Origin of the sequence: Pontibacter saemangeumensis, assembly GCF_039541895.1 — a bacterium.
GTDB lineage: Bacteria > Bacteroidota > Bacteroidia > Cytophagales > Hymenobacteraceae > Pontibacter > Pontibacter saemangeumensis.
The window spans coordinates 749,729-806,885 of record NZ_BAABHC010000029.1 but is presented as its reverse complement, the minus strand read 5'-3'; the positions used below and the strand labels follow the sequence as shown (position 1 = coordinate 806,885).

At 54.9% G+C, this 57,157-nt stretch carries 54 protein-coding genes (2 of these 54 cut by a window edge); 20 read left to right on the top strand and 34 right to left on the bottom strand.

Annotated elements, in window-relative coordinates; all coding sequences use genetic code 11:
• The 8 genes from ABD920_RS21675 to ABD920_RS21640 form a co-directional block, all read left to right on the top strand.
• On the top strand, positions 1-2,049 hold the 3' portion of the coding sequence (locus tag ABD920_RS21675; RefSeq protein WP_345162229.1) for a SusC/RagA family TonB-linked outer membrane protein. The gene continues 1,374 nt to the left of window position 1, outside the view; the window shows 2,049 of its 3,423 coding nt (coding positions 1,375-3,423); its start codon lies off the left edge, out of view; it ends in the stop codon at positions 2,047-2,049.
• A gap of 37 nt (positions 2,050-2,086) precedes the next feature.
• Entirely contained in the window at positions 2,087-3,772 is a 1,686-nt protein-coding gene (locus ABD920_RS21670) for a SusD/RagB family nutrient-binding outer membrane lipoprotein (RefSeq protein WP_345162227.1), read from the top strand.
• Positions 3,773-4,086: 314 nt separating this feature from the next.
• The gene (locus ABD920_RS21665; RefSeq protein ID WP_345162225.1) at positions 4,087-5,064 is read left to right on the top strand and encodes an isoaspartyl peptidase/L-asparaginase family protein; all 978 of its coding nucleotides are present in this window, start codon (positions 4,087-4,089) and stop codon (positions 5,062-5,064) included.
• Complete coding sequence (locus ABD920_RS21660; protein WP_345162223.1) at positions 5,045-5,797, top strand: copper homeostasis protein CutC; 753 nt, start codon at positions 5,045-5,047, stop codon at positions 5,795-5,797. The genes ABD920_RS21665 and ABD920_RS21660 overlap by 20 nt, the downstream gene beginning before the upstream one ends.
• A 345-nt stretch (positions 5,798-6,142) precedes the next feature.
• The gene (gene thrA / locus ABD920_RS21655; protein ID WP_345162221.1) at positions 6,143-8,545 is read left to right on the top strand and encodes a bifunctional aspartate kinase/homoserine dehydrogenase I; all 2,403 of its coding nucleotides are present in this window, start codon (positions 6,143-6,145) and stop codon (positions 8,543-8,545) included.
• 258 nt (positions 8,546-8,803) lie between these two features.
• Complete coding sequence (locus ABD920_RS21650) at positions 8,804-9,256, top strand: hypothetical protein (RefSeq protein ID WP_345162219.1); 453 nt, start codon at positions 8,804-8,806, stop codon at positions 9,254-9,256.
• 194 nt (positions 9,257-9,450) lie between these two features.
• On the top strand, positions 9,451-9,990 hold the full coding sequence (locus tag ABD920_RS21645) for a VanZ family protein (RefSeq protein WP_345162217.1): 540 nt from the start codon (positions 9,451-9,453) through the stop codon (positions 9,988-9,990).
• A 176-nt stretch (positions 9,991-10,166) separates the two neighbouring features.
• A complete protein-coding gene (locus ABD920_RS21640) occupies positions 10,167-10,415 on the top strand; it encodes a hypothetical protein (RefSeq protein ID WP_345162215.1) in 249 nt (82 codons plus the stop codon).
• A 433-nt stretch (positions 10,416-10,848) separates the two neighbouring features.
• Here ABD920_RS21640 and ABD920_RS21635 read toward each other — a convergent pair whose 3' ends face one another.
• Entirely contained in the window at positions 10,849-11,889 is a 1,041-nt protein-coding gene (locus ABD920_RS21635; RefSeq protein WP_345162213.1) for an LLM class flavin-dependent oxidoreductase, read from the bottom strand.
• A 294-nt stretch (positions 11,890-12,183) separates the two neighbouring features.
• Here ABD920_RS21635 and ABD920_RS21630 point away from each other — a divergent pair, with 294 nt between their 5' ends.
• Together ABD920_RS21630 and pckA are read left to right on the top strand one after the other, a co-directional pair.
• A complete protein-coding gene (locus tag ABD920_RS21630) occupies positions 12,184-13,098 on the top strand; it encodes a pirin family protein (protein WP_345162211.1) in 915 nt (304 codons plus the stop codon).
• Between the two features lie 173 nt (positions 13,099-13,271).
• Positions 13,272-14,885, top strand: a complete 1,614-nt coding sequence (gene pckA, locus ABD920_RS21625; RefSeq protein ID WP_345162209.1) for a phosphoenolpyruvate carboxykinase (ATP) — start codon at positions 13,272-13,274, stop codon at positions 14,883-14,885.
• Positions 14,886-15,011: 126 nt separating this feature from the next.
• On the opposite strand, the gene ABD920_RS21620 is transcribed toward pckA, so the two are convergent.
• From ABD920_RS21620 to ABD920_RS21520, 21 genes are all read right to left on the bottom strand, one after another.
• Entirely contained in the window at positions 15,012-16,679 is a 1,668-nt protein-coding gene (locus tag ABD920_RS21620) for a bifunctional metallophosphatase/5'-nucleotidase (protein WP_345162207.1), read from the bottom strand.
• A gap of 304 nt (positions 16,680-16,983) precedes the next feature.
• Positions 16,984-17,907: a sterol desaturase family protein gene (locus ABD920_RS21615; RefSeq protein ID WP_345162204.1), complete on the bottom strand. Its 924-nt coding sequence runs from the start codon at positions 17,905-17,907 to the stop codon at positions 16,984-16,986.
• A gap of 29 nt (positions 17,908-17,936) precedes the next feature.
• Entirely contained in the window at positions 17,937-18,389 is a 453-nt protein-coding gene (locus ABD920_RS21610) for a DsrE family protein (RefSeq protein WP_345162202.1), read from the bottom strand.
• Positions 18,390-18,414: 25 nt separating this feature from the next.
• A complete protein-coding gene (locus ABD920_RS21605) occupies positions 18,415-18,855 on the bottom strand; it encodes a rhodanese-like domain-containing protein (RefSeq protein WP_345162200.1) in 441 nt (146 codons plus the stop codon).
• Between the two features lie 77 nt (positions 18,856-18,932).
• Complete coding sequence (locus ABD920_RS21600) at positions 18,933-19,565, bottom strand: TlpA family protein disulfide reductase (RefSeq protein WP_345162198.1); 633 nt, start codon at positions 19,563-19,565, stop codon at positions 18,933-18,935.
• Between the two features lie 60 nt (positions 19,566-19,625).
• On the bottom strand, positions 19,626-20,522 hold the full coding sequence (locus ABD920_RS21595; protein ID WP_345162196.1) for a DoxX family membrane protein: 897 nt from the start codon (positions 20,520-20,522) through the stop codon (positions 19,626-19,628).
• Between the two features lie 154 nt (positions 20,523-20,676).
• Entirely contained in the window at positions 20,677-21,045 is a 369-nt protein-coding gene (locus tag ABD920_RS21590; protein WP_345162194.1) for a hypothetical protein, read from the bottom strand.
• Positions 21,046-21,158: 113 nt separating this feature from the next.
• Positions 21,159-22,424 (bottom strand): MFS transporter, encoded by a 1,266-nt coding sequence (locus tag ABD920_RS21585; RefSeq protein WP_345162192.1) that lies wholly within the window; start codon positions 22,422-22,424, stop codon positions 21,159-21,161.
• A 100-nt stretch (positions 22,425-22,524) separates the two neighbouring features.
• On the bottom strand, positions 22,525-22,938 hold the full coding sequence (locus ABD920_RS21580; RefSeq protein ID WP_345162190.1) for a DUF6691 family protein: 414 nt from the start codon (positions 22,936-22,938) through the stop codon (positions 22,525-22,527).
• A gap of 51 nt (positions 22,939-22,989) precedes the next feature.
• Complete coding sequence (locus ABD920_RS21575; protein ID WP_345162188.1) at positions 22,990-23,547, bottom strand: YeeE/YedE family protein; 558 nt, start codon at positions 23,545-23,547, stop codon at positions 22,990-22,992.
• A 104-nt stretch (positions 23,548-23,651) separates the two neighbouring features.
• A complete protein-coding gene (locus tag ABD920_RS21570; RefSeq protein ID WP_345162186.1) occupies positions 23,652-23,978 on the bottom strand; it encodes a rhodanese-like domain-containing protein in 327 nt (108 codons plus the stop codon).
• A gap of 187 nt (positions 23,979-24,165) precedes the next feature.
• The gene (locus tag ABD920_RS21565; RefSeq protein WP_345162184.1) at positions 24,166-25,578 is read right to left on the bottom strand and encodes an MBL fold metallo-hydrolase; all 1,413 of its coding nucleotides are present in this window, start codon (positions 25,576-25,578) and stop codon (positions 24,166-24,168) included.
• A gap of 106 nt (positions 25,579-25,684) precedes the next feature.
• Positions 25,685-26,530, bottom strand: a complete 846-nt coding sequence (locus ABD920_RS21560) for a sulfite exporter TauE/SafE family protein (protein WP_345162182.1) — start codon at positions 26,528-26,530, stop codon at positions 25,685-25,687.
• A 262-nt stretch (positions 26,531-26,792) separates the two neighbouring features.
• Positions 26,793-27,440, bottom strand: a complete 648-nt coding sequence (locus tag ABD920_RS21555; RefSeq protein ID WP_345162180.1) for a Crp/Fnr family transcriptional regulator — start codon at positions 27,438-27,440, stop codon at positions 26,793-26,795.
• A 105-nt stretch (positions 27,441-27,545) separates the two neighbouring features.
• Positions 27,546-28,004 (bottom strand): hypothetical protein, encoded by a 459-nt coding sequence (locus ABD920_RS21550; RefSeq protein ID WP_345162178.1) that lies wholly within the window; start codon positions 28,002-28,004, stop codon positions 27,546-27,548.
• 255 nt (positions 28,005-28,259) lie between these two features.
• Positions 28,260-29,600: an MBL fold metallo-hydrolase gene (locus ABD920_RS21545; protein ID WP_345162175.1), complete on the bottom strand. Its 1,341-nt coding sequence runs from the start codon at positions 29,598-29,600 to the stop codon at positions 28,260-28,262.
• Between the two features lie 117 nt (positions 29,601-29,717).
• On the bottom strand, positions 29,718-30,980 hold the full coding sequence (locus ABD920_RS21540; RefSeq protein WP_345162173.1) for an NAD(P)/FAD-dependent oxidoreductase: 1,263 nt from the start codon (positions 30,978-30,980) through the stop codon (positions 29,718-29,720).
• Between the two features lie 518 nt (positions 30,981-31,498).
• Entirely contained in the window at positions 31,499-32,908 is a 1,410-nt protein-coding gene (locus ABD920_RS21535) for a porin (RefSeq protein WP_345162170.1), read from the bottom strand.
• A gap of 59 nt (positions 32,909-32,967) precedes the next feature.
• Positions 32,968-33,810: a universal stress protein gene (locus tag ABD920_RS21530; protein WP_345162168.1), complete on the bottom strand. Its 843-nt coding sequence runs from the start codon at positions 33,808-33,810 to the stop codon at positions 32,968-32,970.
• 77 nt (positions 33,811-33,887) lie between these two features.
• Complete coding sequence (locus ABD920_RS21525; protein WP_345162165.1) at positions 33,888-34,484, bottom strand: class I SAM-dependent methyltransferase; 597 nt, start codon at positions 34,482-34,484, stop codon at positions 33,888-33,890.
• A gap of 394 nt (positions 34,485-34,878) precedes the next feature.
• Positions 34,879-36,384: a Do family serine endopeptidase gene (locus ABD920_RS21520; RefSeq protein WP_345162163.1), complete on the bottom strand. Its 1,506-nt coding sequence runs from the start codon at positions 36,382-36,384 to the stop codon at positions 34,879-34,881.
• A gap of 302 nt (positions 36,385-36,686) precedes the next feature.
• Here ABD920_RS21520 and ABD920_RS21515 point away from each other — a divergent pair, with 302 nt between their 5' ends.
• A complete protein-coding gene (locus tag ABD920_RS21515) occupies positions 36,687-37,073 on the top strand; it encodes a DUF302 domain-containing protein (protein WP_345162160.1) in 387 nt (128 codons plus the stop codon).
• Positions 37,074-37,229: 156 nt separating this feature from the next.
• On the opposite strand, the gene ABD920_RS21510 is transcribed toward ABD920_RS21515, so the two are convergent.
• From ABD920_RS21510 to ABD920_RS21500, 3 genes are all read right to left on the bottom strand, one after another.
• On the bottom strand, positions 37,230-39,530 hold the full coding sequence (locus ABD920_RS21510; RefSeq protein WP_345162158.1) for a nitric-oxide reductase large subunit: 2,301 nt from the start codon (positions 39,528-39,530) through the stop codon (positions 37,230-37,232).
• 72 nt (positions 39,531-39,602) lie between these two features.
• Entirely contained in the window at positions 39,603-40,502 is a 900-nt protein-coding gene (locus ABD920_RS21505) for a hypothetical protein (protein ID WP_345162156.1), read from the bottom strand.
• A gap of 62 nt (positions 40,503-40,564) precedes the next feature.
• On the bottom strand, positions 40,565-40,945 hold the full coding sequence (locus tag ABD920_RS21500; RefSeq protein WP_345162154.1) for a hypothetical protein: 381 nt from the start codon (positions 40,943-40,945) through the stop codon (positions 40,565-40,567).
• Positions 40,946-41,116: 171 nt separating this feature from the next.
• On the opposite strand from ABD920_RS21500, the gene ABD920_RS21495 reads away from it, so the two are divergent.
• The 7 genes from ABD920_RS21495 to ABD920_RS21465 all read left to right on the top strand — a co-directional run bounded on the left by ABD920_RS21495 (position 41,117) and on the right by ABD920_RS21465 (position 47,597).
• A complete protein-coding gene (locus ABD920_RS21495; protein WP_345162152.1) occupies positions 41,117-41,659 on the top strand; it encodes a c-type cytochrome in 543 nt (180 codons plus the stop codon).
• 29 nt (positions 41,660-41,688) lie between these two features.
• Positions 41,689-43,725 carry a Sec-dependent nitrous-oxide reductase gene (nosZ, locus tag ABD920_RS21490; protein WP_345162150.1) on the top strand — a complete coding sequence of 679 codons (2,037 nt, stop codon included), beginning with the start codon at positions 41,689-41,691 and terminating at the stop codon, positions 43,723-43,725.
• 82 nt (positions 43,726-43,807) lie between these two features.
• Positions 43,808-44,416: a hypothetical protein gene (locus ABD920_RS21485; RefSeq protein WP_345162148.1), complete on the top strand. Its 609-nt coding sequence runs from the start codon at positions 43,808-43,810 to the stop codon at positions 44,414-44,416.
• Positions 44,413-44,877: a nitrous oxide reductase accessory protein NosL gene (locus tag ABD920_RS21480; RefSeq protein ID WP_345162146.1), complete on the top strand. Its 465-nt coding sequence runs from the start codon at positions 44,413-44,415 to the stop codon at positions 44,875-44,877. The genes ABD920_RS21485 and ABD920_RS21480 overlap by 4 nt, the downstream gene beginning before the upstream one ends.
• Positions 44,861-46,171 (top strand): nitrous oxide reductase family maturation protein NosD, encoded by a 1,311-nt coding sequence (locus ABD920_RS21475; RefSeq protein ID WP_345162144.1) that lies wholly within the window; start codon positions 44,861-44,863, stop codon positions 46,169-46,171. Before ABD920_RS21480 ends, ABD920_RS21475 begins: the two co-directional genes overlap by 17 nt.
• Positions 46,119-46,826 carry an ABC transporter ATP-binding protein gene (locus ABD920_RS21470; protein WP_345162142.1) on the top strand — a complete coding sequence of 236 codons (708 nt, stop codon included), beginning with the start codon at positions 46,119-46,121 and terminating at the stop codon, positions 46,824-46,826. The genes ABD920_RS21475 and ABD920_RS21470 overlap by 53 nt, the downstream gene beginning before the upstream one ends.
• Positions 46,827-46,829: 3 nt before the next feature.
• Positions 46,830-47,597 (top strand): ABC transporter permease, encoded by a 768-nt coding sequence (locus ABD920_RS21465; RefSeq protein WP_345162140.1) that lies wholly within the window; start codon positions 46,830-46,832, stop codon positions 47,595-47,597.
• Positions 47,598-47,711: 114 nt separating this feature from the next.
• Here ABD920_RS21465 and ABD920_RS21460 read toward each other — a convergent pair whose 3' ends face one another.
• The 4 genes from ABD920_RS21460 to ABD920_RS21445 form a co-directional block, all read right to left on the bottom strand.
• Positions 47,712-47,936: a hypothetical protein gene (locus ABD920_RS21460; protein WP_345162138.1), complete on the bottom strand. Its 225-nt coding sequence runs from the start codon at positions 47,934-47,936 to the stop codon at positions 47,712-47,714.
• 355 nt (positions 47,937-48,291) lie between these two features.
• Positions 48,292-48,741 carry a 6-pyruvoyl trahydropterin synthase family protein gene (locus ABD920_RS21455; RefSeq protein WP_345162136.1) on the bottom strand — a complete coding sequence of 150 codons (450 nt, stop codon included), beginning with the start codon at positions 48,739-48,741 and terminating at the stop codon, positions 48,292-48,294.
• Between the two features lie 6 nt (positions 48,742-48,747).
• A complete protein-coding gene (locus ABD920_RS21450) occupies positions 48,748-50,562 on the bottom strand; it encodes a nitronate monooxygenase family protein (protein WP_345162134.1) in 1,815 nt (604 codons plus the stop codon).
• A gap of 46 nt (positions 50,563-50,608) precedes the next feature.
• Positions 50,609-51,808: a proline dehydrogenase family protein gene (locus ABD920_RS21445; protein ID WP_345162132.1), complete on the bottom strand. Its 1,200-nt coding sequence runs from the start codon at positions 51,806-51,808 to the stop codon at positions 50,609-50,611.
• Between the two features lie 329 nt (positions 51,809-52,137).
• Here ABD920_RS21445 and ABD920_RS21440 point away from each other — a divergent pair, with 329 nt between their 5' ends.
• A complete protein-coding gene (locus ABD920_RS21440) occupies positions 52,138-52,782 on the top strand; it encodes a thioredoxin family protein (RefSeq protein ID WP_345162130.1) in 645 nt (214 codons plus the stop codon).
• Positions 52,783-52,813: 31 nt separating this feature from the next.
• Positions 52,814-54,103 (top strand): hypothetical protein, encoded by a 1,290-nt coding sequence (locus ABD920_RS21435; protein WP_345162128.1) that lies wholly within the window; start codon positions 52,814-52,816, stop codon positions 54,101-54,103.
• A gap of 47 nt (positions 54,104-54,150) precedes the next feature.
• Here the strand turns inward: ABD920_RS21435 and ABD920_RS21430 are convergent, their stop codons facing one another.
• The 5 genes from ABD920_RS21430 to ABD920_RS21410 all read right to left on the bottom strand — a co-directional run.
• Positions 54,151-54,465, bottom strand: coding sequence for a type II toxin-antitoxin system RelE/ParE family toxin (locus ABD920_RS21430; protein ID WP_345162126.1), 315 nt, complete (start codon positions 54,463-54,465; stop codon positions 54,151-54,153).
• Entirely contained in the window at positions 54,453-54,635 is a 183-nt protein-coding gene (locus tag ABD920_RS21425) for a cyclin family protein (RefSeq protein WP_345162124.1), read from the bottom strand. Before ABD920_RS21425 ends, ABD920_RS21430 begins: the two co-directional genes overlap by 13 nt.
• A 65-nt stretch (positions 54,636-54,700) precedes the next feature.
• Complete coding sequence (locus ABD920_RS21420) at positions 54,701-55,123, bottom strand: hypothetical protein (RefSeq protein ID WP_345162122.1); 423 nt, start codon at positions 55,121-55,123, stop codon at positions 54,701-54,703.
• Positions 55,124-55,138: 15 nt separating this feature from the next.
• Positions 55,139-55,531 carry a group III truncated hemoglobin gene (locus ABD920_RS21415; RefSeq protein WP_345162120.1) on the bottom strand — a complete coding sequence of 131 codons (393 nt, stop codon included), beginning with the start codon at positions 55,529-55,531 and terminating at the stop codon, positions 55,139-55,141.
• Positions 55,532-55,663: 132 nt separating this feature from the next.
• Positions 55,664-57,157, bottom strand: partial view of a vitamin B12-dependent ribonucleotide reductase gene (locus tag ABD920_RS21410; protein WP_345162118.1) — the final stretch only. Its footprint extends 1,806 nt past the window's final position; 1,494 of the gene's 3,300 nt are visible here — the last part of the coding sequence; its start codon lies beyond the right edge, outside the window — the gene reads right to left on this strand; it ends in the stop codon at positions 55,664-55,666.

The window sequence follows — 57,157 nt, the reverse complement described above, 5'->3', positions numbered from 1 at the left end:
CGCCAGCGCGAACGGTATATAGGCGCCTTCGGCGGCGTGCCGCGGCCTTTGGACCCGAACGAGCCGAACAAGGTGCCGGGCGCTGACTTCTGGTTTGGCCTCTACGAGAACGATTATGTGCAGAAGGAGCAGATGATGCGCGGCCGCATCGCCCTGACGGCCGATGTGACGAACTGGATGAAGGTGGTGCTGGAAGGCAACGTCAACAACATCTATAAAAACAACGAGGCACGGGAGCTGGGCCAGGGATATAACTTCACGGGGCAGAGCAACCGCGATGGCGGCTATTACTCGCTGGCGCAAACAGCCAAGAACACCAGCTTCCTGAAGTGGATGACGATGTTTACCAAAGACCTCGGCAGCGACTTCGACTTTAACGGCTATATAGGCGGCGAAACGCAGCGCACGCAGATAGATTACAACAGCATCGCCACCTCCGGCGGATTGAACATTCCGGCGGGTTACTTTGTGACGAATTCGCGGCTGCCCAACGAGGTGTCGGGCGGCATTACCTACAACAAGCACCTGAACTCGCTGTATGCAAGCGCCGACTTCTCCTTCAGGGACCAGGTTTATCTGCAGACCACCTGGCGCGGCGACTGGTCGTCGGCGCTCACCTACTCAAACGGCACGGGCAACAACTTTTACAATTACCCATCAGCCAGCTTGTCGTGGGTGTTCTCCGAGACGTTCGGCCTGCCCACTGCCGTATCCTTTGCGAAGCTGCGGGCAAACGTAGCGGCCCTCGGGAAAGACACGGACCCTTTCACCCTCAACCCGGGCTTCATCTTCAACGGCTTTGCGACGATCAACGGGCAGAACATCCCGCTTTCCACGTTCAACAACTCCAACGGCATACAGCCAAACCTGAAGCCTGAGAGGAAACTGGCCAAAGAGGTGGGGCTCGAGATGCGCTTCCTGAACGACCGCCTCGGCTTCGACCTGTCGCTGTACCAGGACAACACCCGCAACCAGATCCTGCCGATCCAGGTGCCGCAGGAGTCGGGCGTCCGTTCCGTCATCATCAACGCGGGGAACATCCAGAACAGGGGAATTGAGTTTGCCCTGAACGCCACGCCGGTGCTCACCGATAATTTCCAGTGGAACGTGAGCGGTAACATCTCCCACAACAAAAACAAGATCATCAGCCTGAGCGAAGGCGTGAAGGAGTATAAGCTTGGCGGTGATATTTTTGAAGTGGGCACCTACGCCATCGCCGGCGAGTCCTATGGCATCATCCGGTCGCGCATCCACTCCAAAAAGTACCAGGCCGAGGATGAGAACGGCAACCCGGTGGATGACCCGAACAACGGCAAGCGCGTGTTGTCGTGGCGCTCAGATGCAAGGGCTGCCTTCCCGGCCAGGAGCAACGAGCTGCAGAACATCGGGGATATAAACGCGAAGTACCGTTGGGGCCTGCAGAACAATTTCACGCTGGGCCGCCTGAACCTCGGCGTGCTGATCGATGCGAAAGTGGGCGGCGACATCATCCTGTCGTCTTACAGGCTGGGCACGCACACCGGCGTATTGCCGAACACGCTTTTCGGAAGAGACGCGGAGCATGGCGGCATTACCTGGACCAGCGCCTACGACGGGCAGACCTACGACGACGGTATCATCGTGGATGGCGTGTTTGCGCCCGGCCAGATGGTGACGCTTCCGGACGGCAGCAGCGTGAACGTGGGCGGGATGTCATTCGAGGAGGCATATGAGCAAGGCTACGTGGAGCCGACGCACGCGCCGCAGTATTACTACCGTTACGGGTCTTCTTCTACCGGCGTGTCGGACCTGATGATCTGGGAGAATTCCTGGGTGGCCCTGCGGGAAGTGTCGCTGTCTTACAACTTCCAGGAGGGGATATATAAAAAGCTTAAGCTGACCTCCCTGAGCCTGAGCCTGGTGGGCAGAGACCTCGGCTACCTGTACAACAGCCTTCCGTTCGACATCAACCCGGCCTCCAACCTGTCGAACAGCACGGCCGTCGCCGGGGAGTACGGGTTCCTGCCGATGGTCCGGAACATGGGCTTCACTTTAAGACTCGGCATTTAAGCACAGGATTACATCCACGACTTAACTTAAAACGAACATGATGAAGATAAATAAATATGCGGCTTTTGCCCTGATTGCCGGCCTGAGCAGCATCTCCTACTCCTGCGAGAAAGATTTCGACGAAATAAACACGAGCCAGACGGTGGTGGACGAGCCGGATATCAAGTTCCTGCTGGCGCATGCAGAAGACCGGATCGCGTCTTACCAGGGCACCGAGTGGATATGGGAGAGCCTGGAGCAGCTGTTCCGGTACACGCAGCACATGAGCGCCAGCCCCTTTGAGCTTTCGGACAATGTAAACACCCGCTACGCTGCCTATTACAACGACATCCTGCCAAACCTTTTTGAAATCAGGAGGCAGATCGAGGCCAAGCCTGACAGAGACCGGTACCAGAAGGCGGCGGCCGTAACCTATGTGCTGCAAGTGTTGCATGGGCTGAAGGTAACGGATATGAACGGCTCTATCCCCTACACCGAGGCGGTGCAGGGCCGCTACGATGCGATGTACAGCCCGAAATATGACACGCAGAAAGAGCTGCTCGACACCTGGCTGGGTGAGCTGGACATGGCCATCGGCGTGCTCGGCAACAGCGCGCTCACCGACCAGGAGCTATATGGCACCTCGGACCTGTATTACCAGGGCGACTACACCAAATGGGCCAAGCTGGCGAACACGCTGAAGCTGCGGATTGCCGTGCGGTACGAGAACCAGGATGCGGAGAAAGCCAGGGCCATTTTCAGGGAGGTGATGGCGGACGGCATCGGGCCCATTGTGGCGGACGAGGAGCAGCTGGCGTACCGCAACACCAACTATTCCCCCTTCAACCCAAGCGACATCGACTACCGCAGCCGCCGGTTCGGAAGCCTCTCGCTGGTCAGCTTCATGAAAGAGACGGAAGACCCGAGGTTGCCTATTTACTTCGATGAGAATGACCTGACAGGGAGCTTCAGGGATTCGCTGAACAAGTACAACGTGCAGCTCCCTTCGTTTATAAATCCCGCCGACCCGCTGGTGATGTACCAGGGTGGGCCTGTTGACTGGACAACGAAACCCGAGATCGCAGCCTATATGAGCAGCCCGCTGGAGGTGGGCCCGCTCCGGTATGACCTGATTTCACCGGTAAACAGGCGTTTCTTCTCCCCCCGCGTGGACAACGCCAGCGGCAATTTCATGCACGTGCTGGTAACGCACGCGGAGTCCTGCTTTTACATCGCGGAGTTTATCCAGAAAGGCTATGGCGATGGCACAGCAGGAACGGCAGCAGAATGGTATGAGCAAGGCGTGGCTTCCTCCATCAGAACGATGGACCAGATTGCGCGGGAGGCGGGCTCTTCCACGGCCTTTGGCTCCGGCGAAAATTTAGAGGCTTTCGTTCAGGCGTATTTAGAGGACCCGGAGGTGAAGCTGAACGGGGAGAATGACCTGGAGCGGATTTATATACAGGAGTACATCAACTTCTTCCGGCTGGCCAATGAGGCCTTTGTGTTCGTGCGCAGAACCGGCTATCCTAAAAACGGCTCTGATTATTACAGCAGGGAACCGTTTAACGAGCCAATCCCGCGCCGTTTCTGGCTGATTGACCCGGGCGAGTTGAACCGCGCCAACTGGGCCAGCGCCTTAACAGAGCAGGGCTTCACGCCGGGCAGCAGAGACATACAGGTGCTGAGCCAGGAGCGGGTTTGGTACGATAAACCGGCGCCTGACTTCGGCGAGGGAATGTAGGTCCTGAAGTGAATGTTTAAGGCATTTATATATAAAATGGGTAAGTAGAAAGGGGCATCCCCTGGCTACTTATCCATTTTGATTTTGAATGAATCAGGCATTGTTTTTGAATTTCTCCGGCAGTATATATAAAAACAGTGGCTTCTGCAGGCATGAGCTATATAGCAGGGGGTAGCGCATACATAAGCAGGTTATAGGTATTTATCCTTACTTTCAAGGCAACAGCACAGCAGCCTCACAAAAACGCAAGGGGCCACTTACAATTTAATCAGATCTATAAAATCAGCTATATAAAATCAGCAAGGCATATGAAAATGAGAGACAGACGCAAATTCATAAAGTTATCCGCGTTAGGCGCGACTTTCTTGGGGGCGGGATTTCACTTTGAGAAAGCATTCGCCGGGTCGCTGGGCGCAGCAAAAGGCCAGAAGCCCATCGTGATTTCCACCTGGGATCACGGCATTCCGGCCAACGAAGCCGCCTGGAAGGTGCTATCGAATAAAGGCAGCGCCCTGGACGCAGTGGAAGCCGGCGTGCGCGTGCCGGAGGCCGACCCAGAGGTAAGAACCGTGGGCTATGGCGGCTTCCCGGACCGCGAGGGCAAAGTAACGCTCGACGCCTGCATCATGGACAAAGACAGCAACTGCGGGGCGGTGGCTTTCCTGCAGCACATCAAGCACCCCATCTCGGTGGCCCGCAAAGTAATGGAAGACACGCCGCACGTGATGCTGGTGGGAGACGGTGCCTTGAAGTTTGCGCTGGAGAAGGGTTTCCAGAAGGAAAACCTGTTGACGCCGGCCTCTGAAAAAGACTGGAAAAACTGGCTGAAGGAATCGAAGTACAAGCCGGTCATCAACATCGAGAACCACGACACCATCGGCATGCTGGCCCTGGATGCCAACGGTGACCTGGCGGGCGCCTGCACCACCAGCGGCGCAGCTTACAAAATGCACGGCCGCGTGGGCGACTCCCCCATCATCGGGGCCGGCTTGTTTGTGGATAACGAAGTAGGGGCCGCCACGGCCACAGGGCTGGGTGAGGCCGTGATCCGGATGGTGGGAAGCCATCTGGTGGTGGAGCTGATGCGGCAGGGCAACTCGCCGGAGGATGCCTGCCGGCTGGCCGTGGAGCGGATCATAGCCAAGCAAAAAGACGTGAAAGACCTGCAGGTTGGCTTTATCGCCCTGAATAAAAAGGGAGAGTACGGCGGCTACTGCATCCACAAAGGGTTTAACTATGCCATCCAGCACGCCTCTGGTAAACAACTGATCGATGGAAAAAGCAAGTTCTAAACAGGAGCTGGCGCTGGAGATCTGCATCGACTCTGTCGCCTCCGCCCTGGCCGCGGAGCGTGGAGGAGCCCAGCGCGTGGAGCTGTGCGATTACCTGGTTGGGGGCGGCACAACCCCCAGCGCCGGGATGATCGCGGTTGTCCGGAGGCACATACAGATTAGCCTGCACGTGCTGATCCGCCCGCGCAGAGGCGATTTCCTGTACTCGGAGGAGGAGTTTGAGGTTATGAAAAGGGACATTGCCGTGTGCAGGGAACTGGGCGCAGACGGCGTGGTGATCGGGATGCTCAAAGCAGACGGCACCATCGATATGGACAGGACCCGTGAACTGATCGCGCTGGCCCAGCCGCTCAGCGTTACTTTTCACCGGGCGTTCGACCTTACCCCCGATCCCTACAAGGCGCTGGACGACCTGCTGCAGTTGGAGGTGCAGCGCCTGCTGACATCCGGCCAGCAGGAAACGGCCCTGCAGGGGGTGGACCTGATCCGGGAACTTCAGGAGCGGGCGAAGGGAAAGTTGATCATCATGCCGGGAAGCGGAGTGAACCCCGGCAATGTCCGGGAAATCATTGCCAGAACCGGTGTGAACGAAGTGCACGCCTCTGTCCGCAGGAAAGTGGAGAGCGAGATGGTGTACCGGAAAGATTACCCGCCCATGTCCGGCAGCAGCAGCCTGTCGGAGTTCGAGCAATTGGTGGCAGAGGAGGCGCAGGTTCGGCTGATGCGGCTTTAGCCTGATATAGAACCGCTCTCTTCCTGCCGCTAACGTGCTTCCACCTCTTGTCTATATATAACAACCGACTTTACCGGCATATATCCTACGCCCTTTACAGTTTAGAGCACCTCTCTGCGTATCCCAGCGGATATATAACCTGCTGTGCGGAGCCACCGCGTTAGGCTTGCACGCAGGCTTCTGTTCAACCAGAACGCGGCATGCACGCCGGATTGTTATTTAACTTGTTTTCTTCTTGTTTTCCCGGGAAAACAATCAGAATTTGCCTTCATTCCTCTAGAAGCTGTTGATTTTGAACGAAGCGGTAGGGGGAAAGGAAGCTAGCGTTATATATAAGATAAAAGCATGAAGGTCTTAAAATTTGGGGGCAAGTCACTGAGCAACGGCGAGCCGATTGAAAGAGCTGTCAACATCATAAAAGAAGAGGCCAGGACGGGTGCTATCGCGGTGATCGTTTCCGCCAGGGGCCAGAGCACCAACCTGCTGCTGGACCTATATGCCAGGGCGGTGCAGGGCAAAAACTTCGAGAAGGAACTGGAAAACTTCATGGACCTGCAGTATATGCAGGGGCTGGATGCGGACCTGAACGCCTATCAGCAGGAGGTGGGCGCGGTACTCCATGCGCTGCAGTTAATCGGCATAGACAGCGAGCGGGCAAGGGACAGGGTGCTGGCCTACGGCGAAGTGATCAGCGCCCGGACGGTGGCCTCCCTTCTGAGAAGGGAGGGGCTGGAGGCGGTTTTTGTGGATGCACGGGACCTGCTGTACGCGCGGGCCACCGCGAATGAAACTGTCGTGGATTTTCCGCGCTCGAAGAGCAGTACACTGGCCTTCTTCAACTCGCTGCAGGCGCACCAAATTCCTGTCATCACCGGGTTCATCGCCTCGGACCCGACCGGCAGAACCATCACGCTCGGCCGGAACGGGAGCAACTACACCGCCACCCTCATCGCCAGCTTCATCAGGGCCTCGGAGGTGCAGAACTGGACTGACGTGGACGGTGTGTACACGGCCAGCCCCAAATATGTGAAGGGCGCCCAGCGCATTCCGCATCTGAGCTACCGCGAAGCCAACGAGCTGGCTAACTTCGGGGCCAACGTGCTGCATGCCAAAACCATTCTGCCGCTTGTGGAAAGCGGCATCCCGCTGAAGATCTGCAGCAGCCTGGCGCCCGGCCGGCAAGGCACCCTGATCGATGAGAACGGGTCCGGCAAGGGAATCAAGGCCGTGACCACGGTGGAGGACGTGTCGCTGGTGAGCATTGAAGGGCGCGGGCTGCTGGGGAAGGTGGGGATCGACGCCCGTATTTTCAGTGCGCTGAGCAGCCGGAACGTCAGTGTGCGGCTTATCTCCCAGGCCTCGTCGGAGCGGGGCATCGGGTTCGTGATCAACAAAGAGGATGCCGCCGCCGCAGAGCATGCCCTCACTACCGAGTTCAAAGACGAACTGGAGCACGGCAGCATCTCCCATATCCGCATCGACAGCGACATGGCCATCATCGCCATTGTGGGCCGCCACAACTACTCGCTCGAGAAAGCCATATATGGCCTGCGGAGAAACAAGGTCTGGATGCACCTGATCAGCAACAGCATCAACGGGGAGCAAATCTCCCTGGTGATCGACAACAAGTCGCTGAAAAAGGCGGTGAACGTGGTGCATAACCAGGTGTTTGGCGCTATCAAATCCCTAAACCTGTTTGCCTTTGGCAAAGGTACGGTGGGCGGCAGGCTGCTCGACCAGATCATCGAGACCGGGGACGAGGTGGTAAAACGCCGGAACCTGAAAATCAACATCGTGGGGGTGGCTGACTCCGTCAGGATGATCTTCAACGAGGACGGCCTGGGCAGGAACTGGAAACAGGAGCTCGCGGAAAGCGACCAGGAGAGTTCGTTGGCCGATATCATTTTCAGGCTGGGGGAGTCCGGGTTGGAGAACATTGTGATCGCGGACAACACCTCGTCGCAGGAGCTCGCGGAGCAGTATCCTGTGCTGGTGAACAGTGGGTTCGACATTGTAGCATCCAACAAAAAGGCCAACTCCATCTCCTATGAGTTTTACCAGAACCTGCGCAACAACCTGAAGCGAAAGGGGAAGCTGTTTTACTACGAAACCAACGTCGGCGCCGGCTTGCCCCTGATCGACACCATCAAGCACCTGCACAACTCCTCCGACCGCATCGAACGGATACGCGGCGTGTTTAGCGGCTCTTTGAGCTATATCTTCAACAACTACTCCATTCAGGACAAGGACTTCTCGGCGGTGCTCACGGAGGCAAAAAACCTGGGCCTGACGGAGCCTGACCCGAGAGAGGACCTGAGCGGGCTGGATGTGGCCCGGAAGCTGATCATCCTTGCCCGGGAAGTAGGGCTGAAGCCGGAGTTGGAGGACGTTTCAGTGCAAAGCCTTGTGCCGGAGTGCGTCTCCGACTCAAAGGATTACGCGGAGCTTTACTCGAGGAAGGAGGAGGTGGATGCTTATTTCGAGCAGATCAAACGCGGTCTTACCGAGGAGGAGGTGTTGCGCTATGTGGGTGACCTGGAGGTAAAGGAAAACCGCCTGACGGTTTCGCTGGTGAAGGTCAGCAGGAACTCTCCCCTGGGCAACATCAAAAATGCCGATTCTATCTTCGAGATCTATACCGAAAGCTACGGGGCGCAGCCGATCATTATCCAGGGCGCGGGTGCCGGCTCAGAGGTAACAGCAAGAGGCGTGTACTCGGACCTGTTGCGGATCGGGGGGCAGTATTGATCTGCGTGACAAAGAAACTCAAAGCAGAAGAACCGGGTAACACCGGTTTTTTTGCTTTGATAGCTACCTTTATAAGATAGTATATAAAATCATTTTGTTTGGGTATCTTGAACGGGAGGAGAGACTTTACTTAGACGATAATGATTGACAAAAAGGTGATTTTCGAACATCGGTAATAGGTGAATCCACTTCTATATATAATGCAGATAAGCCGAATAACTCCTGCTATCTACAAGTTGGTGGGAATAAAATTATAAAATGGAATTTGAAAAGATACTGTCAAGATTGGAGAGCTCTACGTTGTCCGATGAAGATGAAGTAGATGTTTTTATTGATGAAATCAGTTCTTTACTGGAAGATTTCGAACTGGATAAGGAGCAGAAAGAAAAATTAATCAATCGAATACTTCGCTTTATCGAAAGGCAGGAAAATGAAGAATTTATATCATGGTCTCTTATCCATTTCATAGAGTGGCTGGACGAAGAGAATACTACAACCTATAACAACCAAGTTTTAGAATCATTAGAAAGGAAGCCCACATCCTTAACCCTCATTCTCCTAAACAGGATTATAAATGCGGAGACAGCCAATTTAATTAAAAAGGATAGGCTTGTGGAAGAGTTGAAAAGGGTAACTAAAAATCCTGGAGCAACTAACTTTGTTCAGCAAGAGGCATTGGACTTTTACGAACGTCAATTGAAGAACTTATAAAAGAAAACCTACTTCCACCAACACGGCACATAAGCCAAACTTCGGCTACGCCTTGCCCGCCTTATGTACCAGCACCGTTAGCAGTGATTCTTAAAGAATCCAGGCGAGTGCTCAGGGTTATTATTTATATGCAATATTGGATGAGAACCGGCTCTAATTAAACAATATTATCGATAGCATGAACTCGCAAGAACATGGAGGAACAAGCGAAAGGGAATAAAGTAACATACAGGTTAACCACAGGATTATTTATAGTTTATTTGATTGTGTTAGCCTGGATTTTGCTTCTTAAGTTAGGTGTACAATTTTCTTATATGCAGAATAGGCGCGTAAACTTAATTCCGTTTAGTGAACCTTTAATCCTGAATGGTCAAGCTGATTTCGGTGAGATCATCTTGAATGTATTGATTTTTGTACCGCTTGGGATATACGCGGGAATTTTATTTCAAAGATGGATTTTTGGAAAAAAGCTCTTCTTCTTTTTCTTAATCAGCTTCATAGTTGAAGGACTTCAATATATTTTGGCCATTGGTGCTTTTGATATCACAGATATAATCACGAATACTTTCGGCGGGACAATAGGATTGTTGCTATTCAAAGCAATTGAGAAAGCATTTAATAACAGTGTTAAGGCACAAAAATTCATTAACACAGTTGCAGCCATCGGAACTGTCTTGATGATTTTATTTTTATTATTTCTAAAAATGGACTTGCTTCCAGTAAGGTATAAGTGATCATAAATTTCATATGTGATATATAACGTTTCTTGTGATAATTAATATGAGAATTCAACGTACCGGGCTTTGCGGTAGCTGCGCCACGGCGAAGCCTAATTCAACATTGGCAAGCATTAAAAAAATAAAAAGGAGTTTAAAAGTCGTAAATTCAATAAGTACAGAGGGTAGGAAATATGGGCTTAGCAAGTATAAAAACAGACTTTCATCAACTCATTGACGAAATTGAGAATGAAGAATTATTATATTCCTTTTATCAATTGCTTGTTCAGAGAAGCCAAGGCAAGAATGGGCAGATTTGGGAAAGCCTGACCGATGAAGTGAAAAATGAATTATTGCTTGCTGACGAAGAAAGTAAAAATCCTAACAGCTGGGTAAGTGACGATGAAACACGCCAAAAGCACCAGCAATGGCTAAGTAAATAGTCTGGACGAAAAGAGCTGATGCAAACTTCATTAAGATCCTGGGATATTAAATGAAGTTTGGGGGAAGAAAGTAACAGAAGCTTTTGTTCAACGGACATATGACTTTTTAGACATCCTCATTGATTTTCCTGAAATTGGAGCAATCCAAAACGCCGGCAGAGACATTCGCGGGGTCACACTCACGAAACACATTTCGATCTTCTATAGAATAGACAACCAGAATATACTTCTGCTAAACTTCTTTGACAATCGACAGCGCACAGATAAAAAATAGAAACGAGGCATAAAACCGGATATACAAAATCCTTGCAGCGCTTAGGGCTTCGGCTGCACGAACACCGTTGTGACCTATATAAAGCGTCGGTTCCATATCCACCTTTTTGAAAGGCTACCGAATTTTCCTTCAACGCGCTATTCCCATTTCCCCACTACATCACTGCTGCTTCTCCACAGCCTTTTTAACGGCCGGCGCCACAACCGTGCCGAGCAGCTCGATGGCGCGCATCACGTTTGCATGCGGCAGCGTGCCCACACTGATATGCAGCAGGAAACGGGTGTTCCCGAACAGCTCGTATTCATATAGGATTTTGTCAATGACCTGCTGCGGACTGCCCACCAGCAGCGAGCCCTCCGGTGCGCGCATCATTTCGTAGTGCTCCCGGTTCATTGGCGACCATCCCCGCTCACGCCCAAGCTTGCTCATTACATAGGCATAGGGCCCGTAGAACTCATCAGCCGCTTTCCGGGAATCGTCGGCTATATACCCGTGCGAGTTGATCGCCAGCTGCAACTTCGCCGCATCGTGTCCGGCCTTTTGGTAGGTCTCTTTATATAGGTCGGTGAAAGGCACAAAGCGCTCCGGCATGCCGCCGATAATAGCCAGCGCCATGGGCAGCCCGTGCGTTGCCGCCCGCACCACAGACGCCGGCGTGCCGCCCACCGCCACCCAAACCGGCAGCTCCTTTTGGTACGGCCTCGGGTAAACACCCAGGTGATCGATCGAAGCCCTGTGCTTGCCTTGCCAGGTCACTTTCTCGCTTTTGTTGAGCTGAATCAGCAGTTCCAGCTTCTCTGAGAAAAGGGAGTCGTAATCTTTCAGGTCATTGCCGAAAAGCGGGAAGGACTCTATGAAGGAGCCCCGGCCCGCGATGATCTCCGCCCTGCCTTTCGAGAGCAGGTCCACATGGGCAAAATCCTGGAAAACCCGGACCGGGTCGTCCGAGCTCAGCACCGTGACCGCACTCGAAAGTTTGATGTTTTTGGTCTTCACAGCCGCGGCGGCCAGCACGACAGCCGGAGAAGAAACGATAAAATCAGGCCGGTGGTGCTCGCCAATGGCAAACACATCCAGGCCCACCTGGTCTGCCAGTTCAACTTCCTCCAGCAGGTGCATCATCCTTTCGTGCGGGCTGAGCAGTTTGCCGGTCGCAGGATCTGGGGTGTTTTCTACAAAAGTGGTGATTCCGATTTCCATGGTCAATTTTAGTAAAAAAGGACGGTCTAACCGAGGCGCAAACGAAAGGGCGAGCGCTATATGTGCATTGGCGACCCGATGCTATATCCCGTTTGCCATACCCCTATCCTATATAAAACTATGCCCGTTCCTCCACCTGCATATTTTATATGTACGGAGACGTATCGGGATATGTACGGAGACGTATCGGGATGGCGGGCGCGTTTCACTTTGCTTCTTTTTATTGAGACAATTCTTCCCATTCCCGCTCCATTCTCCGTTTATATATAAACGATTGCTATATAACGTTTGCCTATGCTGGACATTGTCATCGAAGCCCGTAAAGCATCCATCGGCCCCGGAATGGATGTACGCAGAATCCTCCCTTTCCGGCTGCGCAGGATGGTCGGGCCTTTTATTTTCATGGACCATGCCGGCCCGGTAGCGGTGCAGCCGGAGCAAACGCACGCCATGGACGTGCTGCCGCACCCGCACATCGGCTTGTCTACGGTCAGCTATTTGTTCGGCGGGCAGGTCACGCACCGCGACAGCCTGGGCGTGCAACAGGTCATTCGGCCGGGAGAAGTGAACTGGATGACGGCCGGCAGCGGAATAGCCCATTCAGAGCGCTTCGAAGACCCCAAAGCCCTGGCGGGCGGCTCCCTGGAAATGATCCAGACCTGGGTGGCCCTCCCCGAAAAAGACGAAGAGGCAGCGCCTGCCTTCAACAATTATAAGCCCGGGCAGCTGCCCATCTTCACCGATACCGGTGTCTGGATGAGGCTGATTGCCGGGAATGCGTTCGGCTTGCAAAGCAACGTAAAAACCCATTCACCCCTGTTTTACCTGCATGTGGCGCTGGACAAGGGCGCGCATTTCGGGCTGCCCAAAGAGCACGCGGAGCGGGGCATCTATATAGCCAAAGGCAGCGTAGAGGTTTCCGGCAACACGTACACCGTGGGGCAGATGCTCGTCTTTACAAAGGGCGCGGACCCGGTGATTCTGGCAAAAGAAAGCGCCACGCTCATGCTGCTGGGAGGCGAACCGCTGGGCGAGCGGTTTATCTGGTGGAATTTCGTCTCCTCCCGGAAAGAACGGATCGAGCAGGCCAAGGCAGACTGGAAGGCAGGCAGGATCCTGTTACCGCCCACCGACAACGCAGAATTTGTCCCGCTCCCGGAAGACCGCTCCCGGCCCGCCGGAAGCCCGGCACCCCAGGCACTGTCCTGAGGCCGGTCCTCTGCCCGGTTGCCCGCAGGTATATAGCCTGTAGGGCACCTGATTCAGCGCTGAACTGCCTGGAAATGGGAGAGGCTGGATGAGTAGTCGGAGGCGTTTACTATATCGTTTCACTTAGCCTGTGCTGGTATATGCCGGCTCATCTATACTTAAATCATCGATCTATGAGAGAATCTGGAATCAAATCGGATATGGCAAGCCTGGAGTATGTGGGCATCACCAATGCGCAGGAAGTACTTTGGAACCTGACGCCGGTAGAATTAGTGGAGGAGGCCATCAAAAACGGGGAGGGAGTGCTGGCGGATACCGGAGCCCTGGTTTGCGACACCGGCAAGTTCACGGGCCGCTCGCCTCAGGACCGCTTTATAGTGAAGGATGCCAACACAAAGGATTCCGTTTTCTGGAGCCAGATCAACCTCCCATTCGAGCCGGAGAAGTTCGACAGGCTGCTCGGAAAAATGGCGGCCTTCCTGCAGCAGCGGAAGCTGTATGTGCGCGATGCCTACGCCGGCGCCCACCCGGAGTACCGCCTGAACCTGCGCATCATCAATACGCAGGCATGGCACAACCTCTTTTGTGACACGATGTTTCTCCGGCTGACACCCCACGAAACGCAGCAGCACATGCCCGAATTCACGGTTATCTGCGCCCCTGAGTTTAAGGCAGACCCGGAGGCAGACGGCACGCGGCAGCAAAACTTTTCGATCATCGATTTCTCCAGAAAGATCATCCTGATCGGGGGCACAGGCTACACCGGCGAAATGAAGAAAGGCATCTTTTCGGTGCTGAACTATCTTTTGCCGCACGAGCGCAACGTGCTCTCCATGCATTGCTCCGCCAACGTGGGCAGGACGGGTGATACCGCCATTTTCTTCGGGCTTTCCGGAACCGGGAAAACCACCCTCTCCGCCGATCCGGAACGCCACCTGATCGGGGACGACGAGCATGGCTGGACCTCGGACAGCGTTTTTAATTTTGAGGGAGGCTGCTATGCCAAAGTGGTGGATTTGTCCTGGGACCAGGAACCGGACATATGGAATGCCATCCGGTTTGGGGCCGTATTAGAGAACACCCGCTTTTACAAAGGCACCCGCACCGTCGATTATGCTGACAAATCAGTGACCGAGAATACGCGTGTCGCATACCCCATTCACTATATACCCAATGCGGTGGAGCCGTCCAGAGCGGGGATTCCGAAGAACATCTTTTTCCTGACAGCGGATGCCTTCGGGATACTGCCCCCGATCTCCCGGCTAAACACGAGCCAGGCCATGTACTATTTTATTTCAGGGTACACAGCCAAGGTGGCGGGCACTGAGGTGGGGGTTACCGATCCGAAAGCCACGTTCTCGGCCTGTTTTGGGGAGGCTTTCCTACCGCTGCACCCCACCAGGTACGCAGAGCTGCTGGGCCAGAAAATGGCGGAGAGCCAGGCGAATGTGTGGCTGGTGAATACCGGCTGGACGGGTGGCCCCTTCGGGGTTGGGTCGCGGATGAAACTGCGCCATACCCGGTCCATGATCACGGCGGCCCTGAACGGTGAGTTAGACAACGTTGCCTACCATGCTCACCCGGTCTTTTGCATCGAGATACCGCAGGAATGCCCGGGAGTGCCCTCCGAAGTACTAAACCCACGCGAAACCTGGCATGACAAAGGAAACTACGACATAAAGGCGAATGAGCTGGCCGCTTTGTTTGTGAAAAATTTCCTTAAGTATGCAGACTATGCCAACGAAGAAATAATGGCAGGCGCGCCTTCTATCGGGGAAACAGCCTAGGAAATAACCACCATACAACGGGAAAGGCCCCGCTATTTCTGATAGCGGGGCCTTTCCCGTTTTTAAGTTGATTTCAGGTAATAACCGATCCTCAGCAGGAGGCTGATCAGGCTATATACCTCCTGCTTATCTGAATTCGTAATCCACGTTTGGCAGCTGCGATAAAACCGGAGAAGGCAGGTCGAGCGCTTTGGCTCTTCCATCGGTTTTGGGTGCTACTGTTCCTTTCACTTTCAGGTACTCTTCAATGACATCGTGTATGGTATAGTCGAGTACTTTCGGGTCGGTGGCACCCGGCATGCGGCACAGCATATCGTCCGGCTCGCCTCTGCGCAGGCAGGCACCCATCGTGTATACCTTGTTCGGGTCCAGTGGCTTTCCGCCTACGGTAATGGACTGCACACGCTGTCCTTTCGGGGCGTTGGCATTGAAGGTCATCTCCATGCCCGAGAAGCGGATCACCCAGCCGCCGAAGCGCTCCAGCGGCTTTTCGGCAAATACGTTATGCAGCTCCTTCTCCATCCAGTCCTGTATCTGCTTGCCGGTGGCTTTGCCGGTTTTTACGTTCTCGTTCACGGGCAGCATGTTCCAGAGGTCGCTGTAGGTGATGGCAGCTTTGCCGGATTTATCAGGTACGATCGGGGTGCCGAAACGGAAGCCGTTGGAGATGGCGATGTCCACGCCTGTTTTCCAGCGCACGGCGTCTGTGATCATGTTATCCTGCGGATTTTCTACGACCAGGTAGCGGTAGAGCGGGGTAGAGGTATAGCCCAGCACGCGCTCCATCTTTTGCTTGTAAGGCGCCATCTGTTCGTCCACTACTTTCTGTACGGCAGGGTCTGCCGGGTATTTGGCCGGGTCCACGTCGATCAGCTCATACCGCTGGTCCACAATTTTGCCGTCCTTCACATCCAGGTCAAGCCGGCCCACAAAAGAGCCGAAGCCACCCGGCTCCACTACCTTGGCATACTTGCCCTGTAACGGCTTGCGGATGCGTTCGTGCGTATCGTTACCCAGAATGTAGTCAACACCTTTTATCTGCTCCTGGTCGGCCAGGTATAGCTGCTTGGAGATGCCCAGGTGCGTTACCAGGAACAGGATGTCCACTCCCTGCTCTTCCTTCAGCTCTTTGATAAGTGGTTCTATGTTCTCTTCCAGCTGCTTAAAGATAAGGCCTTTGCTAAAGGAGGGGTTCTGTCGGATGGGCACCTCCGGATCGTTGTATGAGATAAAGCCCAGCTTCACACCTTTGATTTCTTTCACCATGTAAGGCTTGTAGAGCATCTCGGAAGTAGCTTCGTCGTAGATATTAGCGCACACCACCGGCTTGCCGTAAGAGGCCAGCACATCACGCATTTTCTGGCTCCCGAAGATCACTTCCCAGTTGCCCGGTATCAGGAAGTCATAGTCCATGGCTTTGATAACAGGACCGAAGACAGCACCTTCCGAGAGGGCCGCTACCGCGCTGCCCTGGATCAGGTCGCCGCCGTCCACGATCACGGTGCCACCCGGGTTCTCCGCTTTCACCTGTTTGAATATGGTCTGGATATTCGCCATGCCACCACGCTCTTTGAAGACGAATTCACCGTTCTCGACGAACATTTCCTTGTGCGGCATGAGCTGCCCGTGGATGTCGGCCGTTTGCAGAATGGTGATGGTTTCGACTTTGTCTTCGGCTGCCGCTGTTGCGCCTGATTGCTCCTGCACACCTGTGGCTGACTGGCAGGAGAGTAGGAGGGGCAACCCCAGGATGGGAACGGCTGACCAGATAAGTCGTCTGATTGTCTTATTCATGGCGTGATAAGTTATTTGTAAGGGTTCGTGACGTTGCAAGACAAGCGCTGCGTGTAAAAAATCAACCTATAAGTCCTGCATCCAAGGCAGCAGGCCACCAAGTGATGGATTGGACTGCTGTTTCATTTCAACAAAGATGCACAGGCACCGGTCACGGCACAGTGACTTATGTCACAAGAGCCGGATTTTAGAAAGATCACTGCAAAAGGAGTGGTGCGGGACAGGCAGGTAAAATCCTTGGGGCAGCTATATCAGCGTTTGGGATGCTATATAACTCTTTAAGAGATCATGGACAGTTCCCGCTTTATGCACTTTCTAACTTCTTTGGTTCCGCTGCAGGCACTTTCGGAAGTTCAGCTTTGCCGCCTTCCCGGAACGGGTGCAGCTGCTGCTCCATAAAGGATTTCGGGTATTTCTCCACGTCCTCAAAACCCAGTTCAATGTCGCGGCCGTCTTCCGGCATATAGGCTGTCCCAAAGAGGTAATCCCACACGCTCAGGCTGATGCCATAGTTGGCACCATACCTGCGGGGCATGCGCTTGGCATGATGCCAGATGTGCATCTGTGGGTTGTTGAACAGGTAGCGCAGCGGACCCAACGGCACGTGAAAGTTGGAGTGGTTGAAGTGCCCGATGGAAGTCGCGAAGATGTGCACCAGGAAGAAGTCCTGGATGCCGAAGCCGATCATGGCCAGCGGTATATATTCCAGGGTCCGGTAAACGATCGTTTCGCCCCAATGGAAACGCAGGTGCGCGGCAAAGCCCATCTGCTGCACCGAGTGGTGCACTTTGTGAAACCGCCACAGAAAATCAGAGCGGTGCAGCAGGCGGTGCACGTTCCACTGGATAAAATCGCGCACCACAAACAGTGTCAGCAACTGGGCCCACACCGGCCACGACTGCACCTCAAAGGCAACTAGGTTTTTAACGCCGAACAGTCCCAGGAAATCGTTGAAAGCCTCCACACCAATATTGGAAATGGCGTTGAAGCCAACCAGCGAGAACAGGAAGTAGTTGAAGAACATATAAAAGCCGTCGAGCCAGAAGTCCTGCCGGATCCGGGCCTGGTGCTGCCGCCATGGCTTCACGATCTCCAGCAGCCAGAAGAAAAGGGAAAGGCCGATCAGCCAGTAGAAATAGTTACCCCAGCTGGGATTCAGTACCTCATGCCACAGATACCACCCGTAATCCGTAAATGAAGAGACGAAGATGTTCCAGTACTTTTCCATATGCTCTCTTAACCAAAGTAAACAGAAGATTAGAAACGGATGTAGCCCCAGCCTTCTTCCTGTTTCATGATGATCTCGCCGACACCCATCGGAACCGTGATAACGCTAGGGATCAGCTGCGCTTTCACCACCTGATGGGCGCGCATGGTGTTCTCGCAGGCAGCAAACACCACGCCTTTGGCCTGCAACTCCCTGATAGCATCCACCTGTGTAGATTGGTCTGCTACGAGCATATCCAGTGCCTTGCCATGCACCACCACCTCGATCTGTGCGTCCGGCCAGCCGCGCTTTATGTTGTTCAGCTGCCGCATGAGCCCGGCATGTTGCGCGGTGTCGGCGACCACCATATCATATACAATGCGGTGCGGAGTGGCTTGCGCCGTTTTGCCGGCTGCCGTTTTAGCAGTCAGCTTTGCCTGGGCAAGCGCGGGAGAAACCGCAAAAGCAGCCAGGGCCAACAGTAGGAACAGTTTTAGTTTCATGGTAAGGGAGGTTAAGGGTTTAGGTTTATTCAACCGGAACACCGGCGGTTTTCAGGGCTGAGAATCCTTCGGAAGCATCGTACACCTGCTGGAAGCCCAGCTGGCCCATTAGTTGTAACGCCTCACGGCTTCTGCCGCCGACGGCACAGTACACGAGATAAGTTTTGGTTGGGTCAAGCGCCTGTAGGCGCTCCTGAAAATCAGCGGCATATATATCCATGAGCCGGGCACCTTGCAGGTGGCCTGCTTCATACTCGGCTGGAGTGCGCACATCCAGAATCACCACATCCGCCTGCTGCGCCAGCAAAGCTTTGGTTTCCTGGCTGCTGATGGGTTGCAGCTTGGAGGAAACGCCGGATTCGGATGGCGTTAGGGCGTTAGAAACTTCATTTCCGGAGGTCGAAGAATCAGCATTGCAGGAGGCCAGCAGCAGCACTCCGGCAAATAATAAGTATGGGGCCTTCATTTTCTGTTTTTTAGTTATGGTGGATATATTAGCACGGTATGCTGTTTGTCTGTCTCACCCGGCATACCGTGCCACGGTTATTTTTTTACCATGCTTTGCAGGAACTCCCGGACTTCCGGGGTATCATATTCCGCCATGCCCTCCTGCTTGGCCACGATCTTGCCCTCCGGCGAGATGATGAACGTGGTGGGGATGGCGCTGGAGTAAAACTCCTGCGGGAACTCGCTGGCCGGCATATAGACCGGGAAGGTATAGCCTTTTTTGTCGATGAACTTCTGTACCTTCTCCATACCACCCTCGTCCACGGACAGCATCACGAAAGCGATATTGTCGGAGCCAACCTTTTCATACAACTTCTGGATGTTTGGCATTTCGGCGATGCACGGCGGGCACCAGGTGGCCCAGATGTTCATGAACACCACCTTCCCCTTCAGACTCTCGAAAGCTACCATCTTGCCGTCTAATCCTTTCAACTTGAAACCGGCGCCTGCCATCACCTCCGAAGCAGCAACTTCTGTTACCTCTGCTGCATCAGAAACTGATGTCACAGGTTCCGGCACATCGGCCTTTTTAATACCGGTGGCCAGCAGCAGGCGCTGCACCTGCCCGATGGCCTCTGTGTGCAGCCCTGTGGCATACAGGATGCCGAAAATAGCCAGCATGACGGCCCACCCGGGAATATTTCTGATTGAAAATTTATTCTTGTTCATGATTTCTATGCTTTATATATAAATCGCTGTTGTCTTACTAAATGGTTAATGTGTCACTGGTTATAGCTCTACCGTTATATATCCCTGCTGCTGCAGGTCGAACATATAGGTCAGGCCGTTCGGCACCACCTCCACCCCGTCTACCAGCGTAGCGGGGTCGATGTTAAACTGCTTCAGCGACATGCCGCACACCTGGTAGGTAATACCCGCCGCTTTGCCTTTCTCAAACTCCTGCGTCATTTTGCTTCCCTTCACGAAGGCCTCCACCGATTTGCCACAGGCCATCACCACAAAGCTTTCCCGGTTATAGGTGCTACTGGCCGTGATGGTCTCGGCGGTGTTCACAGCGGCTTTCAGGTGGTTCGGCTGGCTGATGAGCACTGCATACTTCTTTATGGCGGACGCTGCGGGTGCGTTTTGTGCTGAAATTGACTGGGCAACTGTTGTGCCAGGTGCACAGGAGCCTAGCAGCAGCAGGCTGGCAGCCAGCACGGCCATATAGTTGCTTGTTTTTATATGATTCATGTTTTCTTTCATTTTCTTTTTCATGGTTGATAAATGGTCCAGGCCGTAGTAGACGGCACCGTTCACGCTAAAAAACAGCAGCATGCCCATCAAAGCGATGTTCTTGAACAAGGGGCCGCTGCCCGCTGCGCTTCCTACCTGTACAGTAAGTGTGATCGGTATAAGAATGGCCAGCAGCAGGAGGGCTGCCGGTTTGGTTTTGAAGCCAGCCAGCAGCATGAAGCCGCCGAGTATGAGTCCAATACCTGAAAGTATGACAAGTGTTTCGGCAGGTGCCATCCAGGTAGCCAAGTGCCCGAATGAAGCTTTTTCGAGGCGGGCGGCTGCGCCGGCTGTCTGGAAAAGGTGGTTAAAGCCGGCCATGATAAAGATGAGGCTGCCCATCATACGCAGCACCAGGAATGATATTTTTTGCAACGGAGTGGTTTCCATATTTGAGATTTTAATTCTTGAAATAAATGAAGCAGAGGTACAGGGTATCCCATTTCCTCAGGTAAAAGGAATTGCAGACAGCATGGACAGCAGGAGACGGAGTATGCGAAAACCACCCATGTGTCAGCTGTACTGGCATTTTGCTACAGGTATGTTAAGAAAATCTCGGCGGGTCGGGTTCGACCTCCAGGCTAGGAGAGAGGTGCTTTCTATCAGCAGGTATAGCAGCTACTTCCAGGGAAGCAGGTGTGAAGTTAAAAGTTGGTCCCGTTTCTGCAACTACTGCATAGAACGGCTGACTGCAGTTTACCACGACAGTGCCCGCATTCTGTTGTTCAGAGCGAGTCTGGTGCTTCAGGCACTTTTTGGCACATTTTCGCCTGACAAGATGCTTTTCAGAGTCAATCGCTTCTTTCAGTTGGGTCTGCTTCACACAGGAAAAGCTGTTCACCCGCGTACCGGGTTGTGACAGCGTGAACAGCATAAGCAGCGTACTGATAAAAAGGAGCAGATAACGCATCATAATTGCTTTTGGAAAACGACCAGGAACAACACCCGGCTGTTTATATATTAGCCAGCGAAGACCGTAAAAAGTATATATGCTTCGCCTGATTACACAATGTTAAAGATACAAACTTAAGCCCCGGGCAACAAATCGATGCCGCATTGCCGGCTGTGCCAGAGTAGCTTTTTGGTGCAGCACATCCGCACTTCAGACAGAACGCCGGCTCCGATCGTCAATACGGCTGTGCCTAACAGCACAATTTCCACCCCAAACAAATCGCTGAAGATACCTGCGGCCACGGCCCCCGCCACATACCCGAAGTCGCGCCAGAACCGGAAGATGCCCAGGCTCTGCGGCCGCTGCGCCGGGTGCGTGTTCTCGGCTACCACCGACAGGAAGTTGGGGTACACCAGCGCCGTGCCGATACCCAGCGCCACCAGCGCTCCGATGAGTACCGGGTAGGCCTGGCTGAAGAACAGCACGCCAATCGCCACGCCCTGCAGCAGCATCCCCATGCTCAGCAGCTGTTTCTTGCAAAGGAAATCCCCGAGCCTGCCCGTCACCAGTTGCCCGATGCCCCACACGGCCGGGTATATACCGGCCAGCAAACCAACCTCCTGTAAGCTGTATCCTTTCGCCATGAGCAGCACGGGCAGCAGTCCCCACAGAATGCCGTCGTTCATGTTGTTCACAAAGCCGCTCAGCGTCACCGATCCCAGGTTGGCGTGGCGCCACGTCGTGTCTTTCCAGATGCTGCGGAGCAGCGGGATGCGGGTCTGCGCCGTCTCGGTGAGCACATGGGCATGCGTGTCGCGCACAAAGAACCAGGTCAGCAGCAACCCCAGGATGGAAAAGGCAATACCCGGTACAAACGCATAGGTCACCACGCCGGTGGTGGAGGCGATATAGCCCGCCAGGAAAGCGACCAGCCCGACGGCCAGGTAGCCGGCAAACTCGTTGATGCCCATGGCCAGGCCCCGGTTCCTTTCGCCCACCAGGTCAATCTTCATCACTACCGTGGCCGACCAGGCAAGCCCCTGGTTGAGGCCCAGCAGCAGGTTGGCAAAAATCACCCATCCCCAGTTGCCGGCATATAACAGGAGCCAGGGCACCGGCAGCGCGAAAAGCCAGCCGATGAGCAGGAGTTGCTTGCGCGTAAACCGCACCGTGAGCCGCCCCATCAGCATGTTGGCCACCGATTTGGCCAATCCGAAGGCCACAATGAAAGACAGAAGTGCTGTGTGTCCGCTGATGCCGAAAACGGTTTCGGCAAACTCGGGGATCACGGAGCGCTCCAGCCCCACCATGGCCCCCACAAACCCGTTGATGAGCACCAGCAGCCAGAACTGCGTAGCGTTCTCTCTTAGTCCCAGCTTTATGTCGGTGGTGTTGGTCATCGGTTTCTTTATGCTTTAGGGGTAGCAGGATTTATATATAGGCCGCTGCTTGGCGCAAGCGAGCTGCAAGACATAGCACCACTACCGCTGAAATTATACTTTAATGCGGCAGCCTGTCTCTCATGGCGCCGTACATATAAGTGCCTGCCAGGCCGCCCGCAATGGCAACCAAAATGGCCCAGTAACTAAACCCTATGTTCACGAACATGGGGCCGGGGCAGGCGCCTGTCAGGGCCCAGCCCAGGCCAAAGATGGTGCCGCCGATCAGGTAGCGCGGAATGGACATCTCCTTCGGCTGAAACACAATCGGGTTGCCCTGGTAGTCGCGCAGCTTGTACTTCTTGATGACATAGGTGGCAATGGTGCCCAGCACCACGGCAGTGCCGATGATGCCGTACATGTGAAACGACTGGAAGCGGAACATCTCCTGGATACGGAACCAAGAAATCGCCTCCGACTTACTCATCACGATGCCGAATAGGATGCCGGCAAGTATAAATTTTAAACCTTTCATTTCTTTAACGCTTGTTTTCAAATAAACCTCTTTGAATATTATTATTCCTTGCTAAAAGATCAGCGGGAGCAGGACAAAGGTGGTGATGAGGCCGCCGATGAAGAAGCCGATGACGGCTATCAGCGATGGCAGCTGCAGGTTAGACAAACCGCTGATGGCGTGCCCCGAGGTACAACCCCCGGCATAGCGTGCGCCGAAACCAATGGCAAAGCCACCCAGCAGCAGCACCAGGAAGCCTCTTACACTAAACAGGGCCTGCAGTCCGAATATCTCCTCTGGCTGCAGGTCGTCCGGTGCTGAAATGCCTAATTCACGAAGGTCCTGTATGGTGGCCTGCGAAATCTGCAGCGGTGCATCTCCGGCAAGAAACTCTGCCGATATAAATCCCCCTATAACAGCTCCCACCAGGAACAGCAGGTTCCAGGTTTGCGAGCGCCAGTCAAAATCAAAGAATTTGACTCTTTTGCCCGCCCCGCAGGCAGAGCAGATGGTGCGAAGGTTGGCCGAAAAACCGAATGACTTGCCGAAGAACAGCAGCAGCACCATCACAAAGGCGATCACAGCGCCCGACGTATACCATGGCCATGGTTGCCTTAATAGCTCTAACATATCTTAATTACTAAAATGAATTGTGAAACAGGATATGAGCAGGGAAGGGGCACGTTCACAAACCCCCTCCTTTAGCTGCCCACTTTATATATACTTTATATACCTTAGTTTGGCCAGGCGCCTATCCCGCCTGCCAGGTTGTACGCTTTGAAACCCTGGGCTGAAAGCATGTCGCAGGCCGAGCCGCTTCTGTTGCCGCTGCGGCAGAACACATAGTATTCCTTGTCCTTGTCCAGCGTCTTCAGGGCAGACTGAAACTGCGGGGAAGTCACGTCCAGGTTCCTGGCGCCTTTGATAGTGCCGGAAGCAAACTCACCGGCAGTTCTCACGTCCAGCAGCTCCGCTTTTGGGGTGCTCTGGTATTTTGTCTTGAATGTCTTCCCGTCCAGGTCTTCGTAGTTCTTGGGAGCGGATTTAAATATATTGAACATGGCTATTTCTGTTTTTAATGATCTCAAATTGATTACACTACAAAGGTAGGCATATCTTCATCCCCCTTCAGTGACTTTGGTCACGCAGCCTGTACATCTTCAGTTCGGGCGATCAGGGAGGATCAGTAGCCGGGGAAAGCTTTACGCCACCCCCGGTTACCTCTCTTCATCAATAAGCCAAACCATTTTACTTCAGCGTGGAGGGGCAAACGTAGGCGGTTTTCGGCACATTCGTTTCGGCAATGGCCTTGAAGCCGCCCTCAATATTCACCACGTTGTCAAACCCCCGGGCCTTCAGGATGGAGGCCGCGATCATGGAGCGGTAGCCGCCTGCGCAGTGCAGGAACATCTCCTCCTCCTTCGGCAGCTCTGCCAGGTGCTCGTTCAGGTAATCGAGTGGCGTATTCAGGGCCGTTTCCACGTGCTCGGCCTGGTACTCGCCCGGCTTGCGCACATCCACCACTTTCAGGTTTTTGTTTTGCGCATATCGCCTGGCAAACTCCTCCGCAGCGATAGATTCAATACGATCTACTTCTTTTCCTGCTTCTTCCCAAGCGGCGAAGCCCCCTTTCAGGTAGCCAATGGCGTGGTCGTAGCCTACGCGGGCCAGCCGCGTCACCACCTCCTCCTCGCGGCCCTCGTCGGCCACAAAAAGGATCGGCTGCAGGATGTCTGGAACCAGGGCCCCGATCCAGGGGGCAAAGTTGCCGTCGATGCCGATGTTGATGGCGTTCGGGATAAAGCCCCTGGCAAACTCCTCCGGCTTGCGCGTGTCGAGGATCAGGGCACCTGTCTCGTTGGCGGCTGCTTCAAAAGCCTCCGGTGAGAGCGCCTGCTGGCCCTGCTGCAATACGTCCTCGATGTTGGTATAGCCTTCCTGGTTCATCTTCACGTTGAGCGGGAAATAGCCGGGAGGCGGAAGCAAACCCTCTGTCACTTCCTTCACAAACTCTTCCTTCGTCATATCGGCACGCAGGGCGTAGTTCGTTTTCTTCTGGTTGCCCAACAGGTCGGTCGTCTCTTTGCTCATGTTCTTGCCGCACGCTGAGCCTGCGCCGTGCGCCGGGTACACGATCACATCATCCGGCAAGGTCATGATCTTGGTACGCAGGGAGTCATACAGGTGCTGGGCCAGTTGCTCTTCCGTCAGGTCAGACTTCACGGCCAGATCCGGACGCCCCACATCGCCGATGAACAGGGTGTCACCACTGAAGATGGCGTGGTCTTTCCCTTCTTCATCCTTCAGCAGGAACGTTGTGGACTCCATGGTGTGGCCGGGGGTGTGCAGCACCTTGATGGTCACGTCGCCCAGTGGCAGTTCCTCGCCGTCTTTGGCTATATGGGCGGCAAACGTTGGTTTTGCATTCGGGCCGAAAACGATCTGCGCGCCGGTGGCCTTCGCCAGGTCCACGTGGCCGGATACGAAGTCGGCATGGAAGTGCGTCTCCAGCACATACTTAATTTTGGCACCGTCCTTTGCGGCTTTCTCCAGGTATGGCTTTATCTCGCGCAGCGGGTCTACGATGGCCACCTCGCCGTTGCTTTCGATGTAATAGGCGCCCTGTGCCAGGCATCCGGTATATATCTGTTCTACTTTCATGGGTATAGGGGTTAGGGTTTATGTCTTATGCCACAGGTTATCCTGATGACACTACAAATATCAGAAGAACGGGGTTTGGGTTCAGTGACTTAGATCACGCACTACCTTATGCGAAGAAAATTTCTTTGATGATGATATAAACGCCCATCACCAGCACGAACCATCCGAAAGAGGTTTTCAGTTTATCGGCGTGTACCTTGGTGGAAAGGAAGGTGCCGATGAATATACCCACGATGGAGATGGTGGAGAAAATAGCCAGGAACAGCCAGTCGATCTCATAGTTATAGATGTCGCCGATAAAGCCGAAGAGCGACTTGAACGCGATGATCAGCAGGGAGGTGCCCACCGCCATTTTCATGTCGAGTTTGCTGAAGAGCACCAGCGCGGGGATAATTAAAAAACCGCCGCCTGCGCCTACAAGACCCGTAAGTGTTCCCACGACCACGCCTTCGGCCAGAATGCCCGCATAGTTGAATTTTGGCTCCGGGTGCGTCTCGTCCGGGCTGGCGTGTTCCACATCCACTTCCGTGTCGGCGTTCTCATCCATCGGCTTTTCCTTCTTCGTCCTGATCATGCTGATGGAGGCAAACACCATGAGTGCGGCAAACAGCAGCATCAGCAGCACGCCTTTGGTCACGACCAGGTCCCCGACCGTGAAGAGATTCTCCGGTATGGCGGGCACTAAATAACGGCGCGTGAGGTAGACGGACATGATGGAGGGGATTCCGAAAACAACCGCCGTTTTAAGGCTCACCAGCCCTTTCTGGTAGAACTTGTAGGAGCCCACCAGGCTGGTGAGGCCAACGATGAAAAGGGAGTACGCGGTCGAGAGAACGGGGCTGAGGCCCAGCAGGTACACCAGCACCGGCACGGTCAGTATAGAGCCGCCGCCGCCGATCAGCCCGAGTGAAAGCCCTATGACAAGGGCCGCTACATATCCGAAAATTTCCATGGTCTTGCTTTTATATAATGGTTATCGGATACAAAGGTACGGCACCCTTGAAGGGAGCACAGTGACTGTTGTCACAGAGGGAGGGTCTGGAGTTAGAAAGTTTTGGAGTTAAAAAATTTGAGAGGGGAGGGTGAAGAAGGTATAATTGGAAAAACCAGGTTGCATGTGCTGCCAAACCTGGTATGTACTGTGGCTATATATGTCACTCAAGCACGACAACCTCTCTGAATTTTCCTCCTCTAAATTCTAATAGTTTCACTTTCTATACTTTATCCAGGTTGTGCACCTCGATGTAGTTGCGGTGCAGGGTGATGGCGCCTGTCTGCTCCAGTTTCTTGAGCAGCCGGGAAATTACCTCGCGGGAACTGTTGAGCTCATCGGCAATCTGCTGGTGCGAGAGCCTGATCTCTTTTCCGCTTACTTTCACGTGGCGCTTCAGGTAAAACAGCAGGCGCTCGTCCAGCCCTTTAAAGGCGATGCTGTCCAGGGTTTGCAGCAGCTCCTCGAAGCGCTGGCGGTAGGAGGCGATCACGAAGTTGTGCCAGCTCTTATATTTTGCCAGCCACTGCTCAGACAGGTGCGAGGGGATGAGGATGACTTCGGACGCGTCCACCGCCTTGGCCATGATCTGGCTCTGCTCATTGCGTGCCGTGCACATCATGGAGAGGGCGCAGGCACTGCCCGGCTCCAGGTAGTACATCAGGAACTCATTGCCCTCGTCGTCTTCGCGGTACACCTTCAGCAGCCCGCTCAGCAGCAGCACGGTGGATCGGATATACTGCCCGGTGCGCAAAACTTCGTCACCTTCCTCCACCTCCCTGATGGTGCTGTGCTTCAGGATTTCTTCCAGGAGCGGTTGCTCAAACTGGGGGAACCGGTGTAGTATAACGTCTTTGTGTATATGTTCCATGCAATGTTTTAGCGTCGTGACGGCACGTGCCGCCCATGTTGTAGAATTGTAAAGTAAACCTAATTTATATATAACCTAAACGGTAGAAGCGCTTGCTGCTGCCTGCTACTGCGCCCTGACTACTTTCAGTACCCCTTCGGCAGACATGCCCTTCAGATCCTTGTCGAAATCACCTCGCAGGGCTTTCAGGGCATAGCGCTCCTCATCCACTTCTCTTCTTGTCCTGATTCCAAACTTCCGGAGTACCGGAAGCGGCGGGCACCAGCCCTGGAGGCCGTGTTGCAGGAGGAACGTCGTGACGACTCCTGGCAGCAGGAACCAGCGCTTGTCCTTCAACACCCCCAAAACAAGGCCGGACAAGGCAAGGGTAGAGGCGTTCACCTCCAGCACACGCTCTATGTCCCACTCTCTGTCCAGTTCGCGTAGCCTGTGTGCGATTGTTTCAGGGTCTGCATCTTCATAATGCCTGATGCTTTTGAGTGTCTGCTGGTCTACTTCCTGGTTCGCCTCATCCGTAGAACTTCGCCTGACACGGCTCTCCTGGTCATTTTTGTGTCTTTCCATATATGATTCTCCTTTCTGTACTATACGGGTTGATACCGGAAGGAGGTAAGCCAGCTTGAAAGGACAGGGTGCGACGGGCAGGGTATTTCCCGACGGAGTTCGATGCTTGTAATGTTCGATGCTTGTAATGGGTGAAGGGGAAAGCCAGCAGGCAGATAGGTTCAGGGTTGGTCAGCAGCAGAGCAGTATACAGAGGGCACATATAACAGCCGGTAGCGCACAAGGTGCGCTACCGGCTGTTGAATTAAAAGGCTCTTATTTTTTGAAGTCATTGACGGCCTCGCTCAGGTCCAGCACCTTTGCATCTGGAAGCGCCGCCTCCACAATGCTGCTTCCGGCCGCTGAACGATATCCGCCGGCACAGTGTACCACCACCGGTTTGTCGGCAGGAATCTCCCTGGCCCGCTCCCGCAGCTCCGGCAGCGGAATGTTGATGGCCTTGTCGAAGAACTTGCCCTCTTTCACTTCGGAGGCGTTACGAATATCCACAATGGTATACTTGTCCGGGTGCTGGCTGAATTCTTCCACATCCAGCTGCGGGGAAGCTAAAGCCGCCTCACCTTCCAGCACGAAAGCGCCTTCTATCAGGAGTTCATAGCCAATCTTGGCTGCTTTCGAGATGAGTTCTTTCAGTTGCTCCTCGCTTTCGGCCACCAGGTAGTAACGCTCTTCAGGCCCCACGATACTCCCCAGCCAAGTCTCAAACTTCGCCCCGCTCTGGATGTTGATCGCGCCTTTGTAGTGTCCTTTCTTGAACGCTTTCTCGTTGCGGGCATCCACGATGATGGCACCCTCCTCAGGCTTGTAGTTTTTCTCCAGCCACTTTACGCCCTTTAAGCTTGGCTCATAATTAGGTGCCCCTTGCTTGTTCAGGCCAACGTCATAGCCAAAATACTTCGGTATAAACGGCTGGTCCTCTGTTAGTACTTTCACAAACTCCTCCTCGCTCATCTGCTGCAAGGCGTAATTGGATGATTTCTCCGCACCGATGGTGCTGCTGTTAGCCTCGCTCAGGCCCTTTCCGCAGAGCGTGCCGGCACCATGCGCCGGGTATACCAGTACGTCATCGTCCAGCTTCATCAGCTTCTCGCGGGTGCTGTGGTACATCTGGCGGGCCAGCTCCTCGCGTTTGGCTGTGATGTTACCTGCACGCTCCCGCAGGTCCGGTCGGCCCACATCACCAATAAAGAGCGTATCGCCGGTGAACACCGCTTTGTCCTTGCCCTCGTGCTCCAGCACAATACTGATGCCGTCCGGGGAGTGGCCGGGGGTGTAGAGTGACTTCAGCTTTACTTCACCGATCTGCAGTGCGGCGCCCTCGTCGAATGCCTGGTGCGGGTAATCGGCACCCACTTTGCTATGCGCATATATCGTCGCGCCGGTTTTGCGGTGTATCTCCAGGTGCGAACTCACAAAGTCGGCGTGCGGGTGCGTCTCGATCACGCCAACGATTTTAGCGTTGTGGGCCGCGGCATAATCATAATAGGGCTGCGGGTCGCGGGCTGGGTCTACCAGTACCACCTCGTTTGCGCGCTCGCTTAAAATAGCATAAGAATACTGTGCTAATCCTTTGTCTTCGAACTGTTCTATTTTCATGTGTTTAAGGTTTAATAAGTCTGAACTCCAAAAAGCCTTACAGAACTTTCAGATGTTATACAAAGGTAGCCTGTGCGGACTCCTTATACAGTGATGTTTGTCACATAGCGTTCGAAACTACATAATTCCTTTCAGCATGAGGTTCCAGTACATCCAGGGCAGACCGTACTTCTTCAGGAGCCACATGCTCCACTGCTCTTTGGTGGTATCGACAAACCTACTGATGAGCGGGTCGCTGTCGCGGATATTGTCGTACTTGAACTCAGCCAGCACCATTTTGCCGTAGCCGGTAATCACGGGGCAGGAGGAGTAACCCTGGTACTGTTTTTCGGGCTGCTGCCTCTGGTGCAAGCGGGCGAGAAGGTTAGCCGCGACCACGGGAGCCTGCTTCCGTACGGCGGCCCCTGTTTTCCCGGTTGGCAACGCGGCAATATCCCCCAAACCATAAATGTTGGGGTAACGCTTGTGCTGCAAGGTGTGCGGGTCTACATCAAGCCAGCCTTTGTGCGGGCCCTCGGCTACAGCCAGGGCAGGCGAGTTCCGGACTATATCAGGCGCCACGTGTGGCGGTGCCAGGTGCAGCATGGCATACGGGATAACCACTGTCTCCGCACCCTCCATCCGCTCCAGCAGCCGCTCATTGGCGGTAAAAGGTTGCTTATGGGGTTGGAGGAGTTTGAAATGCACCTCGTTGCGCTGAGAATCTATTTTTACCGGGCTATAGAACGTCCGCACGATGATCTCTTTCCGTTTTACCACCTCCTGCAGCGTAGCCAGGAACTCGGGCACCCCAAAAATAGTGGAGCCCGGCGTAGCGAAAAGAATGTTACTTTTGTCGCGAACCCCGGTTTTGCGGAAATAATCATCGGCCAGGTACATGATTTTTTGGGGGGCGCCGCCGCATTTCAGTTGGGAGGCTGCCTGCGTGAACACTGCGTTCCCGCCCTTAAAGTTGAGAAGGGTGCTCCATGTTTTGCGCGGATCGATGTAATTGCTGCATACATTCGGCTTACTGAGTGCTTCCCGCAGCCCTTCGATGCCATCCAGGTCGTACTTCGAGCCCGGTGCCAGTACCAGGTAATCATAGGTAAAGTCGCCGCTTTTCTCGGTTCTGACGGTGTTTTCCTCCGGCAGGACTTCTGTGGCCTTTTCCTGCAGCCAGGTGACACCCGCCGGTATCACGGACGCCTCATCCCGGCGTGTGTCGGGGTAGTTGTAGGTACCGGCACCAACCAGTGTCCAGGCAGGCTGGTACCAGTGGTCTTTAGACGGCTCTATCACAGCGATCGGGAGGTGCCTTTTCTCCCGGCGTAGTTTGGCGGCCAGCATGATGCCTGCTGTGCCACCGCCTACAATCAGCACCTGATAATGTGTGTACATGGCGTTAATTTTAAACTTAGAATTATATATCAATCAGTTTAAGTGCCTTCCGCTGTGCTTGTATCGCACGTGTAAGGCTAAAGGCAATTTATGGCCAGGTAAAAACAAACCAGTTCCAGGTCACTGTCCATGCGCCCGTCCGGGGCATCAGGTGTTTCCGGTACAAAAAGGCGAAAAATCCGCTGGATCCGAAAACAGCATGACCCAGCTGCCTTTGTTGTGCCCAAGAAACTCAAGCGGCGCGGTAAGGGTGTTCGCCTCATAGTCCGGGACTTTGCCGCCAATTCTCGACAGGGCGGTAACTTCCTTTATGTTAATGTCTGGTTAGCACATCGGCTTGTTTTGTGGCCAGGATATAGCCTGCAGCTTCAGGTTTTATAGTGCTGTGAGTTTATGTATACGGCTGATTATCAGTTCTAATTGTTTATAATTGGATGATGTTTATCATCTTTTGTAATTTAACTATGAACCATTGCCGTTACGCCTGCCCTTCCTGTTTTTTAACATTGCTCCTGCGCTTAAAAAGTCAGCTGCGTCACAAAGTTCAGGTTATGGAAATTGGTATTGTAGTACATATCCCGCAGTGGTATTTCTGTACCTGGTGATACCCTGCCAACATAGAGCAGCCGAAAGGCGAGGCCGTCCAATACAGGCTTCTCCGGTTGGTAGTTCAGGTCAGCCAGCCAGCCTATATAGGCTGTTGCGCCATACTTGTTAAAGCGATAATTCTGCGCGTCAGGCAACCACGATTTAGCGACAGCTGCTTCCGAAGAGAACCTGCCGGACCATTGCTTGCGGGCTTTGGCCACCAGCAGGTCTGCGTTGCCGGTTCCTTCTATTCTGCCCCTTGAAACGGTTGCGAAGAACTGCTCCCGGCCCCACTCCCTCGGGAACAGGAAGCGCCCGTCGCCGCCAACGTGCAGGTAGTTCAGTGACAGGTGCCAGGAGCCGGGCTCGTATGCCAGCATGCCGCCCGCCAGCCACTGCTGCTGGTGAGGGAAGTAGGCTTGGGCTGCTTCCGGGTTTCCCCCGTGGCCTACCCGGAACTGGTAGAGCCCTTCCACGCCGGCTTTTACGTGCGGCACAACTTCCAGCACGGCGCGGCCATAGCTGTTGTTAGAGATATTGTCGATCCAGTAGTTCCAGGCTTCGGCGCTAAGGCGTCGTGCAGGGTTTAGCTGCAGGCCTGCCACGGCTACTCCTTTGGTGCGGGTGTGGTGTGGGTAGCCCGATGGGCTGCCATATTCATCTACGCCCGGCGAGAAAACACCGATGGTCTCATCTGCCTGAAACCACTCCACGGTGCTGCGGGGGGAGAAGTGGTCAAACCAGGCCAGCGTCAGCAAACCCTTTTCCTGGAGAGGCACCTCCACACTGATGCCCTGGAAAGAATAAGGCTTCATGCGCGTGTCCTGCGGGTTCATCAGGGGAGAGGAGAAGCTGAAGCGTCCTGCCTTTGCCCGAAGCCGGTCAGACTGATACGCTAGATACAGTTCATCGAGGCGGTCCAGGTCTGCCTTGTTTTCAGGGTCCTCTATATCGAATAGTTCCAGCTCCAGCTTCGGGAGCTTTCCTGTTATACCATCCGGCTCCTGTATGTCCGAAGAAAACAGGTTATAGGTAAAGAGCCCGGCAAAACCGAAACGGAAGCCGTGAAGCAAAGCGGTTTTATACCCGATCTCAGCCCCGATTGCATTGGCATAGTTGTCGGAAAGGGAACGGTGATTCCAGGTGGCCATGAAGTAATTCCGCACATGGCCGTCCACTTCCCCTTTCGTAAACAGCTCCTTCACGCTTTTTACCTCCACGGTGTCGGTGCGCACTTCAGTGGCATGACCCTGCTCCGGAGTGTGGTGTTCCTGGCCCGTAGCGCTGTTCCACCACATAGCCATTATCAAGGCAGTTGCGAGCGCGACTTGTCTTTTCATGATGGTTGCTCTTCATACCCGGAGCGATGCTTACATCGGTGCTCCGGGAGTACTTTGATTTATTTCAGGTGATAGGTCAGCAGCGGACGGATGCAGTGATTCACCAACGTTTCGGCTATACTGCCATAAAAGATGTGGCTGAAGCCTTTGCGGGCATGGGTGCCGACCACCACAAGATCCATTTCCGTCGCCCGGTTAAAGTTCCGAACGCCCGCCGGCACTTTATGATCCCGGTGTAGGTGCAACTCATAATGCTGCAGCTGCAGGCTGTCGGCGAAGCGCTGCATGTTTTCCTTTATCGCCCGCGCCCTGGGCTCGTCCTCCCGCCGGATGATCTGCAGCAGGTGTAACTGTGCTTCGAAAAGCCGCTGCAGCGTGAGAATGGTGGCAAGGGAGCGCTCGGGTTGCTTTTCTGCTGTGAAGTCGGATACCCACATTATGTTGTGGATAGGCGTGATGGAGGCGTCCTTCTGCAAAGTGATTACCGGTACTTCCGTGTTCCGCACCACGTGCTGGGCCTCCGATCCCGATAGCCTTTCATACCAGCCATCGGCGCCGGCTGTCCCCATGATCACGAGGTCTATCCGGTGATGGTTTGCATATCCGGCAAGGGAGGTGGTCAGGCCACCGTGCAGGATCTCGCGCGTGAAGGTGAAATCCACGTGTTGCTTCAGTTCTGCAAACTGTTGCTCCGCCTTCTGTTCCATCGCCCGTATTTCCGCCCTGTCAATAGTTTCAGATGTTTCGCTGGAGCCGGACCAATCTGCCGCGTTCACCTGAATGACGTGAACCAGGTGCGTCTCTATCGGGGTTTTCTCCATCAGGAAACCCAGGAACTCAATGGCTTTAAAAGACACCGGCGAAAAATCAACCGGCACCATAACATTTAACTTCTTTTCCATCTGCGTTTATGGTTTTATGACCGTTTACCGGTCTCTATTAAGGTGAATAATCTGTACTATGTGGTGATGTTCCGGGACTACTGCTTCTTGGCCACCAGCCGCGTAACGAAACCTGCCCCGCTGTGATGGGCACCTTCTTTTAATATGACCTCCCGCTCCTCGAGCAGGTCAATCCTTAGCTGCTTAAAATCTTCGCGCAGCATATCGGCTGTATACAGCATGGCCACGTCCTGCGGGCCACCAGAGGTATAGGCCAGTTGCTTCGGGTGAAATGCCTCGAGCAGCAGCACGCCGCCGGGTTTCAGCCATCGCACTGCCTTTTGGTGAAGTTGCCGCCGCACGGCAGGAGGGAGGTGCGCGTAGATCAGGGCCACTGCGTCCATGCACCCGGGCTCCGTGTCGAACTTCTCGGCCTCCGCCAACAGGTAATTAATTGTGACGCCACGCTGCTCCGCCAGGCGCATGGCTTTGTCCCGGCCTGCTTCGCTAAAGTCAAAGGCCAGCACATCCCAGCCCTTTTGGGCCGCATATACCTCGTTTCTGCCCTCGCCCTCTGCCGGTAGCAACAGCCTGCCCGGTTTCAGCATGTCGAGCTGTTCGCGCAGGAAAGTGTTCGGCTCAGAGCCATAGACCATCTCTTCCTGCCTGTATCTGTCGTTCCAGAATTCCTGCATATATAGCTCGTTTATAGCCTGAAGAGGCGCAGCCGCTAAAGGCGTGTGAGTTTTAGCAGGCCGGCAGCCCCCGGTTAGCAATGATGCTTCGTTAACTACTGTGCAAAGATCATCTGTTACGAGGCCCTGTTCAGTGACATTGGTTACACAAGGAAAGATGGGCATAGCCACGGATACATATATAATGGCAGGGAGAGGAGGGGGCTGGAATCAATTCGGCCCGCATCCGTCTTATTTGACTGCAATTTCCAGTTATGCGCAGTAGGCACAGCGTGGCTAGGCAGAACCCATTTTATACTGGCACAAGGTACGCCTTACACCAGGCAGCTATATATAAAAAGAGCCCCTGCAGCAATGCAGGGGCTCTTTTTATATATAGGGATCTTATATTTGGTTACTCTTTCCCGATCGGGTAGTAGGCTTTGAGGCCATCCGGGTAAACGCCCTCCAGGTACACAACGCCGCTGTCCACGTTCTTCAGATGTTTTTCTATGTCTGCAGGCTCGTTAACAGGCTGCCGGTCGATGCGCGTGATGATGAAGCCGTCCTTCATACCTGTGTCGCGGAACTGGCTGTCTTCCACATCAGAGATCTTGGCGCCCCCGGTTATGCCGAGCTTGCTCATCTCCTGCTTGCTTACCGCCTCGAACCGGGCCCCCTCAAACGTGACTGCCGCGGCACGGCTGCGCTTTACCAGCTCAGTGCTGTTGTTCAGGTTCCGGAGCGTCACGTTCGCGGTTTTCTCTTTGCCGCTGCGGATATAGTTCACCTTCACTTTGTCGCCGGGGCGGTAGCGGGCAACCTGCTCCAGCAACTGCGAGGAGGTATGCGTGGGAGCGCCGTTGATGGCTGTGATCACATCCCCTGCCTGTAGACCGGCGTCGTCGGCACCGCCGCTCTCCGACACATTCACCAGGTATACCCCGTTCAGGGTCTTGATGCCTTTCTCCTTCGCGAATCCGGCATCAATCTCCCGTATCTCGGCACCCAGCAGCGCGCGCTGCACCTCGCCGTACTTCTTCAGGTCATCCACCACCTTGCTGACGATGGTAGAAGGTACGGCAAACGAGTATCCGGCAAAGGACCCGGTCTGGGAGGCGATGGCCGTGTTGATGCCCACCAGGTCACCGTTCAGGTTCACCAGGGCGCCGCCTGAGTTACCGGGGTTTACGGCAGCATCTGTCTGTATAAAGGACTCGATGCTGTACCGCTGGTTCGGGTTGTTCGAGCGCAGGATGTCGATGTTACGGCCCTTGGCGCTCACGATACCGGCCGTCACGGTAGAGGTCAGGTTCATCGGGTTGCCTACTGCCAGCACCCACTCGCCAACCTGCAGGTTATCAGAGTTTCCGTACCGGACAGTGGGAAGATCCTTGGCGTCTACTTTCAAAAGGGCGATATCTGTCGTCGGGTCCGTGCCGACAAGCGTGGCGGCCAAGCGGCGCTTGTCATTCAGCACCACTTCTATTTTGTCGGCCTTGTCGACCACGTGGTTGTTGGTGATGATATAGCCGTCATTGGCAATGATCACACCGGATCCGGAACCCATCTGAGTGCCCTGCGGCGCCTGCATCCCCTCGAAGCGGTCGCCGAAGAACTCGCGCAGGAACGGATCCATTTCGCTGCCACCGCGGCTAATGGCGCCGCCACCGTTGTACTCCGTCATCACGTGCACCACGGCGGGTGTCGCCAGCTCCGATGCCTTCAGGAAATTTATCCCTTCGGGCACTATGGACGCGCTGCTGCGCATCGCGCTCGTGTACTGCACCTGCGGAGAGGGTGTCTGCCCATAGAGGATGCTCCCGGTATCGCTGTCTGCTAATTTATAACCACCTACGGCAATTCCGCCCCCTAATAACGCGGAAAGCGTGACGCCGGCAAAGAATTGTTTGGACTTCATATACATGCTACTAAAATTTTAATGGTTCTGACTATAAGAATGTTGTGTTTGGCAATCTTTTTTCAAAGACTATACCAAACTTTGCAAACCCTCTGTAAAAAATTCAGCCTCCGGGATTTGGGGTAGCGCCTGGCCTGTTTTTGCCGGGGGAGCAACGCTGTTCAGGCGCAGGGAGCAGCAACGAGCTGCAGGAAATGGCCAAGGATGCAAAGACTACCGTTTGGTCCCGCCTTCCGTCGGCGCGGTATATAAACAACCTTATCAGCCTGCCGTACTTAAGAGGTACACCTTAAATACTAGCCATGACGTATCATATCACAAAAAAAGTAAACTACAACTACCCGGACGCCCTAGAAAAAACCAAGGCAGCCCTCAGCAGCCAGGGGTTTGGGGTAATATCCGAGATAGACCTCCGGGAGAAGTTCAAGGAAAAGCTTGGGGTTGACTTCAGGGCGTACAAGATCCTGGGCGCCTGTAATCCGAAGCTGGCCTACCAGGCGATTGGGCAGGAGGATAAAATCGGCGTGATGCTGCCATGTAACGTGCTGGTGCAGGAGCACGAGAACGGCCAGGTGGAGGTAACCGCCATCAACCCCATGGAGTCCATGTCGGCGGTAGACAACCCGCAGCTGGATGCTATTGCCCAAGAAGTGAGCCAAAAGCTGAAAACGGTGATCGACAGCCTGTAGACGGAACCTGCCAGCTGAAGGATATAGAACAAGGTATATAGAACATGAAAATCCCCGACTCAAAGAGCCGGGGATTTAAGGCAGGTCCTCGTTACAAGCCTGTGCGCCTTCAGAATCTGCGTTTTCCTGTTCAGGAGGTAGCCAGAACGTTACTCCTTAGCGTGCACCCTCTTTTGTTTTGATGACCGGGTAGTTTTCCAGTGAGATGTCCGTGTCCTCCTCCAAAGACCAGCCGGTCTTGAGGCCGATCACGAACCAGGCAAGGGCGATAACACCACCGGCAAAGATCGTGTCCCCGATCACGCGCATCCAGCGCAGGGTCTCCATGGTATCGGTTTGCATGAACTCCATGGAACGGGCATACCAGAGGCCATACTCCACGCTGGCCCAGGTCTGTAGCAGGCCAATCGGCAGCACACTGATGAGCACCATCAGCATCAGGCCGATATTGATGGACCAGAACGCGAAGCTGATCACGCCGTCTTTCCAGCGTCTGCGGGCCGAGAGGCCTTTGAGCACGAACAGCATCAGGCCGATCCCCAGCACGCCATATACCCCGAACAGGGCAGTGTGCGCGTGCACCGGCGTGGTGTTGAGCCCCTGCATATAGTAAAGCGCAATCGGCGGGTTAATCACGAAACCGAACACGCCGGCCCCCACCAGGTTCCAGAAAGCCACGGCGATGAAGCAGTAGATCGGCCACTTATATGCCTTTATCCACTGGGTGGCGCGGCTGATCTGGAGGTTGTGGTAGGCCTCGAAACCAATGAGCACCAGCGGCACCACTTCCAGCGCGCTGAAGGTGGCGCCCAGCGCCATCACCGAAGTGGGCGTACCGCTGAAGTACAGGTGGTGGAACGTACCGATGATACCGCCGAACAGGAAGATGATGGTGGAGAACAGCACGGTGGCCGTGGCCATTTTCGTTTCCAGCAGGCCCATGCGCACAAACAGGAACGCAATCACCACGGTGGCGAACACCTCAAAGAAGCCCTCTACCCACAGGTGCACCACCCACCAGCGCCAGTACTCGGCAATGGCAAGGTTGGTGTGCTGGCCCCACATCAGGCCCGAGGCGTAGAAGATGGCAATGGCAGCCGACGAGATCAGGAACATGCCCAGCAGGTGGCGGCCCTCCACGTCGTTGCGGAACGCCGGCATAATGGCCCGCACCATCAGCCCCAGCCACAGGAACAGGCCCACCAGCAGGAAGATCTGCCAGAAACGACCCAGGTCCACGTACTCATATCCCTGGTGCCCGAACCAGAAGTTCTCGCCGTAGCCCAGTTTCTGCATCACGCCATACCACTGCCCGGCCAGCGAACCGGCCACAATCACCAGCAGGCAAATGAACAGGAAGTTAACCCCCAGCTTCTGGAACTTCGGCTCGTGGCCCGAGACGGCCGGGGCTATATATAAACCGGTGGCCAGCCAGGACGTGGCGATCCAGAAGATGGCCAGCTGCACATGCCAGGTGCGGGTAACGGAGTAGGGTAGATAATCGGCGAGCGGGAAGCCGTAGAGGGCCTGCCCCTCCACGCCGTAGTGCGCCGTTACCACACCAAGGGTTACCTGCACCACAATCAGGGCGGTCACAATCCAGAAGTACTTCAGCGTGGCCTTCATAGAGGGCGTGGCCTTCAGGCCCAGCAGCGGGTCCTGCTTCGGGAGCTTGGCGTGGTCGATCTCATCCTCCTTGTTGGAGGCATAGTAGTAAGCCAGCAGCCCCACTCCCGCGATGAGGATGATCACGCTGAAGCCGGTCCAGATGATGAGGTCGCTGCTGGGTTCGTTGGCTACCAGCTTTTCGGCGGGCCAGTTGTTGGTGTAGGTGATGGCCTGCCCCGGGCGCTCGGTCACGCAGGCCCAGGAGGTCCAGAAGAAGAAGGCATTCAGCTTTCGCATACGCTCCGGGTCCTTCACAGTGTTGTCAGCCATGGCGTAGGCATCGCGGTACTCGGCCAGCGCCGGGTCGTCGGTGAAAAGGGCGGTATAGTGCCCGCTCACGTCCGCGATCGCCTTGGCCCGCAGGTCAGAGATCGTCAACGTGCCCGTCCCCGGATCGTAGGTGTTGGCCCGGATCTGCTTCTGCAAACGGGCCTGCAGCATGGCCTGCAGCTCTCCGTCCAGCTGATCGTACTGCACGCCCTTCTCCTGCTGTGCCCAGGTGTTGAGGAAGAACATCGCCTCCTTGTGCAGCCACTCGGCGCTCCAGTCGGGCGCTACATAGGCACCGTGGCCCCAGACCGAACCCAGTTCCTGCCCGCCGATCGACTGCCACACATTCTGGCCGTCCTGTATGTCCTGCTCAGTGAACACCACCTCCCCGGAGGCAGTCACGACTTGTTTCGGAATGGGAGGGGCCTGCCGGTATATTTCAGACCCGTAGTACCCGAGTACGGCGAAGGAGCCGACGATAACGGCAATAAACCCCAGCCAGAGTTTTCTGTATCTCATGATGTTACGCTTTAGTTATATATGGTTGATGGAAATGAATGATATATAGTTGCTGAAAAAGGCGAGTGGGGATCAGAACATATAGGTGAGGTTGAGCATGCTTCTGCTGTTGCCTTTGGTATGATGGTAGGCCTCGGTGCTGCTGACAGGCAGTTGCAGCGTGCCCCCTACAGCGATGTTCTTCACATACACGTTCAGCCCCAGGTTCGCGAAGTAAGAGTCGCCGCCTTTCTGTGCGTTGCCGACCCCGTTCAGCCTGTCGCCCTCCGCATGTTCGTAGTAAAGGCCTGCGCTTGGCAACACAGAGACCCCTTTCACCTGCTGCCAGTAGAAGACATTGGAAGAAGCGCTGATCCTGTCTCCGAACCTGTAGCCTTCTTCGTTCTCGCTGTTGAAGCGGTACGTCACATCGTTGTTGAGGCCCAGCTGCTTATAGCGGATGGTGTACATGCCGTTGAGCAGGTAATCGGTGCTGCCGGTACCCGGCTGCATGTTGGCAGGCAGCGGCTCTTCCTGTTGCCGGAGGTCGGTGGCCCCTGTTGCCAGTTTCACACCGCCCCCCAGTTGCAGCGTGTGCTTTACTGTGTGGCTGAGGCTGTCGCCTGTATTGATGAGCGAATAGTTGGCGAGCAGGGTGATGTCTCCGAAGCCCCGGCTCTTTAAAGTGCCCTCGCTCCCGCTCTGTTGGTTGAAGGCATAGGGCAGAAAGGCAAACACCTGCAGGTTTTTCATGGGTTCAAACCTGCCCCAAAGCTCTGTGGTGGTGAAGTGCTCATCCGTTACCTCGGTGTGGAGGCCGTGGGTGGCGGTAATGGTATAGTCGCGCGTGGTGTAGCGCAGGCCTACAAAGTTTTTATGAAACTGTGGCAGAATACCGAAGTAGCTGCCGCCCATGGTGCAGCCTTTGTCGCAGGCAGTGCTGCTGAAGTTCAGGCTTACTAGGGCTATGAAGACGGATAGAATCTTTTTCATGACTTAATTCTTGTGTTGATTTTCATTAGAGAGGGCGGCCCTGTAGGGGCGGGATACAAGATTTAAGCCGTGCGCCTGGGAGGGTGAAATATGCCCTTGGCGGGAGAGGAGACATAAAAACATAAGGAAAATGGCATTCGCACTTCCTGTAGGGCAGGCGTTGGCGTTGCCCCGGTGAGCCGGAAGGCTTCGGGCATCAGGGCCAGGTCCGGGGTGGCTATTTTTTGTGTGGGCGGCAGTTGCTGTTCGCGCTGCACGTTCTTTTTAAGCTGCTTCTGCAGGTAGCATTTACCCTTGCAGCCCGAACCGGGCACCTGCCGCTGCTCGCACAGCTGGCTGATGATGTAGGAGCGGTTGGCCCGGTATAGCAGATAGGTGCCGGTGAAGCTCAGCTGGTGAGCCATCACACCTAACGCTAATACAATCAGAACAAACCGCTTCATACTTTTTTTCCCTATTATTTCCGATCCAAAGGTCTCAAGGCAGGAAAAGAGAAAAAATGACATATGTCATGTATAAAAGAGATTAAGGTCTTTTAATAAACTCCCGTTCACCCCTACTTTTGCTTCGTAAACAAACACAGCGTATTGTGTCAACACTAAAACTACAGGATTATGGAAATCAGAAGAACAGATGAAAAACACGAAAAGATGAAGGGAATCAGCATGCTAAGCGCCATCCGGGCGGGCGCGCTGACCCTTTTTTGTAGTGCCCTGCTTATTGGCTGCTCATCTGGCGAGAACGAGACCACCGCGATGGAGGAGCAGGAGGAGACAGGCCTTGCCAGCCAGGCCGCCGAGGCACCCGCAGCGGATGACGGCAAAGGCATTGGCCCGGTGAAAACAGTGGAAGTGGGCGAAAGCATAGACGAGGCGCTCGCCGCGGAAGGCAAAACCATTTTTGAGGGCAAGTGCTCCGCCTGCCACCAACTGACCGACCAGAAAGTAGTAGGCCCCGGGCTGGCGGGTGTGACAGAGCGCCGCAAGCCGGAGTGGATCATGAACATGGTGATCAACCCCGAGGAGATGACCAAGAAGGACCCGGAAGCTAAAAAGCTGCTGGCCGAGCACCTGACCCAGATGACCAACCAGAACATCTCGGAAGCGGACGCGAGGGCGCTGCTGGAGTTCCTGCGGCAGAACGACATTAAAGGCTAAACACAATATACCCTAACCCATATATCATTATGGAAATCCTGATCAATAAATTAAAGAAAGCAGCGCCTAAGGTTACCCTGCTTATGGCGCTGGCCACGGGGGCGGCACTGCAAGGCTGTGGCGGTTCCGAAAAAGCGAACGCCCAGGACGATGCCGTTTCGGCTGATGCCGCCACCGCCGTCTATGTGGCACCCGGCGAGCACGACGAGCTGTACTCGTTCCTGTCAGGCGGCTTTAACGGGCAGGTGTCCGTGTATGGCATCCCTTCGGGCAGGCTGCTGAAAGTCATCCCGGTGTTCACGCAGTTCGCGGAAAACGGCTACGGCTACAACGAGGAGTCGAAGGCCATGCTGCAGACATCGCACGGCTTCGTGCCCTGGGATGACCTGCACCACCCGAAACTGTCCCGCGCCGATGGCATGGCAGACGGCCGCTGGCTGTTCGTGAACGGGAACAACACGCCCCGCGTGGCGCGCGTGGACCTGAAGACGTTCGAGACAGTGGAGATCATGGAGATTCCGAACAGCGCGGGTAACCACTGCTCGCCCTACCCGACCAACAACAACGAGTATGTGCTGGCCGGAACGCGCTTCAGCGTGCCGCTCGACATGAAGGGCGGGACGCAGGACGTGAGCCTGAGCGAGTACAAGGACAAGTTCAGGGGCTCTATCTCCTTCATCAAGGTCGACAAAGAGCACGGCGACATGGAACTGGACTTCCAGGTACTGGTGCCTGGCTTTGACTACGACCTGGCCAACGGCGGCAAAGGCCCGTCTAACGACTGGGTATTCTTCACAACCTACAACACCGAGAAATCCGCCACGCTGAAGGAACTGGGCGCGTCCCAAAACGACCGGGATTACCTGGCGGCGATCAACTGGAAGCTTGCGGCCAAGTATGCGGCAGAAGGCAAGGCGAAAGAAATGCCAGCCAATTACTACCATAACAAGATGGATGAGAAATCGCACATCGCCAAGTCCACGGTGAAGAAAACCGTGCGCTACCTGCTTCCGGAGGACTGCCCCGGCATGATGTACCTGCTGCCTGCCCCTAAGTCCCCGCATGGAATTGATGTGGACCCAACCGGTGAGTATATGGTGGTGAACGGGAAATTAGCCTCCTCTCTGCCCGTATTCGCTTTCTCTAAAATGATGAAGGCCATCGAGAACAAAGACTTTGACGGTGATGTGAACGGCATACCGGTGCTGAAGTACGAGTCTGTGCTGGCAGCCGAAGTAAAGGAGCCGGGCCTCGGGCCGCTGCACACTGAGTTCGACGGCAAAGGCAACGCGTACTCCACCATGTTCGTGTCTTCTGAAGTAGTGAAATGGAGCCTCGAGGACTTCCAGGTAAAAGACAGGATGCCCGTGTTCTACTCTCCAGGCCACCTGATGATCCCGGGCGGCGACACCCGCGAGCCCTATGGCAAATATATGGTGGTGATGAACAAGATCACCAAAGACCGCTTCCTGCCCACCGGCCCTGAGCTGATGCACTCTGCCCAGCTGATCGATATCAGCGGCGAGAAGATGAAGATGCTCCTGGACTTCCCGACTGTGGCCGAACCGCACTATGCGCAGGGTATCCGGGCCGACTTAGTGGCCCCGAACAGCGTCAAGTTCTTTAAGCTGGATGAGAACACCCACCCGGAGGCTGTGAAGAACGAGAAAGACGTGAGCGTGACCCGAAACGGCAAAACCGTGAAGGTTAACATGACCTCCATCCGAAGCCACTTTACGCCGGACAACATTGAGGGTGTGCAGGTGGGCGACACGGTGCTCTTCCACGTGACGAACCTGGAGCAGGACTGGGACGTGCCGCACGGATTCGCGGTGATGGGGGCCAACAACGCCGAAACCCTGATTATGCCGGGCGCCACCCAGACCCTGCGATGGGTGCCCAAGCAGGCGGGTATCTTCCCCTTCTACTGCACTGACTTCTGCTCTGCGCTTCACCAGGAGATGCAGGGGTACGTCAGGGTTTCACCAAGGGGATCAAAAGTGCCGATCAAGTTCTCTACCGGCGAGAAAAAGCCGGTGCCACCGGCCACGGCCTCTGTAGAGTAAAGCCTTAACGGGCAAAACAGCGGAGGCTGCCCAAGGGAAGCTTCCGCTGTTTATCTTTTATTTCACCTTAAGCTTTACAAGGATGAAAACCTACAACAAAGTGCTGATGATCATCGCAGCCTTATCGCTCGGGCTTCTGTTTCTCTTCCCGATGTGGAAGATTTACCTTACAGCCCCCCAGTATCCGGAAGGACTGGAACTGCATATATGGGTGAACAAACTCGCTGGCAGTTCCGAAAGTGTCCTTCAGAACTTCAATATCCTGAACCACTACATTGGTATGGAGCCGATACACGCCGAGTCTTTCAAAGAGCTCAGGATTATGCCGTATGTGGTCTACTTCTTTATGGCAACGGGCGTTATCATTGCCCTCATAGGCAAAAGGCGGCTGGTGCTGTACTGGGCTTCGCTGCTGATGCTTGCCGGTGCCGTGGGCATATTTGACTTTTATATGTGGCTGCACAAGTTCGGGACTAACCTGAACCCTGAGGCCCCGATCAAGGTGCCGGGCATGACCTATATACCCCCCTTGCTGGGCAGCAAGCAGCTGCTCAACTTCGAAGCGCTGTCATTGCCCGGATGGGGCAGCCTTGGGATTTTTCTGGCCGTATTGCTTGCGGGGCTGGTGTACTTCCTCAGCCGTAGGACTGCGAAGTCGGCAACTGTCAGGCACAATAATGTATTGGTATGAAAAAAGCAGTTAGTTATCTATATGCCCTGTTGCTCTTGCCTTTCCTGTTAGCCGGCTGCAAAGTGGAACCGAAGCCCATTGCCTACGGAGCCGCCAACTGCGCCCACTGCAGCATGACCTTGTCTGACAGGCGGTATGGCGCCGAGCTGGTGAACGACAAGGGCAAGCCTTACTTTTTTGACGCAGCTGAGTGCCTGGCAGCCTATATACTGGAGCAGCCGGAGCAGGGCGGGAAGGCCGCTTACTTGCTGGTAACGGATTACACGAACCCCGGCCAGCTGCTGGATGCCCGCAGCGCGCACTACCTCCGGAGCCCGGAACTGCCGAGCCCGATGGGCATGAACCTGACCGCCCTGGCAGACGCGGCCACCGCCCGAAAGATGCAGCAGGAGCACGGCGGGCAGCTGCTCACCTGGGACCAGGTTTTATTAGCCGTTCAAAAAGATGAAAAACTCCAGTAGACATTTCCCGCTGTTTATATATGCCCTGGCTTTCCTGCTGTGGGCCCCGGAGGCCTTCGGCGCGACGCTGCAGGTGTGCAGAACCTGCGCGTTTACCTCCGTGGGGCAGGCGGTGAAAAAGGCGAAGGCCGGCGACACCGTGTTAGTTAAAGGTGGTATATATAAAGAATCAGGCATAGAGATCAACAAGCCGCTAAGCCTCATCGGGCAGAACAACCCGGTGATCGACGGCAATTTCACAGGCCAGCTCATCACCGTTCTGGCCGATGATGTAACCATACAGGGGCTCACCCTGAAGAACGTTGCCACCAGCTACACCCGCGACGATGCCGCCATCCGGGTGATGGGGCGCAGCAACATCAGGATCCTCGGCAACACCATCCTGAAGACCTACTACGGCATATACCTGCAGAACTCTGAGCGGATCGAGGTGAAGGACAACGTGGTGATCGGGGAGAATGCCGATATCAATGAATCGTCCCTCGGGAACGCCATCCATATATACTACACGGACCAGGTGGAGATCAGCGGGAACGACGTGCAGGGCCACCGTGACGGCATATACCTGGAGGTGGTGAAAGACAGCCAGGTGCACCGTAACACCAGCCACCAGAATGTGCGGTACGGGTTGCATTTTATGTTCTCGGACGGCAACACGTACACCTACAATGTGTTCCGGAACAACGGGGCAGGGGTGGCCGTGATGTACACGCGCAACGTGCGGATGGAGCACAACACCTTCGAGGATAACTGGGGAGCGGCCTCTTTCGGCCTGCTCCTGAAGGAGATAAACAACAGCGTGATCTATAACAACCTGTTCCGGCGCAACACCACCGGCATCCACATGGAGAGCTCCAGCCGCCTCGATATAAAAAACAACGACTTTGAGCGAAACGGCTGGGCCATCAAGCTGATGACGACCTGCATCGAGGACACTTTCCGGCTGAACAACTTCACCGGCAACTCCTTCGACGTGAGCACCAACGGCAAATCACAGCACAACTTTTTCGAGCACAACTACTGGGAGAAGTACACGGGCTACGACCTGGACAAAGACAGGGTAGGAGACGTGCCTTACCGCCCGGTGAGCCTATACTCAATGCTGGTGGAGCGGGTGCCGCCTTCGGTGATGTTTATGCGCAGCTTTATGGTAGACCTGATGGATAACATGGAGAAAGTGCTGCCGAGTATTATACCCGAGCAGTTGGTTGATGAGCGTCCGTTAATGAAGAAGATAAATCATGATAGCGATAGAAAACTTGTGCAAGTCCTACGGCAAACTGCAGGTGCTTAAGAACATAAGCGTCCGGTTTGAAGCAGGCAAAGTCATATCCATCATCGGGCCGAACGGGGCCGGCAAAACCACCGTGAGCAAGTGCATCCTCGGCATGGTGCTGCCCGACAGCGGCGATATAAAGATGAAAGGGGAGAGCGTGCTGAACAAATACGCCTACCGCAGCCAGATCGGCTATATGCCCCAGATCGGGCGCTACCCCGAAAACATGAAGGTGCGGCAGGTAATCGGAATGGTGCGGGATATCCGGAAAGACGTCTCGGCCGTGGACGAGGAACTGATCGGCCTTTACAGGCTGGAGGATATATATGACAAGCGGATGGGGGCCTTGTCGGGCGGCACCAAGCAGAAGGTGAGCGCCGCGCTGGCCTTTATGTTCAACCCGCGGGTGCTGATACTCGATGAGCCCACCGCAGGCCTGGACCCGATCTCGGCGGAGATCCTGAAATGCAAGATCCTGAAGGAGCGCAAAAAAGGCAAGCTGATCCTGATCACGTCGCACATCATGAGCGAGGTGGAGGAAGTGGCGGACGAGGTGATGTGCCTGGTGGACGGCAGCGTGAAGTTCTACGAGACCATTGCCAGCCTGAAGAAGCAGACCAACGAGGAGCGCCTGAGCAAGGCCATCGCCAAAATCATGAACGAGGAGGACTAAGCCATGAGCAAGATCATCAAATACGTGCTCTACGACATCATCAAGAGCAAAATCATTATCGCCTATACCGTGTTTCTGCTGCTGCTCTCCATCGGGCTCTTTAACCTGGGCGGCAGCCCCGAGAAAGGTATCCTCAGTTTGCTGAACCTGATCCTGTTGACGGTGCCGCTCATCAGCATCGTGTTCGCCACCACGCACTTCTACAATTCCTATGAGTTTATAGAGCTGCTGGTAGCCCAGCCGATCAACCGCCGGAAGATATTCCTGAGTGAGTATTTTGGCGTTGCCTTCTCGCTCTCGGCGGCTTTCCTGGTGGGGGTAGGCATCCCGGTACTGCTGTTCGGAGCCAGCGTCACGGGCCTGTACCTGGTGCTGACGGGCGTCTTCATCACGTTTATTTTCGTGGCGATGGCGTTTCTGGCCTCCGTCATCACGCGCGACAAAGCCAAGGGCATCGGCATTGCGCTGCTGCTGTGGTTTTACTTCGCCCTGATATACGATGGCATTGTGCTGTTTATCCTGTACACCTTCGGAGACTACCCGCTGGAGTACGCCACGCTGGCCATGACCGCGTTCAACCCGATAGACCTGGGCCGCATCATGGTGCTGCTGAACCTGGACGTGTCGGCGCTGATGGGCTATACCGGGGCGCTGTACAAGAGCATTTTCGGAAGCCTGTGGGGCGTGGGCCTGTCGTTCGGCCTGCTGCTGCTGTGGGTGCTGCTGCCCTTGCTCAGTTCCAACCGGATATTCTCGAAGCGGGATCTGTAAGGGAGTGTACCGCCTCGCAGTTGTTTGAAGTGTAGTGTTTGGTTGTTTGGTAGAGCGCAGGGCTGTGGTCCTGCGCTCTTATTTTATAGACTGCACCTGTAGCAGGAAGGGCTGTTATTGCTCCTGGTTTATTTCCGTTGCCGACGAAACCGTGTCCACGCCAAAGTTTTCGGCAGAGTCATCTTCCATTTCCAGTTGCGGGCTGATCTCTTCTCCCGCGCCTATTTCAACACCTTCGTCTGTCATTGCCTCATCGTTGCCCGTGCCTTCAGCCTCGTTGCCGCCGTTGCCGCAGGAAAGGGCGAAGGTTCCGAGTAATATAATTAGGAGATTTCTCATAGGTCAATAAGTTTAGTTGGAAACTCTTTGAAACGCGCACAGAACCGGTTTGTTTCGGTGGTTAAGTAAGTTGCGGGATGACGTTTGGAAATGAGATCAGAGGAGAGAAAACCGCTTAAAGATTTTCCCATTATATACTGAAAGGCATTTTGCGCCGGTTCTTGCTTCACCGGTGGCCGCATTTAAAAGGAGTTGCGTGCCGGTATATTGCCAGAGGCTGGAGAACAGGCTGAAACAAATGGACCTATCTGGCAAAGCGAAGCGCCGTGACCATATATAAGATATAAGTCGCAGCGCTCCGCTTTTATAGAAAGGTTATATATGGTTATACAATAATAATGGGAGCAGGCGAATTTCATCCTTCATCCGAAGCATGCCATTCCGCAAAGGAGTTTTGTGTCTCCCAGAGCTTCAGGCTGAATAGCTGCACGCCTGTCGGCAGCAGGCTGCGGAGCCTGGTTTTAAAGTCGAGCAGCATGTTCTCGCAGGTGGGCTGGTACGGTGTGAGCAGCAGTTTATGATGCAGCTTCCGGAGTGTCGCCACCAGCTCCGGCGGGCTGTTTACGCCTAATACCAGCGCATGGTCCACGGCCTCCACGATGTGCGCCTGCACCAGTTTCTTCAGGTCCCCGAAGTCCAGCACCATGCCGTTTTTAGGATGCGCCTCATCTGCCAGCGGCGTGCCGATCACGGTGACCTGCAGCCGGTACGTATGCCCGTGAATGTTGCTGCAGGGGCCATCATACCCCTGCAGCGCATGCGCCATTTCGAAGCTGAACAGGCGCGTGAGCCTGATTTTGTTCATTGCCTTTTAAACGGCTGTTGCTTTCTGTAACCTGGCCAGCAGCAGTTCTTCCTCGGCTTCGAGCAGCTCATCCAGCATGATCACCTGTCGCTCCAGTTCATCCTTATATATGGCAGCCAGGTGCAGTTTGTAATATTGGATGCCTTCCTGCAGGTTGTCCCAGAAGCTTTGCAGGTATTTGTACTGCTTGTCGGTGAGCGTGAGGAGCTGCTCTTCCTTCTTTTTCTTCCAGTAATCCACGTACATGCGCAGCTCATTTATGAACATGTGCGGCCGGTAGGTCGTATTCAGCGCGTTGAAGCGGCCGTATATATGGTCCACCATTTCCTGCAGTTTATATATGCCTGAGAAATACGCCAGGTTTGGGCCCGGGCAAATGGTGACGGCCTTGGTGGCTGCTTTCTTGCTGGCGGTGAACACCTGCGTGCCGGCGTTGGCCAGGCCGTCGCAGAGGCACTCCTTTGCCAGAATTTTGGCCTCTTCCACCAGGTACGTCATGGCATCGAGCTGCTGGGCCTGCAGCTGCTCCAACTTGCGGCGCTGGTACTTGCGCGAGGCCGTGCAGATGGGCTCCTCGGTGAACTCGGTGTTTGACACCAGATGCTTTTTGATACAGGGGCTTCCCGGCTTGCCCTGTTCGATGCGGGTGCTTTTCAATTGCTCGCTGGAGGTGTTGCGGAGGGCGTTGAAGGGAACGCCTAATGGGGAGATCGGGCTTAGGTACAGGTCCTCTTTTCCCGCGTCTGCCAGTTGGCGCAGGGTTGCCTCGTCCACGGTGGTTGCCTCAGGCACCAGCAGGAAGGGTGTTCCCCAGCCGGTGGCATCCACGCCGTACTGCTGCAGCAGGAACTCATGCTCCTGCGCTGTGCCAATACCGCCCTGCACGGTTACGCGCTGCGCCGGTATCTCCAGCGGTACGTGAATGCCCTTGCTGGCCAGCGCAGAGCTGAACATGCTGTAGAGTTCGTTCCGCAGCGCCTCGCGGTTCTGCTTGAATTCCTCCAGTATCGGGCCGACCAGGTACCCGTCGGTGGCAAACGCGTGGCCGCCGCAGTTCAGGCCGGACTCTACCCGAAACTCCGATACCCAAAGCCCTTTCTTAGCCAGGATTTTCCCCTGCACCAGCGCCGAGCGGTAGTCGCTTACCTTGATGATGATTTTCTTCCCGAAAGCGCCTGTGGCATCCGGCAAGAAGCAGGGGAACTGTTCCATGGCACCGAACAGGCGCATGTTCATGCCGGCCGAGAACACGACGGAGCCGCGCACGGTGCTGTTGGCGAACCCGCGCAGGGCCGCCGTGGCATCCGTGAACTCCTGCGGCAGCGGCTCCCCGTTCTGGGCGTAATTGGTTTTGTCCAGCTTCGTCATGATGTTCACGTCAATACTGCCGGGCACCACCGCGGCACGGAGTTCTTGCTGCATCCGCTGCTGCTCCTGTGGATCGGCGGTGTGCAGCATCTTCGTATACAGCGCCCTGAACTGAGAGCTGTCCGGCAACAAGGTAAAGTACTTGGTCAGCTCGGAGTCGGGCGCGAACGCCTCCTCCCGCAGCCTTTGCGTTTGCAGATCCACTATTTTATCCACCATGTTCAGGCAGGCCGTCGTGCGCCTGGCACGGTAGTCTTCTTCCTTGCTCGTGATGGGCTGGTATTCGAGGTTATATTGTCGGCTATAGTACGCGCGCATCTGCTCCAGCAGGCTATCGTCGCTGAGCGAGAGAACTGACGATATGCCAAAGCGGGCAACCTTCAGCGGGGAGTCGATGGAGAAGGCCAGGCCCATTACGGGTATATGAAACGTGTGCAGTGAGTTTGATAACATGGTAAAGGTTTTTTACAAAATATGATAGATGATTCAGTGCTCGTGGTTAGTGTTTCCTTCGCTGCATTTCCTGCTCCAGCAGTTGGATTTCCCGGCCCATCTGCCCCGTGATGGCAGTGTTTTCCTCTGCTCTTCGCAGGAGGTAGGGCACAGCTGTGGCCACCTTGCCATAGGGGAGGTATTTGGAAACATGGTAGCCGGCATCCGCCAGGTTAAAAGTCAGGTTGTCGCTCATGCCGTAGAGCTGCGCAAAGTGCACGCGCTGCCGCTGCTGCTTCGTACACTCTTTCCGGATCCGCCGCGCCAGGTAGCAGGTGCTGAACTCGTTGTGCGTGGCTGCGCAGAGCTCTATCCTGTCAAGGTTCTCAAGGCAGATGTCAATGGCCTGGTTATAGCTGTGGTCTGTGTCAGACTTGCTGGTAAATACAGGCGAGGGGTAGCCGAGCTCCTTTGCACGGAGCTGTTCCTTGGCGAGGTAGGCGCCGCGCACTATCTTGAAGCCCGGTATAACGGGTTCCTTCTTAAAGCGCTCCAGGCAGTCCTGCAAGTAAGCCAGGCGGTCGGTGCGGTACATCTGCAGCGTATTGAACACGACGGCGCGCTGGTGGTTGTAACGGAGCATCATGCGCTCCACCATTGCATCGATCGGGTCCTGCAGCCAGCTTTCCTCGGCATCGACATACAGCGTGAGGCCGGCCTCCGCAACGGCTTTGCAAATGGCGTCGAGGCGAGCCTCTGTTCTGGCCAGCGCCTGCTTTTCTTCCTGCAAAAGAACACCGGCCTCCTGCATTTTCCGGAAGATGGCCTTGTGGCCGATGCCAGTCAGTTTAAGGCTGATGTAAGAGAACGCGGCGGTGTCGCGGGCCAGCTGGATGTTGTGCAGGATCTCTTCTTTCACCGCATCGAAGCCCGCCTCAGTTTTCTGCGACCCGGCGGCATAGTCCAGCACGGTGTGCACCCGCGAGGCCCTTAGTTTGGCGATAACCTGCTGCGCCTCCTGCGCCGTTTCGCCGCCGCAGAAGTGCTTATACACCGTGTTCCGGATCAGGGGCTGAATCGGCAGGCCAAGCCTGAGGGCCCACCTCGTTGCCAGCCCACCGGCCTTCGCCCAGGCGGGTTTCCCCATCATGCGGAACATCCAGTGAGCCAGTCGCAGCTCATTGTCTCTTTTAGAGGAGAAGGTTACCTGCAGGTTTTTCGGATTGAAGTACCTGGCCTTTAGTTTTAAGATAGCTGCTCTTTCCATGGTTCAGATTTATCGTTTTATACCCTCGCCCTAATTACAGCTGCTCCTGTCCGCACCAGTGAAGTGCTTCCATCTAATCAGGGTGTTGGTGATTGCCCGTCTCTTTTAATGTTCTACTGCCAGCAGCTATGGCTTTGTGGGTTGAAAGGTATAAAAAGCACAAGCCCTTATTGATGAGCATCCTCACCTGAAAAAATGACATATGTCATTGTCTGCATGCCGGTTGCAGGATCGGCTCGGGGAGAGGGAGAAGTGTTGCGGGGGAGTGATTTATATCATTTTATATATAGCCGGTTTGCCCTACACTTGCACAGACAAAAAACAAAACGATGGAGATTTTGAATACAACAGGGCACCCGCTGGTAAACCCGCTCCGGTATGATGTGTACAAAAACATAGTGGATGCGCTGGTGCAGCAGCAAAGCACAACCGGCGAAGAGCAGACAGCGGAGCGCATCGGGTTCACGAGGCTCAACCAGCAGCGCATGAAGCGGGTAGAAAAGCAGTTTTCGCTCCTGCCAGAACTGCGGGAGCAACTGCACCAGCACCAGCCCCGCTGGAACTGGCGGGTGCTGGTGGAAGCCTGGTGCGGCGACGGGGCGCAGTTGCTGCCCGCCATTGCCGCCATCGCCGCCGAAGCACCCGGCATCGAACTCACGGTGCTGCTCCGCGATGAGAACCCGCAGCTGATGGACACGTGCCTCACCAACGGCAGCCGCGCCATTCCGATACTTATTTGCGAAGACGCCGAAACCGGCGAGCGGGTATTTACATGGGGGCCTCGGCCTAAAGCCATACAGGAAAAGGCGCAGCAGTTTAAGGCCGGGAACCCGGGCGCAGACCACGAGGCGTTCGTGCTGCAACTGCACACCTGGTACGCCAAAGACCGCAGCGAAGCCCTGCAGCAGGACCTGCTGAAAAAGCTACAGCAAGTTTTTGCCGTGCGTGCCTACGAGCCGGAGTACTGCATCTAAACTGCTTTTAGCCTATATATAAATCGTGCGCTTGAACATACACACAAAACGGAGCTGGCTGCTGGTGGCGCTGGGCAACCTGGTGGTGGTGGCCTTTCTGGGGCTGCTGCTGCGCTGGATGTTCGTGGCGCCGGTGAGTGGCCTGAACTACAAATACCTGCTGCACGGCCACTCGCATGTGGCGCTGCTGGGGTGGCTGTATACCGCTGTGTTTGTGGCGCTGCTGGCGGCTTACCTGCCATCCGCTTACCAGGAAAAGAGAACCTACACCTGGCAGTTCTGGCTGTCGCAGGGGGCGGTGCTGGGCATGCTGCTCAGCTTTCCGGTGCAGGGGTATGGCCTGTTTTCCATCTTTTTTTCCACGGCGCACCTGCTGCTGAGTTACTGGTTTATATACCAGTTTCTGAAGGATGCCAGAAGTGCCGGGGTAAGCAATGGGAAGCACGGGCTGTCGTTGCGGTTTGTGAAGGCGGCGCTGTTTTTCCTGGCGCTCTCGTCGCTGGGGCCGTGGGCGATGGGGCCGATAATGGCTACCGGGCACAGCGGCAGCGAGATTTATTTCAACGCGATTTATTTTTACCTGCACTTCCAGTACAACGGCTGGTTCACGTTTGCGGTGCTGGGGCTGTTATTCTGGCTGCTCGAGCACCATCATATATCCTTCAACCGGATATATGGCCGCCTCTTTTTCAGGCTGATGTGCTGGGCCTGCCTGCCGGCTTACCTGCTCTCGGTGCTCTGGACAAAACCGGCTGCCGTTATATATGCCGTCAGCGGTGTGGCCGCATTGGTGCAGGTGGTGGCGCTGGGCCTGTTGCTGGCGGTGCTGTGGCCTGTTCGCCAGCAGTTGCTGAATTTATTCAGCGGTTGGAGCCGGGGCGTTTTTATGCTGGCCACGCTGGCGTTCGTGCTGAAGACCCTGATGCAGTTCTCCACCGCCATCCCCTATATGGCGGACCTGGCCTACAAGCTGCGCTTTTTCATCATCGGGTACCTGCACCTGGTGCTCATCGGGTTCGTGAGCTTTTTCCTGTTTGCCTTCTTCGTGCAACTGGGCTGGCTGAGTTTCCGGGGAAGCCTGAGCCGGTGGGGAATCGGCGTGTTTATTGCCGCTTTTGTGGCCAGCGAAGCACTGCTGTTCCTCCAGGGGATTCTCTACTGGGCCGGGGCAGGCGCCATACCTGCCTACAATGAGATTCTTTTCTGGGTAAGCGTGTTCCTGCCGATGGGAGTCCTGCTGTTCTTCGTCTCGCAAATTCGTGAAAGAAGCCGTGTGCAGCAGCATCTAAAGACAGAGAAATATCTGCAGCAGGCGGCGTAGTATAGAATGCAAACAACAGAAAAGGCCCGGTATATATGCCGGACCTTTTATAAATTGGTATGTTTTTTCATTTCTTCTGTGTCCAGTTGTTTAGAAGAATGAAACACGGTGATGATGTCAATGCGTTCTTCAGAAACTATTTTGTAAATCAGCCTGTAGTTGCCAATGATGATTTCCCGAAGGGTTTGGATCTGTGTTTCAGGTACTATTCTCCCGCTTAAAGGAAACTGAACAATCTGTCTGGCGGAAGTTCGTATTCGCTGAATAGTAATCCTGGCATATGTAGCGGAGTCTTTCCTGATGAATTCTGCAATGTTTGTAAGGTCAGCAACTGCCAGGTCAGTCCAGTTTAATTGAGCCATTCGGGAAGCTTTCGGTCTAGTTCTTCGTCGGGTGTGATTTCTTCGTTTTTACTTTGCTGAAGCCCCGTTTCTATTTTGTCCAGCAGCAGGATACGGTCTATTATTTCGTCGACCGTAAACTCATTGGGCAGCTGCTTTATCGATTCTAAAAGCCTTTCTTTCGTTACCATTCCTGTTTAGTTTGTACAATCAAATATAACGGTTTAAGGCCAGAAATGGGTTGCGTTTTTGTCTCTTATGAACGAAACAGCTCAACTCCGAACATCACCAGCAGCACCAGCTTCAGCAACTCGGCGCCTATATAATAAACATGCAGCGAGGAGCGCGAAACCTTGGCACCCGAGATGATCAGCTCCGCGCGCTTGCTCATGGCGGGCAGCAGCCAGATGGTTTGCAGCAGCAACAGCACCGGAACCAGCAGGAACACAGGAGACAGGCTGTGATAGCTGCCACCATATATAAGCAAGAATACAGAAGCCAGCGCAAAACCCCACTCTACTTTGTTTAGGGCGCTGAAGATGAGGCGGCCGATGCTCAGGCCAACGGGCAGCGTCACGCCGGGGGCGCGGAACTTCAGCCAGGCCTCCATAAAGCTGATGGCGCAGACGAATCCTGCCCATACAAACGCGATGCCGATAAGGGGCTGTGCGTAAGTCATCCTTCGTTTCTTCGGTTACAGAATAGTGTTCTTGTTCTTTTGGTAAAGCGCGATTTTGCCAGCGAACATCTCGGCCATGCGCGCCGCGCGCCACTTGGCCTCTGTCGCTTTGCTGCCAGTAAAAAGCTCATCCACTGTTGTGTAGAAAATGCTGAGCCATTTTTCAAAATGCTCCCCGCTCACGGGCAGTGTGATATGCTTCGCACCGGGACTTCCCTGGTACGTGAGCTCTCCCAGCAGCACCGTTTGCCAGAACCGGTACATGATATCCAGGTGGCGTGCCCAGTTGTCTTTGATGCGTTCCTCGAAAATGGGTCCCAGCAGGGCGTCCGCCCGCACCCGTGTGTAAAACAGGTCCACCAGTTGCCTGATGTCCCCTAAGGTCAGTATGTCTTTGTTCTCGGTCATGTTAAGTAATGTAAAAGTTTATTGTCTGAAGCAGGATTTACAGGATGCCTGGATGTCCATGATTTATCTATTGCACATGTAGGAACAAATCCTGCGAATCATAAAATCCCGTAAATCCTGCTTCAGACGATTTTAACTACATCCTAAACTGTTGCCGCAGTTCAGGCATTTGTAGCAGGTGCCGGAGCGGATGGTGATATGGCCGCAGACGTTGCAGATGGGGGCGTCGCCCATCATGCTGGCCAGCACCTGCTGCGTCTGTTCCATCAGCACCGTTTTGCTCTGCGTCACCACCTGATACGTTTTGCCGTTCGTGGCTGGCATGTCCGGCTTCGTTTCCTGCGGCGCAACTGCCGTGTCCCTGTCTGTCTCTTTGTCCTGCTGTTGCACGTGCACCAGGTCGGTGCGGTTCAGGTACTCGTAGCCCAGCAGCCGGAAGATATAGTCGAACACCGAGGTGGCCGATTTGATGTTCGGGTGCTCCACGCGGCCCGCCGGCTCGAAGCGGGTGAAGGTAAAGCGGTTCACAAACTCCTCCAGCGGCACCCCGTACTGCAAGCCCAGCGACACCGAAATGGCAAAGCAGTTGAGGATGGAGCGGAACGAGGCACCCTCCTTGTACATATCGATAAAGATTTCCCCAAGCGTGCCATCCGTGTAATCCCCAGTGCGGACGTACACGGTGTGGCCGTCTATTTTGGCCTTCTGCGTAAACCCTCTGCGCTTGTCCGGCAGTTTGCGGCGCTCCACCATCGCCGTCAGCTGTTGGCGGAATTTCGGCTGTGCCGCATCGGACAGGATGGCCTGTGCCGCCCTGAGCACCTGCTCAGCGTTATAGGTGGCCTCTTTCGTGCCGGGTGAAGGCGCTGCCGTATCGGGCGCTTCGGCAGGCGTCTCTTCCTTCTCCGTGCGGCTGCTTTTGGAAGTGAGCGGTTGGGAGAGCTTGCTGCCATCGCGGTAGAGCGAGCAGGCTTTCAGGCCCAGTTCCCACGACAACTCATAGCAGCGCGCCACCTCGGCCACGGTCGTTTCGTTGGGCAGGTTGATGGTTTTCGAGATCGCGCCGGAGATAAACGGCTGCACCGCCGCCATCATCAGGATATGCCCTTCCGCCTTGATGAAGCGGGTGCCTTTGTTCCCGCAGCGGTTGGCACAGTCGAATACCGGGTAGTGTTCTGCTTTGAGGTGCGGTGCTCCCTCCACGGTCATGGTGCCGCAGGCGTAGTCGTTTGCCTCCTCCACCTGCTGCGGGGTGTAGCCCATGCTGCGCAGCAGGTTAAAGCCCGGCTGCTGGTACTGTGCCGGCGCGTAGCCAAGGCGCTGCAGGCAATCCTCCCCGAGTATATGTACATTGAACAGGGCGGTGATATTGTAGGCGGTAGGCAGGGCGGCTTCCAGTTTATGTATATCCTCTGGCAACAGGCCTTTAGCCAGCAGCGCCTCCGGGTAAAGGTGCGGTGCGCCTTTCAGGGTGCCGTGGCCTTTGGCGTAGTTCACGATGGCCTGCACCTGCTCGGGAAGATAGCCCAGCTGCTGCAGCGCCGCCGGGATGGACTGGTTGATGATTTTGAAATAGCCGCCGCCCGAAAGCTTCTTGTACTTCACCAGCGCAAAGTCGGGCTCCAC

What these genes read in the sequence shown, in the direction of transcription:
- ABD920_RS21440 (WP_345162130.1), top strand. Translation starts at nt 52,138, where the DNA reads ATGGAGATTTTGAATACAACAGGGCACCCGCTGGTAAACCCGCTCCGG.
- ABD920_RS21600 (WP_345162198.1), bottom strand. Translation starts at nt 19,565, where the DNA reads ATGAACAAGAATAAATTTTCAATCAGAAATATTCCCGGGTGGGCCGTC.
- ABD920_RS21610 (WP_345162202.1), bottom strand. Translation starts at nt 18,389, where the DNA reads ATGAAACTAAAACTGTTCCTACTGTTGGCCCTGGCTGCTTTTGCGGTT.
- ABD920_RS21575 (WP_345162188.1), bottom strand. Translation starts at nt 23,547, where the DNA reads ATGTTAGAGCTATTAAGGCAACCATGGCCATGGTATACGTCGGGCGCT.
- ABD920_RS21670 (WP_345162227.1), top strand. Translation starts at nt 2,087, where the DNA reads ATGATGAAGATAAATAAATATGCGGCTTTTGCCCTGATTGCCGGCCTG.
- ABD920_RS21580 (WP_345162190.1), bottom strand. Translation starts at nt 22,938, where the DNA reads ATGAAAGGTTTAAAATTTATACTTGCCGGCATCCTATTCGGCATCGTG.
- ABD920_RS21535 (WP_345162170.1), bottom strand. Translation starts at nt 32,908, where the DNA reads ATGAAAAGACAAGTCGCGCTCGCAACTGCCTTGATAATGGCTATGTGG.
- ABD920_RS21495 (WP_345162152.1), top strand. Translation starts at nt 41,117, where the DNA reads ATGGAAATCAGAAGAACAGATGAAAAACACGAAAAGATGAAGGGAATC.
- ABD920_RS21645 (WP_345162217.1), top strand. Translation starts at nt 9,451, where the DNA reads ATGGAGGAACAAGCGAAAGGGAATAAAGTAACATACAGGTTAACCACA.
- ABD920_RS21665 (WP_345162225.1), top strand. Translation starts at nt 4,087, where the DNA reads ATGAGAGACAGACGCAAATTCATAAAGTTATCCGCGTTAGGCGCGACT.
- ABD920_RS21525 (WP_345162165.1), bottom strand. Translation starts at nt 34,484, where the DNA reads ATGCAGGAATTCTGGAACGACAGATACAGGCAGGAAGAGATGGTCTAT.
- ABD920_RS21630 (WP_345162211.1), top strand. Translation starts at nt 12,184, where the DNA reads ATGCTGGACATTGTCATCGAAGCCCGTAAAGCATCCATCGGCCCCGGA.
- nosZ (WP_345162150.1), top strand. Translation starts at nt 41,689, where the DNA reads ATGGAAATCCTGATCAATAAATTAAAGAAAGCAGCGCCTAAGGTTACC.
- ABD920_RS21565 (WP_345162184.1), bottom strand. Translation starts at nt 25,578, where the DNA reads ATGAAAGTAGAACAGATATATACCGGATGCCTGGCACAGGGCGCCTAT.
- ABD920_RS21555 (WP_345162180.1), bottom strand. Translation starts at nt 27,440, where the DNA reads ATGGAACATATACACAAAGACGTTATACTACACCGGTTCCCCCAGTTT.
- thrA (WP_345162221.1), top strand. Translation starts at nt 6,143, where the DNA reads ATGAAGGTCTTAAAATTTGGGGGCAAGTCACTGAGCAACGGCGAGCCG.
- ABD920_RS21500 (WP_345162154.1), bottom strand. Translation starts at nt 40,945, where the DNA reads ATGAAGCGGTTTGTTCTGATTGTATTAGCGTTAGGTGTGATGGCTCAC.
- ABD920_RS21455 (WP_345162136.1), bottom strand. Translation starts at nt 48,741, where the DNA reads ATGAACAAAATCAGGCTCACGCGCCTGTTCAGCTTCGAAATGGCGCAT.
- ABD920_RS21430 (WP_345162126.1), bottom strand. Translation starts at nt 54,465, where the DNA reads ATGGCTCAATTAAACTGGACTGACCTGGCAGTTGCTGACCTTACAAAC.
- ABD920_RS21515 (WP_345162160.1), top strand. Translation starts at nt 36,687, where the DNA reads ATGACGTATCATATCACAAAAAAAGTAAACTACAACTACCCGGACGCC.
- ABD920_RS21620 (WP_345162207.1), bottom strand. Translation starts at nt 16,679, where the DNA reads ATGAATAAGACAATCAGACGACTTATCTGGTCAGCCGTTCCCATCCTG.
- ABD920_RS21615 (WP_345162204.1), bottom strand. Translation starts at nt 17,907, where the DNA reads ATGGAAAAGTACTGGAACATCTTCGTCTCTTCATTTACGGATTACGGG.
- ABD920_RS21560 (WP_345162182.1), bottom strand. Translation starts at nt 26,530, where the DNA reads ATGGAAATTTTCGGATATGTAGCGGCCCTTGTCATAGGGCTTTCACTC.
- ABD920_RS21465 (WP_345162140.1), top strand. Translation starts at nt 46,830, where the DNA reads ATGAGCAAGATCATCAAATACGTGCTCTACGACATCATCAAGAGCAAA.
- ABD920_RS21660 (WP_345162223.1), top strand. Translation starts at nt 5,045, where the DNA reads ATGGAAAAAGCAAGTTCTAAACAGGAGCTGGCGCTGGAGATCTGCATC.
- ABD920_RS21460 (WP_345162138.1), bottom strand. Translation starts at nt 47,936, where the DNA reads ATGAGAAATCTCCTAATTATATTACTCGGAACCTTCGCCCTTTCCTGC.
- ABD920_RS21545 (WP_345162175.1), bottom strand. Translation starts at nt 29,600, where the DNA reads ATGAAAATAGAACAGTTCGAAGACAAAGGATTAGCACAGTATTCTTAT.
- ABD920_RS21445 (WP_345162132.1), bottom strand. Translation starts at nt 51,808, where the DNA reads ATGGAAAGAGCAGCTATCTTAAAACTAAAGGCCAGGTACTTCAATCCG.
- ABD920_RS21505 (WP_345162156.1), bottom strand. Translation starts at nt 40,502, where the DNA reads ATGAAAAAGATTCTATCCGTCTTCATAGCCCTAGTAAGCCTGAACTTC.
- ABD920_RS21650 (WP_345162219.1), top strand. Translation starts at nt 8,804, where the DNA reads ATGGAATTTGAAAAGATACTGTCAAGATTGGAGAGCTCTACGTTGTCC.
- ABD920_RS21470 (WP_345162142.1), top strand. Translation starts at nt 46,119, where the DNA reads ATGATAGCGATAGAAAACTTGTGCAAGTCCTACGGCAAACTGCAGGTG.
- pckA (WP_345162209.1), top strand. Translation starts at nt 13,272, where the DNA reads ATGAGAGAATCTGGAATCAAATCGGATATGGCAAGCCTGGAGTATGTG.
- ABD920_RS21475 (WP_345162144.1), top strand. Translation starts at nt 44,861, where the DNA reads ATGAAAAACTCCAGTAGACATTTCCCGCTGTTTATATATGCCCTGGCT.
- ABD920_RS21590 (WP_345162194.1), bottom strand. Translation starts at nt 21,045, where the DNA reads ATGATGCGTTATCTGCTCCTTTTTATCAGTACGCTGCTTATGCTGTTC.
- ABD920_RS21510 (WP_345162158.1), bottom strand. Translation starts at nt 39,530, where the DNA reads ATGAGATACAGAAAACTCTGGCTGGGGTTTATTGCCGTTATCGTCGGC.
- ABD920_RS21540 (WP_345162173.1), bottom strand. Translation starts at nt 30,980, where the DNA reads ATGTACACACATTATCAGGTGCTGATTGTAGGCGGTGGCACAGCAGGC.
- ABD920_RS21595 (WP_345162196.1), bottom strand. Translation starts at nt 20,522, where the DNA reads ATGGAAACCACTCCGTTGCAAAAAATATCATTCCTGGTGCTGCGTATG.
- ABD920_RS21605 (WP_345162200.1), bottom strand. Translation starts at nt 18,855, where the DNA reads ATGAAGGCCCCATACTTATTATTTGCCGGAGTGCTGCTGCTGGCCTCC.
- ABD920_RS21480 (WP_345162146.1), top strand. Translation starts at nt 44,413, where the DNA reads ATGAAAAAAGCAGTTAGTTATCTATATGCCCTGTTGCTCTTGCCTTTC.
- ABD920_RS21425 (WP_345162124.1), bottom strand. Translation starts at nt 54,635, where the DNA reads ATGGTAACGAAAGAAAGGCTTTTAGAATCGATAAAGCAGCTGCCCAAT.
- ABD920_RS21530 (WP_345162168.1), bottom strand. Translation starts at nt 33,810, where the DNA reads ATGGAAAAGAAGTTAAATGTTATGGTGCCGGTTGATTTTTCGCCGGTG.
- ABD920_RS21635 (WP_345162213.1), bottom strand. Translation starts at nt 11,889, where the DNA reads ATGGAAATCGGAATCACCACTTTTGTAGAAAACACCCCAGATCCTGCG.
- ABD920_RS21450 (WP_345162134.1), bottom strand. Translation starts at nt 50,562, where the DNA reads ATGTTATCAAACTCACTGCACACGTTTCATATACCCGTAATGGGCCTG.
- ABD920_RS21550 (WP_345162178.1), bottom strand. Translation starts at nt 28,004, where the DNA reads ATGGAAAGACACAAAAATGACCAGGAGAGCCGTGTCAGGCGAAGTTCT.
- ABD920_RS21570 (WP_345162186.1), bottom strand. Translation starts at nt 23,978, where the DNA reads ATGTTCAATATATTTAAATCCGCTCCCAAGAACTACGAAGACCTGGAC.
- ABD920_RS21585 (WP_345162192.1), bottom strand. Translation starts at nt 22,424, where the DNA reads ATGACCAACACCACCGACATAAAGCTGGGACTAAGAGAGAACGCTACG.
- ABD920_RS21485 (WP_345162148.1), top strand. Translation starts at nt 43,808, where the DNA reads ATGAAAACCTACAACAAAGTGCTGATGATCATCGCAGCCTTATCGCTC.
- ABD920_RS21420 (WP_345162122.1), bottom strand. Translation starts at nt 55,123, where the DNA reads ATGACTTACGCACAGCCCCTTATCGGCATCGCGTTTGTATGGGCAGGA.
- ABD920_RS21520 (WP_345162163.1), bottom strand. Translation starts at nt 36,384, where the DNA reads ATGAAGTCCAAACAATTCTTTGCCGGCGTCACGCTTTCCGCGTTATTA.
- ABD920_RS21415 (WP_345162120.1), bottom strand. Translation starts at nt 55,531, where the DNA reads ATGACCGAGAACAAAGACATACTGACCTTAGGGGACATCAGGCAACTG.
- ABD920_RS21640 (WP_345162215.1), top strand. Translation starts at nt 10,167, where the DNA reads ATGGGCTTAGCAAGTATAAAAACAGACTTTCATCAACTCATTGACGAA.